We start from the raw sequence: 43,133 nt of genomic DNA on the forward strand, positions 1-43,133 counted from the left end.
CAAAATTTTCCCCCGTGCCCCACCCCCCCACCCGCCCTGTGTCACACCCGCACATCCTCTTGTTTTTGGGGGGGGGGGGGGGCCGGGGGGGGGGGGGGCGGGGGGGGCCCCCCCCCCCGCGCTCCAGTCGCCGAGCCCTACCTGAGCACGGGGAAGCGTTGGACGATCTTGGTCTTGCCCCACCAGCCACCCAGGCCGATGGTGTCGCCAGCGCTGACCAGGGCCAGGCCGATGAGCACGATGGCGTAGATGAGGTGGTCGTCCATGAACAGGTTGTTCTCGGGGGGCAGGACGGCGGTCCACATCATCACCAGCAGCAGCGCGCCGCTCGCGGCGGCGATCCGCATGCCGATGCCCAGGGCCAGGGCCAGGCCGATACCGCCCAGGCCGAGCATGAACATCCAGTCGGCCCAGGCCATCCCGGCCATGTCCTTGTAGAAGCTCTCGAACGGGCCGGTCGGCGAGTTCTTCAGGAAGCCTTCGGTCGGGCTTCCGCCATCGATCCAGGCCCGCGCGGCGGGGGTTCCGTGGCCGAGCCCGAAGGTCTTGTCCAGGAACGCCCACACGAACACCCACGCCAGCGATAGCCGGGCGATCGCCCACACGTAGCGGGCCGCGACCGACTCGGTCAGCGGCGCAGGGGCGGTCAGGTGCGGCCGCGGCATGTGCCTTCTGGTGACGCGACGGTCGGTGACGGTCATCGTCAACTCACCTCTTCCGGAGAAATCCGGACCTCGGTGATCCGGCTGATCACAGACTCCCCCGAGCGCTCCGGCCCCCGATAGGAGCTTTGGACACCAAAGAGCCAGGACCTACGTCCCGCTTGGGCGCCGCTCGGCAAGGCCCAACGGCCCACGTCACAGAGGCCGTCCGCACCTGCCTCCAGGTGGCCGCCGCTCCTACCGTCGCCGTAGGGAGCAAAGGAGAAGACCGATGAGAGCATCTCGTCTGCGCCGGCGGTGCGCGGCGTTCAACCGCCTGCGACGGCGTCTGGGATTCGACCGGAATCAGCTCCGGCGCCGGGTCGATCGGCTCCAGTGGGTGGCGGGCCTCACCTTGTTGCTCCTTTACCTCGTCACCGCGCCGGCCGTCACGGCCGTTGCCGTCGAGCGCGTGTACGCCAACGGCATCCGCGCCGAACACGCACAGACGCGAGAGGCCACCGGAAGGACGGCTGAACGGCCCAGGACGCATACCGACACGGTCGCCGACTCGGCCACCGCGGGCGTGATCGCCGTTGCCGTTTCCGGGCTTCCGTTCCTGAGCGTCTACCTCATCGTCCGGCGGCGTTCGGACCGGCACCGGCAACGTTCCTGGGATACAGCCTGGGCGGGGCTCGATCGGCGCCACGCCGCCTGACGGACGTGCGCCCCGCCTGCTCGGGACCTTCGGCCCTCCACGTGCGGTCCTTGGAGCACGCACAGTGGAGTCAGGAGGTGGTTCTCATGAACACCGTGCACTCGATGGCGCTGTGCGGGCCTGGGAACGGTTGGGGCCATATGGGAACCGATGGTTGGTCCGGGGGGATGTGGATATGGGGGCTGCTCATGATGCTCATGTGGATCGCGGTGATCACGGCCGTCGTCTGGCTCGTCTTCCAGGCGACCGCGAACAGCGGCCCGAGGACGAAGTCGACGCCGGTCGAAGGTTCCGGAGGCGAGCGGGCGCGCGGCATCCTGGCCGAGCGGCTGGCCCGTGGCGAGATCGACGCCGAGGAGTACGAAGAGCGTCTGGCCAAGCTGGCATGAGCGGACACCCATCGCAGACGGAGACCGCCAGAAAGCCCGCGGGGCGAGGGATTCCTGCCCCGCATGCGCGCACCGCCGCCCAGGTCGCAGCCGACCTGGGCGGCGATGTGGAGGCGGGCCTCGCCGTTCCGGAGGCGGCGGCACGGCTTGAACGTTCGGGTCCCAACACGCTTCCAGCCGCGCCGCGCCGCGGTCCCGCCGTCCGGTTCCTCCTGCAGTTCCATAGCCCTCTCATCTACGTGCTGCTGGTCTCGGCCGCCATCACCGCGCTTCTCGGTGATCACGTGGACGCCGCCGTGATTCTCGGCGTCGTGATCGTCAACGCCATCGTGGGCTTCGTCCAGGAGTCACGCGCCGAGAATGCCCTGGCCGCGCTGGTGGCCATGACCCAGATCAATGCCACCGTGGTCCGCGAAGGAACCAGCCGGGTCGTCTCCTCCACGGAGCTGGTGCCCGGCGACCTGGTCGCACTGGAGGCGGGCGGGAAGGTACCGGCCGACCTGCGGGTGGTGCACGCCGACGACCTGCAGGTCGACGAGTCCGCGCTGACCGGGGAATCGGCGCCGGTCTCCAAGAACCCGTCAGTGGCGGCCGCGGAGGCGGTCCTTGCCGATCGGCACAACATGGCCTACTCCGGAACCCTGGTCACCCGCGGCGGCGGCACCGGCATCGTGACCGCGACCGGAGCGGCCACCGAGCTCGGATTGATCCACCACCTGGTCGGTGAGGCCACGGCGGTGCAGACCCCGCTCACCCGCAAGATCGCCCGCTTCAGCAAGCTCGTCACCGTGGCGATCCTCGGCCTGGCCGCCCTGACCTTCCTGATCGGCGTGCTGCGCGGCCAGCCCGCCACCGAGATGCTCACCGCCGCCGTCGCGCTCGCCGTCGGTGCCATCCCTGAAGGGCTGCCCGCGGTCGTCACCATCACGCTGGCGTTCGGCGTCGCCCGCATGGTGCGCCGCAACGCCATCATCCGCAGGCTCCCCGCGGTGGAGACCCTCGGCAGCACCACCGTCATCTGCACCGACAAGACCGGCACCCTCACCGAGAACCGGATGACCGTGACCACCGTCGCCGCCGGCGGCCACCTGCTCGAGGTGACCGGCACCGGCTACGGCCCGGACGGGCAGCTGCTGCTGGCGGGCCAGCCGGTCGACGTCGACGTCCACCCCGCTCTGCGCGCCACCCTCGTGGCCGGGCTGGCCTGCAACGACGCCCACATCGTTCCTGAAGACGACGAATGGAAGCTTGTCGGCGATCCGACCGAGGGCGCCCTGGTCACCAGCGCCACCAAGGCAGGAATCGACACCGTTCCGGCCCGCGCCAAGACGCTGCCCTTCGCCTCCGAACGGCAGTACATGGCCACCCTCCACGAGGACGGCATCGTCTATGTGAAGGGTTCGGTCGAACGGGTCCTCGACCTCTGCGACACCCAGCTGGACGCACACGGGGCCTCCCGCCCGCTCGACCACCCGGCCGTGACCGAGCTCACCGGCGCGCTCGGACGCCAAGGCCTGCGCGTACTCGCCTTCGCCCGCAGCGAACCGACGGCAGGCGCAGATCTGAACGCGCTCCCCCGGCTCACGCTGCTGGGACTGCAAGCCATGCACGACCCGCCGCGCCCGGCCGCCGCCGACGCGGTACACGCCTGCCAGACCGCCGGAATCCAGGTCAAAATGATCACCGGCGACCACGCCGAGACCGCCGCCGCCATCGGCACCCGGATCGGCCTTCAAGGCGAGGTCATGACCGGCCCCGACATCACCGCCTGCTCCGACGCCGACCTTCCCGACGCCGCCGAACGCACCGCCGTCTTCGCCCGCGTCTCCCCCGAACAGAAGCTCCGGCTCGTCCGCGCCCTCCAAAGCCGCTCCCACGTGATCGCCATGACCGGCGACGGCGTCAACGACGCCCCGGCCCTCAAGCAGGCCGACATCGGCGTCGCCATGGGACGGGGCGGCACCGAGGTCGCCAAGGAGTCGGCCGACATGATCCTCACCGACGACGACTTCGCCTCCATCGAGGCCGCCGTCGAAGAGGGCCGCGGCGTCTTCGACAACCTGGTCAAGTTCATCGTCTGGGCCCTGCCCGCCAACATCGGCCTCGGCCTGGTCCTGGTCGCCGCCATCGTCATCGGCGGCGAACTGCCCATCCTCCCCGTCCAGGTCCTGTGGCTGAACATGACCGCGATCCTCGTCCTCGGCCTGCCGTTCGCCCTCGAACCCCACGACGACGACATCATGCACCGCCCACCCCGCGACCCGTCCCTGCCATTGATCACCCGCCCGCTCATGGCACGGATCCTGCTGGTATCAGCGCTCCTGCTCGCCGGCGCGTTCGGCCTCTTCCACTGGGAACAAGACCACGGCGCGTCCCTGGCCGAAGCACGCACGATCGTCGTGAACGTTTTCGCGGTCACGCTGCTGACCTACCTGTTCAACTGCCTGTCCATGCACCGGCCCATGCTGTGGAAGGCAGTCCGCCGCAACCCCTGGGTCGGCGCCGGAGCCCTCGCCCTCATCGCGATCCAGCTCCTCTACACCTACGCACCAGTCATGAACGACCTGTTCCGCTCGGCGCCCATCGACGCCGGCGCATGGGCACGCATCACCGCCATGGCCGTACTCGCCTACGCCCTCGTCGAACTGGCCAAACGACTGACCCGTCCCACCCGTTCATGATCGAGCCGACGGCTCAGGGGGTGCGTTCCCAGCCGCGTTGCGGGGCGTGGGTGCCGCGGATCTCGTCGCGGCTGCGGTAGACGATGTAGGGGCGGGTGATGTAGCCGACCGGTGCCGTGAGCATGTGGACGAGACGGGTGAACGGCCAGATCATGAACAGCAGCAAGGCGCTCAGGGCATGCAGCTGGAACAAGATCGGCACGTCCGCCATCAGGTCCGGGTCGGGCCGCAGGTAGAAGACTGACCGGAACCATGGGGAGATGGTGTGGCGGTAGTCGTAGCCGTCGCCGATGACGTTGGCGGCCACGGTGGCCGCCAGGCCCAGGACGATCGCCAGGGTGAGGACGGCGTACATGAGCTTGTCGTTGCGGGTGGTGGCGGAGAAGACCGGCCCGACGGTGCGGCGCCGGTAGATGAGGATCGCCAGGCCCGCCAGGGTGCAGAAGCCGGCGATGGTGCCCAGGACGACGGCGGTGACGTGGTAGGCGTCCTCGGAGATGCCGGCCGCTTCGGTCCAGCTGCTTGGAATGAGCAGGCCACCGATGTGGCCGAGCAGGACCACCAGGATGCCGAAGTGGAAGAGCGGGCTTCCGACGCGGAGCAGGCGCGATTCGTACAGCTGGGAGGAACGGGTCGTCCAGCCGAACTTGTCGTAGCGGTAGCGCCAGTAGTGGCCCAGCACGAAGACCGCGATGGTCGCGTACGGCAGCGCGACCCACAGCAGGATGTCCAGAACGCCGGGCTCGCCGGCGGACGCGGCCGGCGCCGCGATGTGGCCGGTCATGTACGGGCTCCTTGGGCATCGACGCGCAGACGTGGTTCGGGGAGGAACACCGGCCCGTCGGACGAGCCGAACGGCGCGAGCCCCACCTCCTCCTCCGGTGGGCCGGCGGCGGCCAGGCGCTGGACCGCGGTCCGGCCGTCGCCGTCCAGCGGCGGCAGGCTCGCCGAAATCGCATGGAGGACGTGGGCCCACGGGGAGTCGGCCTCGGTGAGGGCCAGCCTGAGTAGTTCGAGGCCTGCGCGGTACTCGGTCAGCAGGCGCAGGGCGGTCTCGGGGTCGGCGGTGGCACCGAACTCCAGGACGACCGCCAGGTGGTCGGGCAGCTCACCGTCGTCGAGGACGAGCCCGGCGGCTCGGTAGGTCTGCTTTATGCGCAACAGGGCCATCCCTCGTTTCCGGGTGTCGCCGTAGGAGTAGTAGGTGAGGTAGAGACAGCACCGTTTGCGGTGGTCGAAGGTCGCGACGTAGTCGGCGGCCAGCCGCGCCTGTGGCATGACATCGAGATGGTCGAGAAAGGCGGTCAACGGCTCGCCGATGAACGCAGGCAGCGGTGCGACCGCCCGGCGCAACATCGAGCGTCCGGCCAGCATCCGTTCGTCCGGATAGTCCAGGAGAAGCGAGCACGCCTGCCAGGTGACCGCGCATTCGTGTGGTTTGAGTGCCGAGGACCTCGCTGATGGACCGAAGGGCATTTTCATGGCTTGGGCTCCGTCTTGGCTTGGCCGGAGTCCGCGGGAGGCGCACCGCCAGCAGGGGGTGGGAAGAGCCCGGCGGGAGCTCCCTTGCCGTCCCAGTTGAGGAGGTTGACGCGGTTCTGCTTGTCAGCCGGGTCGACGGGGTTGTCGGCGGTCTGCCGCTGGCGGAGCATGTGGAAGTTCTCCACGGCGATGGGGGCGGCCCCGCCTGAGGACTCACCGAACGGTCCCGAGCCGCCCATGCCCGGTCCGCCGTCGTAGTCCAGGCTGCATTCGGTGGCGAGTTCTTCGAGCTTGTGGGCGTCTTCGGCGTGCGCGGTGGGGATCACGTACCGTTCGTCGTACTTGGCCAGTGCGAGCAGGCGGTACATGTCGTACATGTGCTCGCCGCTCATGCCGACGCGGGCGGGGATGGTGTCGTCGGGGTCGCGGCCGAGGTTGATGTCGCGCATGTAGGCGCGCATCGCGGCCAGCCGCCGCAGCACGGCGTCCACAGGGGCGGGGTCGCCAGCCGTGAAGAGCTGGGCTAGGTAGTCGACGGGGATGCGCAGCGCGTCGATGGCGGCGAACAGGTTCCCCGCTTGCTCGGCGTCGTGCCCGGTGTCGCGGACGACGTCCACCACCGGGGACAGCGGCGGGATGTACCAGACCATCGGCATCGTCCGGTACTCGGGGTGCAGCGGCAGCGCGACCTTGTAGATGTTGATCAGGGCGTGGATCGGGGAGCGCTGGGCGGCCTCAATCCAGTCCCGCGGGATGCCCGCACGTTCCGCCGCCGCGACGACGGCCGGGTCGTTCGGGTCGAGGAACACTTCGCGTTGCGCCTCGTACAGATCGGTCTCGTCTGGAGCCGATGCAGCCTCCAGCACCTTGTCGGCGTCGTAGAGCATCAGGCCGATGTAGCGGAGCCGTCCCACGCAGGTCTCCGAGCAGACCGTGGGGATGCCGACCTCGACGCGCGGGAAGCAGAAGGTGCACTTCTCGGCCTTGCCGGTGCGGTGGTTGAAGTACACCTTCTTGTAGGGGCAGCCCGACACGCACATGCGCCAGCCGCGGCAGCGGTCCTGGTCCACCAGGACGATGCCGTCCTCGGTGCGCTTGTAGATCGCCCCGGACGGGCAGGACGCGGCGCAACTGGGGTTCAGGCAGTGCTCGCAGATGCGCGGCAGGTAGAACATGAACGTCCGGTCGAACTCCAGCCTGACCTTCTCAGAGAGCTCCGCGAGCAGGACGTCGGGGTCGGGCTGCCCGGCGGTGCCGCCCAGGTCGTCGTCCCAGTTCGCCGACCAGGAGATCTTCATGTCCTTGCCCGAGATCAGCGACTTGGGCCGGGCGACGGGGGTGTGCTCCTGGAGCGGCGCGTTGGTGAGCGTCTCGTAGTCGTAGGTCCAGGGTTCGTAGTAGTCGTCGATGCCGGGCAGTTTGGGGTTGGAGAAGATGGTCACCAGCTTGCGCCAGCGCCCGCCGCCCTTGAGCGTGAGGCGGCCTCGGCGGTTGAGCGTCCAGCCTCCCCGCCACCGCTCCTGGTCCTCATAGCGGCGCGGATAGCCCTGACCAGGCCGGGTCTCAACGTTGTTGAACCACACGTACTCGACACCGGAGCGGTTGGTCCACGCCTGCTTGCACGTGACCGAGCAGGTATGGCAGCCGATGCACTTGTCGAGGTTCATGACCATCGCCATCTGCGCCATGACTCGCACTAGTAGGTCACCTCCTGGGAGCGGCGGCGGATGACGGTGACCTCGTCGCGCTGGTTGCCGGTCGGGCCGAGATAGTTGAAGGCGAACGACAGCTGGGCGTACCCGCCGATGAGGTGGCTGGGTTTGATCAGCAGCCGGGTGAGCGAGTTGTGGATGCCGCCGCGCCGCCCGCTGGTCTCGCTGCGGGGCACGTCGATGAGCCGGTCCTGGGCGTGGTGCATGTAGACCGTGCCCTCGGGCATGCGGTGCGAGACGATCGCGCGGGCGACGACGACGCCGTTGCGGTTGACGGCCTCGATCCAGTCGTTGTCGCTCACGCCGATCTTGGCGGCGTCCTCAGTGCTGATCCAGATGACGGGACCGCCGCGTGACAGCGACAACATGAACAGGTTGTCCTGGTATTCGGAGTGGATGGACCACTTGTTGTGCGGCGTCAGGTAGCGGACGGCGATGCCGAGCTCGCCGCGCTCGCCGATTTCAGGCTCATCGAAGAGGGCGTGCATGTTGAGCGGGGGCCGGAAGACCGGGAGCTGCTCGCCGAGCTCGGCCATCCAGTCGTGGTCGAGGAAGAAGTGCTGGCGGCCGGTGAGGGTGTGCCACGGTTTGAGCCGTTCGACGTTGATGGTGAACGGCGAGTACCGGCGGCCGCCCGCCTCCGAGCCCGACCACTCCGGCGAAGTGATCACTGGGACGGGCCGGGCCTGGGTGTCGGCGAAGGTGATCTGCTTTCCCTCGTGCTCGGCCGCCAAGTCGGCCAAACGGGCCCCGGTGCGTTTCTCCAGGGTCCGGAAACCCTGCGTGGCCAGGTGCCCGTTGGTGGTGCCCGAGAGGGCCAGGATCGCCTCGCAGGCGTGCACGTCCCTGCGCAGCGAGGGCCGCCCGTCGGCCGGGCCGCCGCGCACCGCGCCATTCTTGTTCCGCAAGTAGTCGACCTCCTTGCGCACGTCGAATGTGACGCCTTTGGTGGTCGCGCCGAGCGTGTCGGCGAGCGGGCCGAGTGCGCCCATCTTGGCGGCGACGGCCGGGTAGTCGCGCTCGACGACGACGAGCTTGGGCATGGTCCGGCCCGGGACCGGCTCGCACTCCCCCGCGGCCCAGTCCGCGACCCGCCCGTGCGGGGTCGCCAACTCGTCCGGGGTGTCGTGCAGCAGAGGGACGGCCACCACGTCCTTGCGGACGCCGAGGTGGGTCTCGGCGAGCCGGCTGAACGCGGCGGCGATCGCCTGGAAGGCGTCCCAGTCGGTGCGCGTCTGCCAGGGCGGGGAGATCGCCGGGTTGAACGAATGCACGAACGGGTGCATGTCGGTGGTGTTGAGGTCGTGCTTCTCATACCACGTCGCCGCCGGCAGCACGATGTCGGAGAAAACGGTCGTGCTGGTCGTCCGGAAATCCAGCGACAGCAGCAGGTCCAGCTTCCCGGTCGGCGCCTCCGCACGCCAAACCACGTCCTTGGGGCGCGCGTCCGGCGGCGCCTCACTCGCGCGCACGGACGAGTCGGTTCCCAGCAGGTGCTTGAGAAAGTACTCGTTGCCCTTGGCCGACGAGCCGAGGAGATTGGCCCGCCACACCGTCAGCACGCGCGGGAAGTTGGCCGGAGAATCGGGATCCTCGCAGGCGAACCTCAGCCGCCCGCTCGTCAGCTCCGACACCACGTGCTCGGCGACCGGCCGTCCCGACCCCTCGGCCTCGTCGGCCAGATCGAGCGGGTTGCGGTCGAACGTCGGGTAGGACGGCATCCAGCCGAGCCGCGCCGCCTGCGCGATCACGTCCGCGGTCGTCTTGCCCGCCAGCTGACCGTCGGCGGTCGCCGAGGCGAGCGTGTCAGCACCGATCGGGTCATAACGGAACTGGTCGGTGTGCAGGTACCAGTACGCGGTCTGGATCATCTGGCGCGGCGGCCGCGACCAGTCCAGCCCGAACGCCAGCTGCGACCACCCGGTCACCGGACGGCACTTCTCCTGCCCGACGTAGTGCGCCCACCCGCCGCCGTTCACACCCTGGCAGCCGGTCAGCGTGGTCAAGGTCAGGAACGCCCGGTAGATCGTGTCGGAGTGGAACCAGTGGTTGGTCCCCGCCCCCATGATGATCATCGACCGGCCGCGGGACTCCTCGGCGTTCGCGGCGAACTCCCGGGCGATCCGTTCGGCGGCCTGCGCCGGTACGCCGGTGATCTCCTCCTGCCAGGCGGGAGTGTACGGCTGGCCGGCGTCGTCGTAGCCGGAGGGCCACCTCCCGGGCAGGCCGTCCCGGCGCACACCGTACTGGGCCAGTAGAAGGTCGTACACCGTGGTCACCAGTCGGCCCGCGACACGGCGTACCGGCACGCCGTGCCGCAGCGACGTGCCCACGGATCCGTCGAGTCCGTCGAAGCGGGGGAGTTCCACCTCGACAGGCGCCTCGTCGCCGCTGATGACGCTGAGCAGGGGATCGGCGTCGCCCAGGTCCAGGTTCCACCGCCCGGCCCCCGCCTCGCCGTACCGGAAACCCAGCGACCCGTTCGGAACCAGCGGTCGTCCCGTCGCGGCGTCCAGCAGGACCGTCTTGAACGCGGCGTGCTCGCTCTCGGCCTCCGCACCCGGCAGGTCGGCCGCGGTGAGGAACTTCCCGGGCCGATACGTCCCGCCCCCACTGGGTTCCAGCCGGATCAGGAACGGCAGGTCGGTGTAGCGCTTGACGTAGTCGGTGAAGTAGTCCACCCGCCGATCGACGAAGAACTCCTTGAGGACCACGTGGCCCATCGCCATGGCCAGCGCCCCGTCGGTGCCCGGCTGGGCGGCGAGCCATTCGTCGGCGAACTTGACGTTGTCGGCGTAGTCCGGCGAGACCGCGACGACCTTCTGGCCGCGGTAGCGCGCCTCGGCCATCCAGTGCGCGTCGGGCGTGCGGGTCACCGGCAGGTTGGAGCCCCACATGATCAGGTAACCCGCGTCCCACCAGTCACCCGACTCCGGCACGTCGGTCTGGTCGCCGAACACCTGCGGCGAGGCCACCGGGAGATCGGCGTACCAGTCGTAGAACGACAACATCGTCCCGCCGAGCAGCGACACGAAGCGGGCGCCCGAGGCATGCGACACCATCGACATCGCCGGGATCGGCGAGAATCCCGCTACCCGGTCGGGCCCGTGGACCTTGACGGTGTGCACGTGGGCGGCGGCGATCATCTCGACGGCCTCGTCCCAGCTCGCACGGACGAGCCCGCCCTTGCCCCGGGCGCTCTTGTAGCGGCGCGCCCGCTCCGGGTCGGTGACGATCTCCGCCCAGGCGGCGACCGGATCCCCGGTGCGGGCCCTGGCCTCGCGGTACATCTCCAGCAGCAGACCACGCACGTACGGGTACCGCACCCGGGTGGGCGAGTAGGTGTACCAGGAGAACGCCGCGCCCCGCGGGCAGCCCCGCGGCTCGTACTCCGGACGGTCCGGGCCCACCGACGGGTAGTCGGTCTGCTGGGCCTCCCAAGTGATGATGCCGTCCTTGACGTACACCTTCCACGAGCACGAACCCGTGCAGTTCACGCCGTGCGTGGACCGCACCACCTTGTCGTGGGCCCAGCGGTCCCGGTAGAACTCGTCCGCCTGCCGGCCGCCCTTCTTGTACAGCGCCCGCCGGTCCGCCGACACCTCCGCTCGCGTGAAGAACCGCCGTGTCCCCACCAGCGCGTCGGCCACGCCGCCGTCCAATCCCGGCTGGGCAGCGTCCGGCTCGGTCTCACTGGCCATGTTCGCTCCTCGTCAAGGTCATCGCTGTCACGCGTACGGCACGCTTCGTGTACCTCCTCAGGCGGGGCGGGCGACCTGCCGCACCGGATCCCGCTTGCCGGTGAACGCACGTCGCACCACCGTGACGGTGAAGACCGCGCTCGCCGAGGCGACGACGGCGAGCAGGGCCAGGCCGGCGGCGTAGGTCCCGTACGCGCCGTAGATCGATCCCATCACCAGCGGCGGCACGAAGCCGCCGAGCCCTCCCGCCGCGCCCACGACCCCGGTGACGGCGCCCACCTTGTTCGCGGGTGCCAGCTGAGCGACCAGGGCGAACACCGCGCCGCTGCCGGCTCCCAGAGCGGCGGCCATCGACAGGAACGCGATCGTGCCGACGGGCATCAGGACGGGCGCGAACGCCTGCACCGCCGCACCCGCGGCCACCACCGCCAGCACCGCCCCGAGCACCCGGACCGGCCCGATTCGGTCCGACAGCCACCCGCCGACCGGCCGCATCACCACCGCCAATAGCACGAATCCCGCCATCCGGTTGGCGGCGTCCGCCTGCGACAGGCCGTACTCGGTCTTCAGATAGGTCGGCAGGTACACCGAGAACGCGACATATCCGCCGAACGCCACCGCGTACAACGCCGACGCCTGCCAGGTCACCGCAAGCCGCACGGTCGTCCCCAACCGCTCGGCCACCGACCCGGTGGGCACCGCCCGGCCCGGCGCCTCACGCAGCACCATCGCGGCCACCACGGCATAGACCGCCAGCAACACGGCCGTGACCACGAACGGGGTCGCCATCCCCGACCCGTCCACAAGCCGCACCGTCGTCAACGCACTGATCGCCGTGCCGCCCATGCCCGCGCCGAACACCCCGATCGCCAGCCCGCGCCGTTCGGGCGGGAACCAGGCGCTGACGAACGGCACGCCGACCGCGAACGCCGTCCCGCCGATCCCCAGGAAGAACCCGCCGACCAGCAGTGCCGTCAGCGACGAATGCCCCGCCAGGCCCAGGAACAGAACCGGGACAATCGTCACGGCCGACACCAGCGGGAACATCACCCGCCCGCCGAACCGGTCGGTCAACGCCCCCACCGGAATCCGCCCGACCGAGCCGACCACCACCGGCACCGCCACCAGCAACGCCTGCTCGAAGGAACTGAGCTGCAGAGTGTCCTTGAAGCGCGGCCCCAGCGGGCTCAGCAGGGCCCACGCCCAGAAGTTGACGGCGAACCCCACGGTCGCCACGGTCAGCATCAGCAGCGGCCGTCCGAGCGTTCCCCGCCCGCCCCCCGCCGACTGCCGCTCCTCGCCTGCCATGCACACCACGTCCGATCACCGACAACCCGGGCCGCGATCGCAGCCCTTCCCGGATCTTGTGGTGACTATTCCCGTCATGACCGAATGCGGGAACGTTCACCGACCTCCACAATCGTGCTGAATGCGAAGCCGCCGGTAGGGACCTTGGTCCCTACCGGCGGACTGATCGTCCTGCTCGCGGGCGACAGGCCCTGTCCGGGATCAGTGCAATGATCCATGGCTGCGGATGTGGGTTCCTGCCTTTCCGGTGAGGAGGGCTTCGGCGTCGGTGAGGCTGCCGATGGCGGCGAAGGCGCCGGGGCGGTGTTCGACGAAGCGGGCGGCGGCTTCGGCTTTGGGGCCCATTGAGCCTTCGGGGAGGCCCAAGGCTCTGATCTCTTCTGGGGTGGTGCCAGTCAGGGGTCGCGCCTGCGGGGTGCCATAGTCGGCGTAGATATTCGACACGTCGGTGAGCAGGAGCAGCGCGTCGGCGTCGGTGCGTTCGGCAAGAAGGGCGGCGGTCAGATCCTTGTCGACGACCGCTTCGACGCCGTGGTGGCCGTTGGCGGTGACGGGGATGCCGCCTCCGCCTGCGGCGACGACGATCCAACCGGCGTCCATGAGGTGGGTGATCGCCGGAAGCTCGACAATGTCGCGGGGTTCGGGTGAGGGAACGACCCGTCTCCATGCGCTGCCGTCCTGGCGCATCGTCCAGCCGCGGGTGGCGGTGAGCAGAGCGGCTTCCTGGGCGGTGTACTGAGCGCCGATGAACTTGGTCGGATCGTTGAAGGCCGGGTCGGTGGGGTCGACCAGGGTGTCGCTGAGCAGGGTGACGACCTGGCGTTCGGGAAGAGCCGCGCGCAGTTCCCGGGCCAGCCAGTATCCGATCATGCCTTGGGTCTCGGCGACCAGCGCGTCCAGCGGGTAGGGGGTGGAGAGGGTGTGGTCGTCGGCGGTCTCCAGGGCGAGCATGCCCACCTGAGGACCGTTGCCGTGAGTGATGAGCAGCTCGTGTTCCGCCGCCAGCGGCGCCAGAGCCGCGACGGCCTGGGCGATGTGGGCGAGCTGGACGGCGGCGTCAGGTTTTTCACCGCGCCGGAGGAGCGCGTTTCCGCCCAGGGCGGCGACGATTCTCACCGGGACGCTCCGATCGTGGCGACCATGACGGCCTTGATGGTGTGCATGCGGTTCTCGGCCTGGTCGAACACGATCGAGGCGTCGGACTCGAAGACGCCGTCGGTCACCTCCAGTGCGCCCAGCTCGTACTGGTCATGGAGCTGTGCGCCGAGCCGTGTGGTCCGGTCGTGCAGGGCTGGCAGGCAGTGCATGAACTTGGCGTCGGGGTTGCCGGTGGCTTTCATGATGGTGTCGTTGACCTGGTAGGGCAGCAGTTTCTTGATGCGGTCGGCCCAGGCGTCCGGTGACTCTCCCATGGACAGCCATACGTCGGTGTAGACGAAGTCGGCGCCGCCGACCGCCTCGGTGACGTCAGCGGTGATCGTCAGGCGCGCGCCGGAGACTGCCGCCAGGTCGCGGGCGATCTGCTGAATGTCGGCCGCAGGTTGCAGGTCGGCGGGTCCGCAAATTCGTACGTCCATGCCCAGTAGTGCGCCGGTGACCAGGAGGGAGTTGGCGACGTTGTTGCGGGCGTCCCCCAGGTAGGCGTAGGTGATCTGGTCGAGCGGCTTGGTGGTGTGGTCGGCCATGGTGAGGATGTCGGCGAGCATCTGGGTGGGGTGCCAGGTGTCGGTCAGGCCGTTCCACACCGGGACGCCGGCGTGGGCGGCGAGGGCCTCGACGGTGGTCTGGGCGAAACCCCGGTACTCAATCCCGTCGTACATCCGGCCCAGTACCCGGGCTGTGTCGGCGACCGACTCCTTGCCGCCGATGTGCGACCCGTCGGGGCCGAGGTAGGTGACGTGCGCGCCCTCGTCATAGGCGGCCACCTCGAACGCGCAGCGGGTGCGGGTGGAGGACTTCTCGAAGATCAACGCGATGTTGCGGCCGGCAAGGCGCCCACCGGCCCGGCCGGAACGCTTCTGGTCGCGCAGGTCGGCGGCGAGGTTGATGAGTTCGAGGAATTCCTCGCGGGTGAGGTCGGTCTCCTTGAGCAGGCTGCGGCCGTGCAGGTTCATCGCGGGCAGGTTCATGGGGTGCTCCTGGGGGCGGGGTCGCGCTGGATGGGGCAGGTCATGCAGCGGGGGCCGCCTCGGCCACGGCCGAGTTCGCTGCCGGCGATGGTGATGACCTCGATGCCGTGTCTGCGGATCATGGTGTTGGTGGCGACGTTGCGCTCGTAGCCGACGATGACGCCGGGTGCGACGGCCAGGTAGTTGTTGCCGTCGTCCCACTGCTCGCGTTCGGCCGCCCGGACGTCCTCGTCGGTGACCAGCACCGTGACCTTGTCGACCTCCAGCACCTCGGCGATGGTCGCCCACAGATCGCGATTGGGTCGGGTGCCGCCGGGTGTGACGGTCCAGGAGCGCAGGTCGGGGTCGAGGTAGGGATAGCGGACGAACGTGGTGGTGTCGATCATGGTCAGGACGGTGTCCAGGTGCATCATCGACCGGGACTTCGGAAGCTCGACGGCGATGACCTTGTCGGCCTGGCCGGTGTCGAACAGGGCGTTCGCCAGGAGCTCCACCGCCATCGGGGTGGTCCGCTCCCCCATCCCGACCAGAATCGCGCCCTTGCCGAGCACGTGCACGTCGCCGCCTTCGACGGTGGCGGGGAGATGGCTGGAGCCGTCGTCTCCGAAGTAGGTGGCGAAGTCGGCGTCGGCGAACATCGGGTGATGGCGGTAGATGGCGCGGCTGTGCAGCGTCTCGCGCTGGCGCGCGGGCTTGGCCATCGGGTTGACCGACACCCCGCCGTACAGCCAGCAGGAGTTGTCGCGGGTGAACAGGTGGTTGGGCAGCGGCGGCAGGAGGAAATCGTCGGCCTGCAACGCCTCCCAGCTCAGACCCCCGCCGCTGAACGGCTTCAGATCGGACTTGAGGATCCCGCCGACCAGGAAGCGCGCCAGCTCCGCGCCGTCCTGGTCGTCCATGACCTTGCGCAGCGAGTCCACGAGGGCGGGGCCGACGATCTCCGGGGTGCAGACGCGGTCGAGAACGAAGCCGCGGCCGTCAGGCGTCTCCAGCGTCTCGGCCAGCAACTGGGCGTAGTGGTGGACGCGGACGCCCTGGTCGCGGAGGGCCTCGGCGAAGGCGTCGTGCTCTTCCTTGGCGCGCTTGGCCCACATCACGTCGTCGAACAACAGCTCGCCGACGTTGCGCGGGGTCAGCCGGGACAGTTCCAGACCCGGACGGTGGACGATGACCTGGCGGAGGATTCCGACCTCGGAGTCGACACGGAAGGCCATCACCGCACCCCCGGCTTCCCGTGACGTAGCGCCGGCGCCGTCCGGCGGGGCCTGCGCCGGCGCACCTTGCGAACCGCCAGATGAGCGGCGTAGTCCTCCCGATCGTCCTCGGACGGGTAGTCGATCGGCTCGACCGGCGTCTCCCCGTACTCCTTGCGCTGGGTCTTCATCCAGACGTACACGGGGATGCCGAGGAAGAACACGAAGATGCCGTAGTAGACGGCCTGGTATCCGCTGCCCGCCAGGGCCCAGAAGGAGAAGACCAGTGCGACCGTGGTGACCAGCACGTCCCGCACCAGATGCGGCCAGGCGACCTCACGTCCCTTCACCAGCAGCCAGTACAGGTGAGCGGCGGACGAGTACAGATACGGGATCACCGCGGTGAGAACGCTCAGCAGCACCACGTTGGTGAAGACGGTCTCGAAGCTGCTGTAGGCGAACACTGTCAGCGCCGACGCCAGCAGGGTCGAGGAGACGATCCCGAGGACCGGGACCTCGCGCTTGCTGAGCTTGGCGAACTGCGTAGGGAACAGCCGGTCGCGGGCCGCGGCCATCGGCATCTCGGCGCAGATCAGCGTCCAGCCGTTCAGGCACCCGATCCCCGAGATGATCGCCGCGACGGCCATCGCGTTGCCCGCCCAGCTGCCCGAGAAGATCGCGTTGGCCGAATCGGAGAACGGCGCCGTAGAACCGGCCAGCTTGTCATGCGCCACCGTGCCGAACACCGTCACGGTGCCGAGGATGTAAATGATCGCGCACGCCAGCGTCCCGAACAGCGTGGCCCGCGACACGTTACGGGCTGGATTGCGAACCCGGCCCGCCACCACCGAAGCGGTCTCCAGGCCGATGTAGGAGAACAGCGCGATCGCTCCGGCCGCCGAGATCGCTCCGGTCGTCGACAGCTCGCTGGGGTTGAACGGGCCGAAGTTGTCGGCCTTGATGAAGAACAACCCGATCGTGGCCATGAACAGCAGCGGCGCGAACTTCAGGATCACCGTCAGCAGCTGGAAGCCGGCGATGTTCTTCACCCCCGACAGGTTGATCAGCGCGGGGATCCAGAGCCCGACCAGCGCGATGGCGATCGAGCCCCAGCGGTTGCCGCCGTCGTTGAAGAAGACCTGCACGTAGCCGACCCAGGCGACCGCGATCGCCGCGTTCCCGATCCAGGCGGTCAGCCAGTACGACCACGCCGTCACGAACCCGCCGAAGTCACCGAACGCGTCCCGGGCGTACAGGTAGGGCCCGCCCGAGCCCGGCACCCGCCGGCTCAGCCACCCGAACACCGCCGCCAACGCCAACGCACCAACCGTGACCAGTCCGAACGCGACAAGGCTGGACGGGCCGTAAGGTGCCAGCGCGGCGGGAAGCGCGAACACCCCCGTACCGATGATGGAACCGACGACCAGCGCGGTCGCCGTGGGAGTCCCGAACCGGTGACGGAACTCCTCCTCCCCACCAGGGGATCTGCCCTGCCGGGCTTCTGTCGGGGACATGAGTCTCTCCTGCGCGTCGTCAGCTTCTCCGGCACCGCCATTCGACGGCGATCACCGGACCCACCTGCAACGATGCGCTAGCGGATCACCGGCGGGCAGGGACGTTGGTCCCAAGATCGGCACCCGAAGGTACTTCGTCACCGCAGGCAGCCGGCAGGACGGCGATCCAAGGCGCCACCCAGCGGACGGCATCCGAGGTTCCGGCAACGCCCGGCACGTATCGGCACCTGTCCGCCGGACGGCCGCTCCGTTCTGGCTCGCCAACGCGATCGGGACGAAGGTCCCTGCAGAGAGCATCCTCTGCCCCTGATCTCTGCCCGCCCGCGCTGCTGAACTGGTGTGATGACCGGCACCGCAAAGGAGCTCACGATGCCATGCAGCGCGCCCGTCGGCGGTGCCGACCGGAAGGCCGACGGTCAGCGGCGCACACGCACGCCGTCCCGGTTCCGGGTCTGGCTGGGGCGGGTGCTCGGGGTGGCCGTCGTTGTGGCGATCTTCGGTAAGGCGCTCCCTCATATCGTCGACCTGGAAGAGGTCGCCACGATCCTGCAGACGCGCCTCACGCCCGGCGAGCTGATCCTGCCGGGGCTGCTCACTCTCGTGTCGGTACTGGTGTCCGCGCTCGGTCTCCGTGCCGCCCTGCCTGGCCTGCGGTTCGGCGCGGCATGCGTCGTGAATGTGGTGACCACCGCACTCTCGTACGCCCTGCCAGGTGGTGGAGCAGAGGGCGCGGTCTCACGCGCGCGTTCAGGAGCACCGGTTCTGTCGCCTGTCTTCGGCGTGCACGATGGCGACCGGGCACGGCGCCTCATGCAGGACCGTTCGCGTCACGTCGCCCAGTAGCGTCTGTGGCGCCGAACCGAAACCACGGTCGCCCACGACGAGCAGCGTCGCCCCGCGCGCGATGTCCACCAGCGCCACCTGCGGCCTCTGCACCACGAACCGCGACTCCACGTACACCTTCGGATGGGCGGAGCGGGCTCGTGCGACCGCGGCTTCGAACCGTGCCTTCGCCGCTCGCTTGACCAGCTCGGCATCGGCGAAGGCCGAGTGGTCGGGGCCGGGCAGCGCTCCCGGATCCCACCAGCTGCACACGGCCGTGACGGGAAGGTCGCGCAACTCCGCCTCGCTGAGCGCGAAGTCCAGCGCAGCATCGCTCGCCGGAGAACCATCCACCCCCGCGACTATCCGCACACCGTCATGGCGGGCCACCTGCACCACCGGCGGCACGACGATGACCGGCCGATCGGTGTGCGCCGGCACCTGCATCGCGGTCGAGCCCATCCGCAGAGCCTCGAAACCGCCGCTCCCCCGGCTGCCCAGCACCACCAGCGACGCCGAACGCGCCGCAGTCAGCAACGCCACAGCGGGCGTCCCCCGAGTCACGAGCCGCCGTAGCTCCAACCCCACGGCGAGGCGGCGTGCCCTTCGCACGCCGTCGTCAACGGCGCGGTCCCCCATCCCGCGGACCAGCTCCAAAGCCTGGTGATCATGCTGCTGGAACGGATAGGGCCAGTGCCAGGCGTGGCAGACCACCAGAGGCACGCCCCTCAGCACCGCCTCCTCGACCGCCCACGCCAACGCATGGTCGCCCACAGGAGAGCCGTCATAGCCGAACAGCACGGGCCCGGCGGGCTCATGGAGGTCTTTCACGGCCGACTCCTTCCGCGTTCACGAACGGCATTACCGGTATGCACCCGCGTGTACGCCGTGGCACACCACGTCTCAGTCGGGCGATATGACGGCGCGGCTGGGGTGAGCCATGGCCGCTGGCTCCTCGGCAGGCCGGCGCTTCGGGAGGACCGGCTCCATCCGATAGAGGGACGGCATGCTCGGACAGGGGCACGACTGCTTGGTCGGGCCACCGGCGAGTGCATTGATGAGGTCGTGCGCGGTGAGCAGGCCGATCAGAGCGTGGTCGGCATCGATGACGGCGACGTAGTCGGTGCAGGCGCTCAGCATGGTGCGTGCGGCCATCGGGATGGAGTCGTCGGGGAGTACGGCGAGCAGCGGTGTGCCGGGCAGGAGCTCCCGGACGGGACGCCGGGCTCGTCCCGGGCCAGCGGATTCCCAGGTGGCCATGAGGATCTGCGCGTCGACGACTCCCATGAAGCTGCCTGTCTCGCTGACGACCGGCAGGTGGTGGACGCGAGCCTGGCACATGAGCTCCCAGGCCATCAGGACCGACTCCTCGGGCGTGATGGTGAGCAGGTCGGTGGTCATCACCTGGGACACGGTTCGGTCTTCGAGGGCTGTGCGCGCGTTCATGGGATCCTCCCGGGATCGAGCGGCCGGTCGGCCGTCCCTCACCCCTCCAGTCTTGGCTTCGGGCATCGGGCGCGGCAGAGGCACAGGTCCCGCGAATCCCCGTGGCGTGGCGACCGGACGTCCTTCATAGAAGGGACTTTCGCCCCTGAAACCGACCTCGCAGCCTTGATGGACTGGAGGTCCATCGACGAACAAGGGAATCCAGCATGGGCTCGACCCCAGGAAGAAGTCAGGGCGGCGGCTCGGACCCGCTGACCGATGACGTGCGGGCCGTGGTCGAGGCCGCGACATGGGCTCCGTCGGTGCACAACACCCAGCCGTGGCTGTTCAGCCGGCGGGGACATCGGATCATCGTGCGCGCGGACGCCGACCGGCGGCTGAGCGTGACCGACCCCGAGGGCCGCGGGATGCTGATCAGCTGCGGCGCCGCGATCTTCACCTTGCGCGTGGCTGCGCGCCATCTGGGCTACGAGCCGAGAATCGCGCTGCTGCCCGACCCGGACCGGCCGCACCTCCTGGCCGACGTGAGCCTGGGTGAACGGACGCCCGAGTCGGAGGACAACGGACGGCTGCACGGAGAGATCCGACGGCGGCGTACCCATCGCGGGGCGTTCAAGCCCGATCCGGTCGGCGAATCGTTGTTGTCGGTCTTGCGGCAGGAGGCACAACGCGAGGGCGCCACGCTGCGCGTCGTCGTGGACGTGCACACCGAGGCCGCCGTCGCGGCGTTGACGGCTGCCGCCGAGCACGTTCACCGGCTCACCCCCTCGTACGCGGGCGAACTGGCCAGGTGGGCACCGGCACCGGGCAACCCCCGCCGGGAAGGTGTACACGAAAGCGCCTACCCGAAAGAGACACCGCACACCGAACCGCACTTCCCCGGGCGAGATTTCGCTCGCGGGCACGGCTGGGGAGCGGCCGCCGGGGAGGAGTCCGGCGGTTGGCCGGACGGGCCGGTGACCGGAGTGGCGTGCATCCTCACCACCAAGGGCGACGAAGCCCAGGACTGGCTGCGCGCCGGGCAGGCGCTGCAACGCGTCCTGCTCCGAGCGTCGGTCGAAGCCGACATATCAGCGGCGTTCCATACCCAGGCCCTGGAAATCCCCGAGCTTCGCGAGTTCATCCGGACACGGTTCTGCGCGGGAGAGCATCCCCAACTCGTCCTTCGGCTGGGAGCGGCCGCAGGCGAATTCACCACCGTCCGCCGTCCCGTCGAGCAGGTCCTGCACGACGAGGTCTGAGGCGCCGGCCCTGGCACTGTGAGGAGAGTGCTGTCATGCGAGTGCTGACGGTCAATCCGGGTTCCAGCAGCTTGAAGCTGAGCCTGCTCGACGACGGTGCCCTGGTGACAGGCGCGAACCTCGCCACCGGTGCCGGTACGCGGGAAGGAGAGCGGCTGGCCGCCGCGATCGCCCGCATGCCCGCTCCGGACGCGGTGGGGATCCGGATCGTGCACGGCGGCCGGGCCTTCCGCGAGCCCGTCGCGGTCGACGACGAGGTGATCAAACGCCTGTACTCACTCGTGGAGTTGGCGCCGCTGCATCTGCCCCTGTCCCTCTACGTTCTGGGTGAACTTCGTCGGGCTCTTGCGCACCTCCCGATGGTCGCCTGCTTCGACACCGCCTTCCACGCGAACTTGCCGGAGGCCGCCGCGACCTATGCGCTTCCGGCCGAGTGGCGCGAACGGTTCGGTCTGCGCCGGTACGGCTTCCACGGCCTGTCACACTCCTACGCGACGCGCCGAGCAGGCGAACTCCTCGGCACCGATCCCGCCATGCTGAGGATCGTGGTCTGCCATCTGGGCTCTGGCGCCTCGCTCGCCGCCGTCGCGAACGGCTGCTCGGTCGACACCACGATGGGATTCACCCCGCTGGACGGTCTCGTCATGGCCACCCGCTCGGGCGGCATCGACCCTGGGATCCCCCTGTGGCTCGTCCGGACCGGGCTGCCCCACGGGGAGATCATGGACGCCCTCGAACACCGCTCAGGACTGCGAGCCCTCGCCGGGACGGGTGACATGCGCCAGATCCGGATACGCGCCGACCAGGGTGACACGGTCGCCAACGCCGCGCTGGACGTCTACCACCATCGTCTCCGGGCGAGCGCCGCCGCGATGACCGCCTCCCTCGGCGGCCTGGACGCGCTCGTCTTCACCGGCGGGGTGGGCGAGAACGATCCGGCGCTCCGGCAACGGCTCGCCGAAGATCTGGCCTTCCTCGGCGTCACCCTGAACCACGACAGGAACGCGACGGCGCGATCCGACGCCGAGATCAGCGCGGCCGGCGCACAGGTGCGGACGGTCGTCATCACCGCGCGCGAAGACCTGGAGATCGCCGCAGGCGTCCGCCATGCCCTTGACACACGCTGACCCCATTTCCCAGGGGTCCAATGCGGTCGTGCGCAGGACTTTCGACCTGAGGCGCCGCCCAGCACGACGGAGCAGAGTGGAGTCGACATCTGGAGCTCGAAGTAGAGCCGAGGTTCGAGGAGACCACATGAGAACCCAGGTCGAGGCTGTCATGACCACCGACGTCGTGGCCGTATCGGAGGAAGCGCCCTTCAAGGAGATCGTGCGTGCGCTGCGTTCCCACGGAGTGGACGCCGTACCGGTCGTACGCCTGGACAAATCCGTGTGCGGCGTCGTCTCGGCGACCGACCTGCTGCTCAAGGAGGCCGACCCCGGCGCGGCCGAAGACCCGCACCCCTTGGCAGGACCCCGCCGTCGGCGGGAGATCCGCAAGTCGGCGGGCACGGCCGCGCGCGACCTCATGACCACACCCGCGATCACCATTTCGCCCACGGCCACCGTCGAGGAGGCGGCCCGGCTCATGCGGCGCGAGCACGTCAGCAGGCTCCCCGTCACCGACCCGGAGACCGGGTGCCTGGCGGGCATCGTCAGCCGCAGCGACGTCCTGAGGGTCTATAGCCGGCCAGACGAGCAGATTCGCGAGGACGTGGTCAACGACGTCATCGCGGGCCAGTTCGGCTTGGAGCCCAAGCTCTACTCCGTGAACGTTGAGCGGGGGCAGGTCAGCGTCCAGGGCGATGTCGAACGGCGTTCGCAGATTCCGCAGCTGCTGCACGCCATCCGCAGAGTGGAGGGCGTGGTCTCCGCCGAGGGGCGACTGGAGTGGGCCGTCGACGACACCTACGCTCAGCACTACCCCACGATCTGAGAGCGGCCCGAACGCCCGAACGGGCGTCGCTGCGACCAGGGCCACGAGGGTCTCTGGGACCAGCCAGCACAGCGCAAAACTCGGCAGCCGGCGACCATAGATGGGCGGGTCGGACAGCCTGGTCAACCTTCCATACGAAAGGAAGAATCCCATGGACGGGCAAACCGCAATCATCATCGTGGCGATCGTGTTGGTCGTGCTCGTGCTCGCGGTTGCGGCCGTCATCACGACCTGGCTCGCACGGATGTAGTGCCATGAAGATTCTGGTTGGGTATGCGAGCGCGCACGGCTCTACGCGCAGCATCGCGGCGCGGATCGCCTCGGAACTCGTCGAGCAGGGGCACGAGGCCGAGCTCGGCTCGATGGACCAGGTCGGGACGCCCGGCTCGTACGAGGCGTTCGTGCTGGGCAGCGCTATCCACAACCGGGCCTGGCTGATCGAGGCCCGGGATTTCGTGGACGCCCACCGGGAGGTGCTCCGGCACCAGCCTGTGTGGCTGTTCAGCGTCGGCATGCCGGCCGCTCTGCGAGGTCCTTGGCGACGCTTGGCCTTGCAGGAAGAGCCCGTGGTGGCCGCGCCTCTGCGGGACGCGATAGGTCCCTGTGAGCACCGGCTGTTCTCGGGTGTGGTCCGTCGCGAGCACTTTTCGACCTTCGAGCACCTGATCTTCAAAGTGATGGGTTGCCGGTACGGCGATTACCGGGACTGGCACGCCGTCGATGCCTGGTCGCGGGACGTCACCCGGCGACTCGCCTCCGGGGAGGGGGCGGCTTCACGCACAGGAGGTCACGATGCGCACGACTAGGCATGCGGCGCGGCCGTGGCGCGAACCCGGCCTCGTCGTCGGATACGACGGTTCACAAGAAAGCCGCCGTGCCCTCCGCTGGGCCCTCATCGATGCCCGGCTGCGCCACTGCACGGTGACGGTCTGCGATGTGTGGGGCACGCCGCCGGACATCGGCATCGACAAACTCAGCGCCGACCTCTTCAGGCGGCGCGAGAGTCATGTCCTCGACACCGGGTTGGAGATGGCACGGCGATGGGAGCACGGCATCCCGTTGCGTCCGCTGCTCGTGCACGGATTCCCCGTGACAGAGCTCAGGCTCGCCTCCAGGAGCGCGGATCTGCTGGTCGTCGGCTCACAGGGGCACAGCGCCGTCGAGGGCCTGTTGCTGGGGTCGGTGAGCGCGGGGGTCGCCGCCCACGCCGCCTGCCCCGTCGTCATCGTCCGGCCTCCGCCCCCGCGCCCTCCCAGCAGCCCCATCGCGGTGGGCTTCGACGGATCGGCACCGGCGATCGCGGCGCTGCGGGTCGCAATCACCGAGGCCCAACTCCGGAACACCGGTCTCACGGTCGTGCATGCCGACCCCGGCTTCCCCGCAAGCGGTGTCGGACCGCGTAGCGGCGAATCCGCCACCGACACACCACATCGTGTCCTCGGGCGGGAGCTCGACCGGCTCACCGAGGAGTTTCCTTCGGTCAAGCACCGTGTCGAGCTGGCGGCCGAAGAACCACGGAAAGCCCTGATGAGGGCGGCCGAGAACGCTCGCATGCTCGTGGTCGGCTCACGGGGGGGCGGGCGGTGTCCGGGGAATGGTGCTCGGCTCGGTCAGCCAGCACCTGGTGCGTCACTCGCCCTGCACCACGATCGTCGTTCACGTCCACTGACAAGACAGCGAAGGATGGATCATGCTCGTACGAGAGGCCATGACCACACCCGTGGTCGGCGTTCCGCGGACCGCCACGATCCGGCAGGCGATCCGGGTGCTCCACGAGCATCGCATCACCGCCGCGCCGGTCACGGACGACACCGGTCGGCTGGTCGGCATCGTCAGCGAGATGGACCTGCTGCGCGGCGAGTTCGAAGCCGACCCCCGCGCGTTCGTGCGGCCCGTCGCCACGCCGGCCCAGCCACCACCCCGGCGCGTGAACGAGGTCATGACCACCGAGGTACGGACCACCCGGCCCGCCTCGGACGTCGCGGAGCTGGCCGAGATGATGATGACCACCGGCATCAAGAGCGTCCCCGTGCTCGACGGCACCGAACTCGTCGGGATCATCACCCGGCACGACCTGCTGGCCGTCCTCGCCCGCAGCGACACACGCATCCGTGACGACGTGCGAGCGGCCATCGCCACCACACTCCCGGATACCGAGCACTGGGAGGTTCGTGTCGAGGACGGCGTCGTCGAGCTACATGGCCCGGCCGACGAACGCGCTGAAGGGCTGTGCGAAGTCGTCGCACGCACCGTCCCCGGCGTGACCCGAGTCGTGGTGGTCACCCCGTCCGGTGACCGAACGAGTGACCTAAGCCCCTAGAACGCACGCCCACTCGGACGGACGCTGAGCACAGAACAGAAGATCCCGGAGGCCATGATGACCAGGCAGATCACCACGGGGTACGGAGCTCCCTCCACGCCCGCGCTCGAACAACGGATTCGCGTTCTGGAGGTCAGGGTCGCCGCGCTGACCGAAGCCCTCCAGATCCTGGCGGCCAAGCTCGAAGCGGCCACCCTCGACGAGCCGGGCGACGGCACGGTGGCCGGTGCCGCCCCTGACGCGCACGCGTTGCTCATCGCCTCCTCCGCCCACCGTTGAGCCGACCGAGCGAGGAATCATGTCCGAACATCCAGAACCCGTCGTCGTCGGCACCGACGGCTCCGCAGGAGCCGAGCGCGCCGTCCGCTGGGCGGCCGACGACGCCGCGCGCACCCACCGGCCTCTCCTCATCGTGCACGTCGTCGAACGCCGCATCTACGACGGACCGGCCAGCGCGATCCCGGGTATCCGCGAGACGCTCACCGAGCGAGGACTCCGGATACTCCGGGAAGCACACGACCTGGCCCTCCAGGAGCAGCCCGGTCTGACCGTGGAAGAAGAGCTCGCCCACGACACCACGACCTATGCCGGACTGCACGCCCACGCGGACGACGCCTACGAAACCGTGGTGGGTCATCGCGGGCTCGGCGGGTTCACCGGGCTCTTGCTGGGCTCCGCCGGCCTGCGCCTCGCCGGTCACCAGGCCGGACCTGTGGTCATCGTCCGCGGGGACGAAGACGCCCCCGCGGGAGAGGTCGTCGTCGGGCTTGACCTCAAGGAACCTGCCGAACCGATACTGGACTACGCCTTCGCGGCGGCCGCCAGGCTCCACGTCCGCCTCCATGCCGTCCACGCATGGCATCCGGCTCCGCTCAGCCTCGAGACCGACATCGATCTGGACGCGGCCGACGCCATGTTCCGTGACCATCTCTCGTCGGCGCTCGCGCCCTGGCGATCCCGGCACCCGGACGTGAAAGTGATCGAAGAGGTCGTCCGCGGCCACCCCACCGACGCCCTGGTCGGCGCCTCCGCACACGCGGACCTCGTGGTCGTCGGTCACCGCACCCACAAGGGCCCCCACCTCGGATCGGTCAGCCATGGCGCCATCCATCACGCCCACTGCCCGGTAGCGGTCGTCCGTCCACGGGACCATTCCCATGAGGCTTCCGTCGGTTACGGCTGAACCAGTGGGTGAGCCAGGCGAAGCAAGGCTTTCGCGGGTCTGGACCCCTGGGCCAAGCTCGACCGCTCTAACGGTCACCGCCTCCATGGCCGTCACAGTCCGGCGCGGCCGCCTCGACCGCAGACCGGGCCGCAGGGCGGGATCTAGCCTGTCCGGTTAGCGCGCGTGGCGAACGCCCGCGGAAGGCCCTGTATTCGTCGGCCGTGTGGGGCCCTGCGCTGGTGCGGTCAGTACCGTTCAGTGTGGACGATGGCGACACTGCAGGGCGCATGCTGCAGGAGGGCCGAACTGGTCGCCCCCAGCAGCAGCGGATCGACGTTTCCGGTCCCCCGGTCGCCGACCACCACGAGATCGGCTTCTTCGGACGCCTGGAGCAGCGCCGTTCGCGGCCCCTTCACGACGAGCGAAGTGCGGGCCTCGACCTGCGGGAACTTGTCGCACCAGAGGGCGACCGCGCGCTCCAGCCGTGCGCTGGACGACCGAGCCAGTTCCTCGGCGTCGGCGAACAGCGGCAGCTCGGACTCGGCGACCGCGCCGGGCTCCCAGCAGCCGTGGACGGCCCTCAGGCTCCACCCGCGCAATGCCGCCACCTCGAACGCGAACGCCAGCGCGGCATCGCCACCGGGCGATCCGTCCACGCCGACAACGACCCGCTCGTGCAACGACGCGGCCTGCCGGACGACGACGACCGGACGGCGGGCTCGCGCCGGCAACCGCAGCGCGGTCGAGCCGACTGGCAGTTCACCCTGCTCGTGCGATCCGACCACGATGACCTCGGCTTCCGGTGACTCGTGCAGGAGTGCCGCGTACGCCGGACCGTCCATCAATCGCCCGCGGGCCTCGACCGAGGGGGCGAGCTCCTTGGCGCGGCTCATGCCCTTGTCCAGAAGGTGCTCTCCCATACGCCTGACGATCGCCTCGATGTCGTAGTCGACGTGACTGATCGGGTAGGGCCAGCGCCAGCAATGGCAGACCAGCAGGCCGAGGCGCCGCAACCGCGCCTCCTCGACCGCCCAGCGCAGAGCCCGATCGCTCTCCACTGTCGCGTCATAGCCGACCAGCACGTTGGGATACCGGACCATCGCTCCTCCCTCCGTCACGCGACCCCGGCGTGCGCCCCGCTGCCCACATCCAGGCGAGGCGGCACGGTGATCGAGTTTCGGACGGTGCACTTCGCGACGGCCTTGTACAGACCGTCGAGCTCACGATGGATCACCCTGATCTGGTTCATGGCGTCCCTCCTCGTGCGCGTCCCTACACCTCCAGCCTCGATGTTCTGGATGGGCGTTCCAAGGGACGAACGTCCTGGTGAGCGTGGTCTCTCGATCCCCTCCGCACTGGTGATGATCTCGGTCATGAGGTGGTGGTCTGGCGGGTGATGGCGACGGGGCAGTGTGCGTGGTGCACGATTCCGTGGCTGGTCGATCCGAGCCTGAGCGAGGGCAGCGCCTTCCGGTCATGTGCGCCCACGACGACCAGATCGACCTCGCGCGATATTTGTTCGAGCGCCGCCACGGGGTGGTCCTGCGGGAGTTCTTCGACGACCTCGACCTCGGGGAAGAGCTTGCGGTACGGGGCGTGGGCCTCGATGACCTTCCATCGGAGTTGTTCTTCCAGCTGCTTCAGTTCGAGGCGCCCGCCGTGCTCCAGGAGGCGGTCGGGCACCTGCCAGGCGTGCACGACTCGCAGGCGTGCGCCCCGGACGGCCGCGGTCTCAAAGGCGTAGGCGAGTGCGGACGAGCCTTCGGTCAGGTCGACGCCCACCGCCACCTCGCGGTGGTCGGACGCGGGCTCGCCGCGGACGATCACTACGGGCGCGGAGGAGTGCTCGGCCGTGCGGAGGCCGACCGAGCCCAGCAGCATGGCGGTGAATCCGCCGAGCCCGCGGTGGCCGAGCACGATCTCGAACGCCTCGGTGGAACGCTCGCACAGTGCCGTGACGGTCGGCTGGGCCACCAGCTCGGTGGTCACGTGCAGGTCGGGCCGTTGCTCACGGGCGAGCTTCTCGGCGGCGACCAGTACGCCCCGTCCCATCTCCGTGAGGGAGATCCTCTCCCCGGGCACCGGATAGAGCGGAATGTCGTAGGGCCAGCGCTCCTCGGTGTGCACGATGTGCAAAGGGCGGTCGCGGCGTGCGGCTTCGTCGGCGGCCCAGCGGACCGCGCGGTCGGCGGGCGCCGACCCGTCGGTACCGACGATGATCGGTTCGGTCATGACGTCTCCTTTGTCTTCGACGGCTTCCCGCCGTCGGCGTTGGTGTCCGGTCAGCGGAGGCGGCGCAGGTAGGGGTCCCAGGCACGGCCGGGAGCGAGGCGGATCCTGGCGTCGACGGCCAGGACGCCGTCGGGGCGGACGATGATGGGGTTGAGGTCGAGTTCGGCGATCTCGGGATGGTGGTCGGCTAGGAGCGACAGCCGGACGAGGAGGTCGCGCAGCTCGTCGAGCGCTCCTGCCGGACGGGCGGGATGGCCGTGCAGCAGCGGCGCCACGCGCACCTGGTCGATCAGCTCGGCGGCGTCCGCGTCGGTGATCGGCGCGAGCAGGGCGGCGCGGTCGCCGAACGCATCGGTGTCGACGCCGCCGGTACCGAAGACGACGACCGGCCCGAAGACATCGTCCTGCACGCTGCCGCACAGGACTTCCACGCCGTCCTGGGCCATGGCCTGGACGAGGACTCCTTGCATGGAGGTGCCGAAGCGGTCCGCCAGCCATCTGTAGGCATTGCGCACATCATCGGCGCCGCGCAGGTCGAGTTGGAGCGCACCGCCAGCCGTCTTGTGCACGACACCGGGCACATGTGCCTTGAGCGCGACACGGCCGCCCAGCTCCGCCGCCGCCTTGACCGCGGCGTCCGCCGAAGTCACCCAGCGCCAGGGGACCATCGGCAAGTCATAGGCCTCCAGCAACCGCAGCGTCTCGCGCGGCGGCAGCCAGCCTCCGCCGGGCTCCGCCACAAGGTGCGATTCGATGATCGAACGTACCTCGGCGGCCAGCAGGCCCTTGAGCTCAGGAGCGACGCCCGCCGGGCGTGCCCGCCATCGCGCGTACGACCACGCGCGTGCCATGGCCTTGGCGGCGTTCTCGGGGAAGGCGTACGACGGCAGGCCCTGCTCAGTGATCTCCACCGACTCGGCCTGACCCAGGACAACAGCCGTGACCGGCTTCCCGGAGACCTCCGCTCCGGCGTCCAGCTCACCGAGCGCGGTCGGCGCCACCACGATCAGAACCGCGTCCACGCCCTCATCTTCGCCCGCCAGCTCCGCCGCCTCCCGGAACGCTTCCAGGCTGACGGCAGCGGTGGTGTCGACCGGGTTGCCGACCGCCGCACACTCGGGCAGCAGCGCCCGCAGGCGCTCCTGCGCACGCCGGCCCAGGGACAGAACGCTCAGTCCGGCGTCGACGCACGCGTCCGCTGCCAGTACCCCGGCGCCTCCCGCGTTGGACACGATCGCGACCCGTGGTCCCGCTGGGAGGGGCTGGGTACCGAGCAGGGCGGCGGCGTCGACGAGGTCGCCGAGGCCGTCGGTGGTGACGATGCCGGCCTGGGTGAACAGCGCCCGCCGCACCACCTCCGAGGTCAGCGCCGCAGCGGTGTGCGAGGCGGCCGCGCGGCGGCCCGGGTCGGACCGTCCGGCCATGACGGTCAGCAACGGCAGTTGACGGCCCACGCGCCGGGCCGTGCGCGCGAACTTGCGCGGGTTGCCGAACGACTCGACGTGCACGATGCCCAGCCGAGTGGCGGCGTCCGACTCCCACCACATCAGCATGTCGTTGGCGCTGACGTCGTACTTGTCACCGACCGACGCGAAGGAGGAGACCCCGATCCCCAGCCGGGAGAGATGATCGAGCAGGGCGATCCCGACTCCACCGGACTGGACGACCATGCCCGCACTTCCAGGCCGTGGGTGCCCCTTGGCGAACGTCGCGTCGAGAGCGATGTCGGAGTTGGCGAGGCCCAGGCAGTTCGGCCCGACCAGCCGCATTCCGTATCGGTGACACGTGGCGAGCAGAGCGCGCCCCTGGTCGGCGTTCAGTCCCGAGCTCAGCACTACCAGCGATGCCACACCACGCTCACCGCATCCGGTGGCGACGTCGGGTACGGCCGCGGCGGGTACGGCGACGACCGCAAGATCAACAGGCTCCGGCAGGTCGGCGACCGAGCCGAAACAGGGCACGCCCCGCATTTGCCGGCCCGCGGCATGCGGATTCACCGCGTAGAGGGTGCCCTCGAAGCCGGCGGAGCGCAGGCTCTGGAGAACCGCGCCGCCGGGCGAGCTTTCGCGGCGTCCGGCGCCCACGACCACGACGGACGCGGGCCGCAACAACGGCTTCAGGCTCGCGAGGTCGGCATTGCGCTCGCGCTCGGCGATCGTGTCCAGGTAGCGGTCCCCCATTGACAGCGGCATCATCACCTCGACGACGCCACCATCGAAGTGCCGGAACGCGGGCATCCCCGCGTCCGCGAACACCCGCAACATGGCGACGTTCTCGGCCAGCGCGTCACCTTTGAAAGCCCGGATGCCACGGGCACGCGCCAGCGAGGCCAGATGCTCCAGCAGCAGGGTGCCGACACCCCGGTGATGCATGTGGTCGGCGACCGCCAGCGCGACCTCGGCCACGTCTTCGGTTCCAATGGCCTCATATTCGGCCACTCCGACGAGTTCATCGCGCAGCCAGGCGCCCAGGCCCGCATGACCGGGGCCGGGCTCACGGCACAGCCGCGCGGCGACCTGGTCGGCCATCCCTCGGTTCACGGCGAAGAACCGCAGATACAGGCTCTCGGTCGACAGCCCGCGATGCAGTTGCGCGATCGCCTCCCTGTCGCCGGGAACCAGCGGCCTGATCTCGACCTGGGCGCCGTCGGTGAGCAGGGCGAAAACGGGCATGGGCGTTGCGAGCTGCGTCATGCCACCAGCGTCGCTCGGGAACGGTCGCCGGTCATCGGCCACAGGTCATCACCTCGCGGGACCTTCGACCCGTGCGCCGCCACTCCGCGCGCGACATCCTGAGAGTGTCCTGCTGGCTTCGGGAGGCCCCCGTGAAGAAGACACTCGTCCAGGACGTGATGTCCCAACCGGTCATCGCGGTCGCCGCAGACGCCCCGTTCAAGGTCATCGTGGCGCCATGCGCCGCAACCGGATCAACTCCGTCCCGGTCATCTCCGTCCAAGGCGAGGTCAGCGGCGTGGTATCGGCCGCCGACCTGGTGCTCAAGGAGGCTCCGGAGACCGGCGAGGGGTACGTGCGGCTGTCCTCGCGCCAGCGCCGCGAGCACCGCAAGGCCATCGCCGGGACCGCCGCGGAACTCATGACCTCGCCGGCGCACACCATCGGCCCGCAGGCGACGGTCTCCGACGCGGCCGAACTACTGCGCCGCCATCAGGTCAACCAGCTGCCGGTCACGGACGAGTCCACCGGCCGGCTGGTCGGCATCGTCACCCGCTCCGACCTGCTCGGCGTCTTCGACCGCGACGACGCCGACATCCACCACGAGATCGCACGCGAGGTGGTGTCGCACGTCCCCGGCGCGGACCCGCACCGGCTGCGGGCGACCGTCCGGCTCGGCGTGGTCACGCTGTACGGGCAGGTCCCCCGCCAGTCAACGATCAAGGAACTGATCCGGGCCGTCGAGGCAGTGGAGGGCGTCGTCCACGTCGAAGACCGGCTGGACGTCGGAATCGAGGACCGCTATCCCGCCGCCCCTCTCAACTGGTGAGGAAAAGGCCCGTCTGCGTGGACGACGTCGCGCCGCACTGTGGCTGGATCAGCATGCGGTCAAGCCCGCGCCGGGTCCGGTGCCTGCGGCACTACACCGGCAGGATGCTCACCGTGGTCGGCTCCGCACCACGTCCGGCGCCCGTGCTGTCGTAAGCCGTCATCGCGGGCGGGACGCGGGGCGCAGGCGGGTCAGCGGGCGGTCGCCGTCAGGTCCTTGGCGATGGTGCGTGCCCAGTCCTTGATCTGCTCCTGGTTGCGGTAGTCGTCACCATGCTCCTTGGCGAGCCGCGAGGCGATGAATCCCTGCACATCGGGATCCAACCGGCCGCCGAAGGTGACATGGTCGCGGACCACGATCCGGTTCATGATCTTCGTGACGGCCCGGGTCGGCGGGATCGGGGCGTCCTCGGCGGTGCGGTCGAGCGGTCCGCTGCTGAAGGCCCACACCGGCAGGTGATCGAGCGCGTGCGCGTTGCGCCGGACGAACCGGCGCGCGTCGCCCGGCCAGCGCCCGGCGTACAGGGCGCCACCGATGATGACGGCGTCGTAGGGCCGTACGTCCGTGACGGCCGCGGCGGCCTCGACATCGACGGTGAATCCGGCGAACTCGCGCAGCTCGGTGGCGATCCACTCAGCGATCTCGGCGGTTGAGCCGTGCTTGGAGGCGTAGGTGACAAGGATGCTGGTCATGACGTTCCTCCTGATGAAGAGCGGTACCCGACATTTCCAGGCTCCGCCCGGGAGCCGCTGCGAGGCAGGGGCTTGGGTCAGCCGTTCGCAGGACCTTTGGCCTTTCGCACCGCTCGGCCAGCCGGGAGGCGACCATCTCCACGGCAGCGGTGACGTGCGGGGTCAGGCCGGGTCCGAAGCCGAACTCGGCGCTCGTCAGAGCAGGGCCGACGGACGAGCTCGGTGAGCGCCAGATCGTAGCCGGAACCTGCCTGCGGGCCGGTCCCCATGGAGACGCAGAAGCACGTTTCGCCCGGTTCGGTGCAGTTGACCGCGATGACAAATGCACCACGGCGCCGTCCCTGGTAAGTCGGGTCGGCGTACCTGCCGCCGGTCAGCACACGATCCTGGATCTGGATCGCACGGAGATCGCATGGCCGTACACCCAAGAAGGCATAGCGGGGCGGCTCCTCCCGTGCGGGTCTGACCTCAAAGCCGTCGCCGGTCCGGTCCGCCTCCCACAGCTTCGTTCGGGGCGGATGCACGAACGGCTTTCACGACTGCGGACCCGCGGAGTGCCCGAAAGCGGCCTCGTCCTCGCGGCGCCGCAGCCGGTAGCCGCCGGGGCTGAGGCGAACGCCCCAGTCGTAGGGGAGTTCGCCCGCCGAGGACAACTCGGCGAGGACGATCGCACCGTCCCGGACCGTGGGACCGGTCACGCTGTACCCGGACTCCCGCAGCGCGGCGTACAACCCGTCCAAGTCGTCCAGCACGCTCGGACTCGTCTCGGAGCCCATGCCCCTCCTCGGCTTCGGCGGCGATGCACTCCATCCAGAACACCGCTGCCAGCGCCCTCCATGTAGGGGCGAAGGTCCCGGGGGAAAGGACCGCTCGGCTCTGCAAGCACGACCACGTACGGCGGAACGCTGTAACCGAGAGGAGATCGGCATGCGAGCCGTCTCCCCCGGTCACCCTGCCGAGGGTGCTCGCCGCCGAGCGAGCAGAACAGCCGGTCATCGGTGCAGGTGTGCATCCCGAGCAAGGAGGCTGAGATGGAACGCCGCAAGGTCAGGGACGTCATGACCAAGGACGAGATCAGCGTCTGCGAGGACACCCCGTTCAGCGAGATCGTCCAAACGCTCGCCGAGCACCGGATCAGTGCCGTGCCGGTGGTGTGCGAGCACAACGAGGTCAAGGGAATCGTCACCGAGGCCGATCTGCTCCACAAGGAGGAGTTCAGCGACCGGACCACCGAGGCCAGGCCGCTATTCGAGAGCCCGCGTCACCGGCGGGCGCGCGCAAAGGCCGCCGCCACCGACGCCCGCAGCGTCATGAGCGCACCCGCGGTGGTCGTGACCCCGGACACCACCGCGGCCGCAGCCTCGCGGATGTTGGCCGAGAAGGGCTTCAAGCGCCTCCCGGTCATCGACGAGCAGGCCCGGTTGATCGGCATCGTGTCTCGCGCCGACCTGCTCCGCGTCTTCCTGCGTTCCGACGACGACATCCGGGACGAGATCATCCGCGAGGTCCTGGTGGAGCACCTGTGGCAGGACCCGTCCACGATCCAGATCCAGGTCAACGAAGGAGCGGTCGCGCTGACCGGCCGAGTCGAGCTCAAGACCATGATCCCCACACTGACCCGGCTGACCGCCGGCACCGAAGGCGTCGTCGACGTGGTGGCACAGCTCGGGTACGACAGCGACGATACCCGGCCCGGCCCCTACCCCCGGGCGTGATGACCATGACGACCGCCCCTTCGGCCGGAGGGCCCGCCGCAGCCGTCAGCGAGACCCACATCGGAATCGTCTTCTTCACCGGCGACCGCGCCTACAAACTGAAGAAGCCGGTCAACCTGGGCTTTCTCGACTTCTCCACCCGGGAAGCCCGCGAACGTGCCTGCCACCGCGAGGTCGAGCTCAACCGGCGTTTCTCCCCGGACGTCTACCTCGGCGTCGCCGACGTCCACGGCCCGTCCGGCGAGGTCTGCGACCACCTGGTGGTGATGCGGCGGATGCCCGCCGCCCGGCGGCTCGCCACCCTCGTCCGCGCCCACGCCCCGGTCGGCGACGCCCTGCGCACGATCGCCAAGCGGCTGGCCGCCTGGCACGCCATCGCACCCCGCGGCCAGACCATTTCGGCCCAAGGCACACGCGACGCGCTGCGCGAGCGCTGGAAGGCCAGCTTCGACCAGGTACGCCCGTTCCACGACGACGTGATCCCCGCCGCCGACGCCAGCGAGATCGAACGGCTCACCCTGCGTTTCCTGGCGGGCCGCGAACCCCTCTTCGACTCCCGCATCACCACCGGCCGGATCGTCGACGGCCACGGAGACCTGCTCGCCGGAGACATCTTCGTCCTGGACGACGGCCCGCGCATCCTGGACTGCCTGGAGTTCGACGACCGGCTGCGCTACCTGGACGGCCTCGACGACGCCGCGTTCCTGGCCATGGACCTCGAACGCCTCGGCGCGCCGCACCTGGCCGACCGCTTCATGCACTGGTACACCGAATACGCCGCCGACCCGGCCCCGGCCTCACTGCGCCATCACTACGTCGCCTACCGCGCGTTCGTCCGCGCCAAGGTCGCCTGCTTCCGGCACCAGCAAGGCGACCCGCACGCCGCCGCCGAAGCCAGGGAGCTGAGCCGGATCGCCCTCCGCCACCTGCGAGCCGGACAGGTCAGCCTGATCCTCGTCGGAGGCCTGCCCGGCACCGGCAAGACCTCCCTGGCCGGCGCGCTCGCCGACCAGCTCGGCTGCACCGTTCTCAGCTCCGACAGAACCCGCAAGGAACTGGCCGGTCTCTCTGCCGAAGAGCCCGCAGCCGCCCCATACGGCACAGGCATCTACGACCGCACCTCGACCAACCACACCTACGCAACACTCCTCGACCGGGCCCGCCTGCTCCTCCAACGCGGCGAGACCATCGTCCTGGACGCCTCCTGGACCGCAACGAGCTACCGCCACCAGGCGATCGCCCTGGCCTCCGCGACCCGCGCCGATTTTCACGCTCTGCGCTGCGACGCCCCCGCCCCTCTGGCCGCCCAACGTCTCCGCACTCGCCCGCACGGCTCGTCTGATGCCGACGCCAAGATCGCCGCCGCCATGGCCGCCGACGCCGTCCCCTGGCCTGGCTCCACCGTCATCGACACCAGCGGCCCCATAGACGAGGCCGTCGACCAAGCCCTCTCCGCCCTTCGCCCGCGCGACCTCGATCATTCCCTGCACCGGCCAAGGAGTCCGCTCCGTGCTGGAAACCGTCGTGCTCCGGCCGGCTGAGCATGCAGGCCGAGCAGGGGCTTTCGCAGGGAACGAAGGGACCTTGGTCCCGTGATCGCATGCCCTTGCCGCGATTACGGTCGGCACTAGTCGAAGCCTTCATAGTCAGGACAGCGCTCATCATGACCAGCCAGAGTTCTCCGAAGTCCAGCAACGTCCGGGTGTTTCTGGTGGACGACCATGAGGTCGTCCGGCGCGGCGTGGCCGCGCTGTTGTCGGCCGAGGACGGCATCGAGATCGTCGGCGAGGCCGGCTCGGTCGATCACGCCCTCGCCCGTATCCCGGCGGCTCGACCCGATGTGGCCGTGCTGGACGTGCGGCTGCCCGACGGCGACGGCGTCACCCTGTGCCGGGAGATCCGGTCGACGATGCCCGAGGTCGCCTGTTTGATGCTGACCTCGTTCGATGACGAGGAGGCCCTCTTCGACGCGGTCATGGCGGGTGCGGCGGGCTATGTGCTCAAGCAGATCCACGGCTCCGACCTGGTCGGCGCGGTCCGCACGGTCGCTTCCGGCCAGTCCCTGCTGGACCCGCGCAGCACCGCCCGGATGCTGGAACAGCTGCGCAGACGGCAGGAGCCCAAGGCGGACCCGCTGTCGGGCCTGTCGGACCAGGAACGGCAGATCTTCGATCTCATCGGTGAAGGGCTGACCAATCGCCAGATCGGCGAACGCATGTTCCTGGCCGAGAAGACCGTCAAGAACTACGTGTCGAGCCTGTTCGCCAAGCTCGGTATGAGCCGCCGCACCCAGGCCGCTGCGTTCGCCGCGCAGATCAAAGCGTCATCCGCTCAGACCAGCAAGGACGGCTAGCGAGCCAGGCCCAGGCGCAATGGACGCGTTATCCCTCATAGGATCGCGTACGGCAGCCTCGTTCCACACAGCTCCACTGCTACGCCTGGGATATGGATACACGGCGGAACTGATGATCTCAGCAGAGTCTTGGATCATCGGCGTATGCGACGTCCAAGCTGACGGCAAGATACGCGCGGTCCTGGCCGTCCGCACCTGGTCCGGTCAGTGGCGCGTCCAGGAGAATGAGCTACCGCTGGCCGGAGACATCCAGGCCTCTCCTCCCTCCATCAACGCCCAAGCCTGGACAGCCGACACCAGGCGGCTGGCCGTGTGAAACCCGGCCGTACTTGGTGTGGGCGGCCTGGTATGTCGTCAACCGGGGGCGCCCTGCCCAAGCCCGCGATCGAGGAGTGCTCGGCCGGTCGGGGTGAGGGTATGCAGGACGGTGTTGGCCTCGCGTCGGCTGGTGAGGAGACCGGCCTCGCGTAGGACCGCGGTGTGCTGGCTGGCACTGGCCGGGGAGATGTCCAGGTGGCGGGCGATCTCCCCGGTGGTGCGGCCGGGCGCCGCGGCGGCCAGCACGGCCGCCCGGGTGCCGCCCAGGAGAGCGGCCAGCTCGTGGACGGGCCCGGTTCCGGACGGTCTCCACAGGGCCGCGGCGGTGGGCATGGTAGGTGGGGTGGGTACCGGCAGGAACACGGCCGACCCGTCGGCCGCGGCTGCCAGAAACGGATCGGTGCAGAAGAACGCGGGCACGATCGTCAGGCCGCGCCCCTGCAAGTGCACGTCGCAGGACATCCGGCACTGCGGATTGCTGACCTCCAGGACCAGCGGGCACCAGGTCACGCCCGGCCAGCGGCCGACCAGCAGGCCCTCGAGCCCCTCACCCGCGTACGAGCGGGCCATGGCGACCGCCTCGGACTCCACCCGGGCTCGGATGCGCGGCCAGTATGGCCGGACGGTGGCGTCGTGGCAGGCCGCCAGCGTGTGCTCCATCGCCCGGCGCCTCTGCCGATCGTCATGATCCAGCAGGTCACGCAACGGCCAGCGACACAGGTGCTGCGTCCCGACCGCCTCCAGCTCCGCGCGGAGCAGCCGGTGGGGTGTCGCCGCGAGCCGGTCAAGGCCCTCCTCCAGCGACTCCTTCCGGCCCAGAAGGCTGAACAGGTCAAACGACACCCGGCCGGCCGGAGCCAGCGCCCGCGCCAGTTCGACGCCGTCCGGGGTGAGCCGTCGGCGCGACTGCCGGCGCCATGGGTCGAACAGTGCCCGGCGTACGGGACGGCCCAGCAGTTCCAGCGCGAGCATGGTCTCGGCCAGCGGACCCAGCGTCGCCACGATCCGTACCCGTGCGAGATCTTCCAAGCCGAAGAACAGGCGCACGACAGGCCACACTGACGCGGTTCTTGGCACCGGCACGTTCAGATGCCGCGCAGGGCGGCGAATCCGAATCCGAGCGCGACCGCGAGCGCGATGTTGAGTGCTCCGGGCACCAGGAATGGGTGGTTGAAGATCGCTTTGCCGATCCGGGTGGTCCCGGTGTCGTCGAGTTCGACCGCTGCCAGCAGGGTCGGGTAGGTCGGGAGCACGAACAGTGCGGACACGGCCGGGAAGGCCGCCACGAGCGCCGCGGGGGCGACGCTGAGGGCGACGGCGGTCGGCATCAGCGCCTTGGTCGTGGCGGCCTGGCTGTAGAGCAGGGCTGAGGCGAAGAAGAGGATGATCGCGAGGGTCCAGGAGTAGTCGGAGAGCAGATCACCGGCGGTCTTCTTGATGTCGTCCTCATGGGCGGAGACGAACGTCGTTCCGAGCCATGCGACTCCCAGGACGCAGATCGACGCGCTCATCCCGGACTTGAACGTCGAGGCCCCGAGGATGTCCGGGGGCGCCACCCTGCAGATGAGGACGATGACGCTGGCGATGCCGAGCATGATCGCGATGATCGCCTGGTCGCGCTTCATCACCGGGTCGTCGATGAGGCCGACGTTCTCGCTGATCGCCGTCGCGTAGCCCATGACGAGGGCGAGGCCGACGACGAAGACGAGGACCGAGAGCCTGGCCCGGGGGCGCCGCTCGGCCTGCCGGCCGCCGCGGTGCGCGACCTGGCCGTCGGCGAGCCGCTGCCGGTACACGGGGTCGGTGTCCAGTGCGGTGGTGCCCCGGAGCCGGTCGACACCGATCATGATCGCGGCGGTGAGCATCGTCGCGAGGAATGTCGAGGGGATCGCGACGGCCAGCAGATCGATGTAGGAGACGCCGGTCCCCTCGTCCTCCAGCAGGTCGGCGAAGTACACCACGGCCGCCGAGATGGGGGACGCGGTGATCGCCACCTGCGAGGCGATGACGGCGATCGACAGCGGGCGGGCGGGGCGCAGGTTGTTCTCCTTGGCGACCTCGGTGATGACCGGCATCGTCGAGAAGGCGGTGTGCCCGGTGCCCGCCATGAGCGTCATCAGGTAGGTGACGACCGGGGCGAGGAACGTGAGGTACTTGGGGTTGCTCCGCAGGACCTTCTCGGCAAGGTCGACCAGGTAGTCCATGCCTCCCGCGATCTGCATCGCGACGATCGCGACGATCACGCTCATGATGATGGAGATCACGTCGAGGGGCATGTCGCCGGGCGACACCCCGAGCGCGGCCAGGGCCAGCACGCCGAGGCCGCCGGCGAAGCCGATGGCGACCCCGCCGAGCCGCACTCCCAGGAAGATCGCCGCGAGGACGACCACGAACTCGATAACGATCATCAGTGTGTTCCCGCCTCGTTCGTGGCGCGCGGAAGGCTGTGGGGGTCGGGGGCGGGAAAGATGTCGCCGTGGTACGTCGGTCTCATGAGGTTCGCCGGAGACAAGAGCGCATCGAGCTTCTCGGGGTCCATGAGGCCCATCTCGAGCACGACGTCGCGTACGGACCGGCCCGACCGGTGGGCCTCCTTGCCGACGAGGTCGCCGTTGTGGTGGCCGATGACCTCGTTGAGATAGGTGACGATGCCGATCGAGTTCATCACGGCCTCGCGGCAGACCTCGCGGTTGGCGGTGATGCCGCCGATGCAGCGCTCGCGCAGCGCCACGGCCGCGTTGCGCAGCAAACTGACCGACTCGAACATCACCTGGCCGATGACCGGCTCCATCACGTTGAGCTGGAGCTGACCCGCCTCGGCGGCCATGGTCACGGTCACGTCGTTGCCGATGACGTTGAAGCACACCTGGTTGACGACCTCGGGGATGACCGGATTGACCTTCGCCGGCATGATCGACGAACCGGCCTGCAGCTCCGGCAGATTGATCTCGTTGAGGCCGGCGCGCGGCCCCGACGACAGCAGCCGCAGGTCGTTGCAGATCTTGCCGAGCTTGACGGCGACACGTTTGAGACCGGCGTGCATGGAGACGTAGGCGCCGGTGTCGCTCGTCGCCTCGATGAGGTTCTCCGCCAGCACCACCCGCAAGCCGGTGACCTCGGCGAGGTTGGCCACAGCCAACGGCGCGTAGCCCTCGGGAGTGTTGAGACCCGTGCCGATCGCCGTCGCGCCCAGGTTGACCTCCAGCAGGAGCATGGCGAGCCTGCCCAGGTGCCGGATCTCCTCGCGAATGAGTACGGCGAAGGCAGTGAACTCCTGCCCGAGCGTCATCGGTACCGCGTCCTGCAGCTGCGTCCGCCCCATCTTTAGGACGTCGGAGAACTCCTCGCCCTTGGCGGCGATGGCGTCGGCCAGGTGACCGAGCTCCTCCCGCAACTCCTGGATGACCGTGTAGACCGCGAGCCGAAAGCCGGTGGGGTAGGCGTCGTTCGTCGACTGGCTCTTGTTGACGTGGTCGTTGGGGTTGACGACGTCGTAACGCCCCTTGGGCAGGCCGAGATGCTCAAGAGCGAGATTGGCCACGACCTCGTTGGTGTTCATGTTGACCGACGTCCCGGCGCCGCCTTGAAAGACGTCGATCGGGAACTGGTTCAGGCACCGGCCATGGAGGAGGATGTCGTCGCAGGCGGCGACGATCGCATCGGCGATCGGCGGGGATATGGTGTGAAGCTCGCGGTTGGACAATGCCGACGCCTTCTTCACCTGGACCATCGCCCGGACAAGTGCGGGAATGTCACCGATGGTGGACGAGCTGATGCGGAAGTTGTCGATCGCCCGCTGAGTGTGGATGCCGTAGTAGGCGTCGGCCGGCACCTCCATGGTGCCGAGCAGGTCTTCCTCAGTACGTGTCATCACAGTTCGTTCGTCCTCACACATTCGTGTGTCCTCCGGCAAGGGGAAATGGGGGCCGTGTCAAGGGAGGCGCGGATACATCCGCTCGCTCTTGATCGCGATCAACACCAATATGGGTGAAACTCCCCCGCCCTTCCCAGGGCGAAAGGTCCCGGTCGATAGGACCTTGGTCCGCCGACCGTACGATCCATCCGATCACGACCGGGACCCCGGCCACCACCACGGGTGAACCCTGCTCACCACCGGGTCGCGCTCGCCAGGTGCTCGTCATCGTCCGTGCTGTGGCTTTGCGCCAGCACGTTCCGACGATCCTCCGGCCGGCATCCCTCGATACGGGACCGGGTGCAACTACCTCGACACAGCACCTGTCCAGCAAATTACCCAGAACCGAAGATGTCCTCTCGCCGTCGGCTCTTGCAGGGCTGTGAGTACGTCTTCACTGGCGCCTTCGGTGCTACAGGGTTGTCCTTCTAGCCGGGAGTTCTCAGGTTCGTGGTAAAGCGAAGGTGGATTCTGCCACGAGCCGCTACCGCTCTACGTGCCCGTGTGGTGTTGGTGAGCCGACCGATCCAGCGGTGGCGCAGCCTGCTTTGCTCTTTCATCTACGTCGGCCAAATGTCGGCGCACCAACACGCGCGGTGACACTTGCAACAAGCTGCCTCACAATTGGGAGCCGCGCCATTGCAGAAGTGTGCCGCCGCCTTCGCGTGGCCGTGTCCGGAAGGAGCCGCCCAGGTCGCCGGCACGGTCGGGCATGTTGGCCAGAGTTCTGCGACGGCCGACGTCTTGGGGGGGAGGCCGATGCCGTTGCAAGCGGGCGGCCCCCGCCCCACCTGTGACCGCAAAGGCACGACGGGGCCGGACGGTCCGCATGGTCATGCGGGTTTGTCACTTCCGCTCAGTTCAGCGGGCTCCGATGGATCAGGTGATGCGCTCGTGGTCGCCGGTGTCTTCGGCAGGCGCGTGGGCGACCGCCACAGGGCAGGGCGCGTGATGCACCAGCGCATGGCTGACCGATCCCAGCAGCAGGCCGCGGAAGCCGCCCAGACCGCGTGAGCCGACAACTATCAGGTTTGCGTCGCGGGCGGCGTCCATCAACACGTCCCGCGGCTTGCCCGTCACGACGTCCGACTGCACCTTCACCTTGGGATAGAGCTCGCGCAAGGGCATCAGGAGCCGGCCCAAGCGGATCTCGGCCGCCTCGCGCAGGCCTTCCTCGTCCACCAGGAGGGGCAGATCCTTCACAGGCACCGCTTCTAGGGCGGCCACCGCGGTGACGGAGAACTCGTGGGCGTCGGCTTCGGCGAAAGCCAGGGCCAGCGCCTCACGGGAGGCGGGTGAGCCGTCCACTCCGACCACGACCCGCCCCGGCCGCTCCTCCGGCGAAGGTTCCCGCTCAACACGTACGATCACGACCGGGCAGGCGGCGTGCGCGGCCACCTGTGCGCCGACCGAGCCCAGCAGCAGACCGGCGAACCCGCCCAGGCCCCGCTGTCCCAGCACGATCAGATCGGCGATCCCGCTCATTTCGATCAGGCGAGCCGCCGCCGGTCCGCGTTCCAGCGAAGACCTCACTCGCAGATCGGGCGCTGCTTTGCACGCGTATTCGACGCCGCTTTCCAGGGTCTGCTCGGCAATCCCCCGCACGTCCGCCACAGGCACGGCCACCGGGGCGCCGACGTAGACGTCCCAGACATGCAGGACGGTCAGCGGCAGCCCACGCCACCGGGCCTCCTCGATGGCCCAGTCCAAGGCCCGTACACCGTTCTCAGAGCCGTCGTAGCCGACGACGACACCGGTGATCTCCGCCGCGTTCATGTTCTCTCCCAGCTGTCACTCAACGCCTGTCCGGTCACTCTCAGCCTCGCCAGCGCACCCCATCCGCAGCCAGGGCCATGAGTCCGCACCCGAGGGGACTTTCGGCCCCCCAACCCAGGGAAGTGGAAAGCCCTCTACCCAACGTCGCGGCGGCGGAAGGCGAGTATGCCGCCGAGGGTCAGTGCGGCTGCGATGGCAAGGAGGATGGTGAGGGGTGTGGCGGCGGGGTCCTCTGA

37 protein-coding genes and 2 pseudogenes are annotated in these 43,133 nt (G+C 69.2%); 17 read left to right on the plus strand and 22 right to left on the minus strand.

Translation table 11 applies throughout. The annotated features are described in order from the left end of the window. Positions 1-137: 137 nt before the first annotated feature. The gene (locus ACGFNU_RS44425; protein ID WP_392602699.1) at positions 138-701 is read right to left on the minus strand and encodes a hypothetical protein; all 564 of its coding nucleotides are present in this window, start codon (positions 699-701) and stop codon (positions 138-140) included. Positions 702-933: 232 nt separating this feature from the next. On the opposite strand from ACGFNU_RS44425, the gene ACGFNU_RS44430 reads away from it, so the two are divergent. The 3 genes from ACGFNU_RS44430 (at position 934) to ACGFNU_RS44440 (ending at position 4,429) form a co-directional block, all read left to right on the plus strand. Beyond that, the gene (locus tag ACGFNU_RS44430) at positions 934-1,359 is read left to right on the plus strand and encodes a hypothetical protein (RefSeq protein ID WP_392602700.1); all 426 of its coding nucleotides are present in this window, start codon (positions 934-936) and stop codon (positions 1,357-1,359) included. A gap of 188 nt (positions 1,360-1,547) precedes the next feature. Beyond that, complete coding sequence (locus ACGFNU_RS44435; RefSeq protein WP_392602701.1) at positions 1,548-1,748, plus strand: SHOCT domain-containing protein; 201 nt, start codon at positions 1,548-1,550, stop codon at positions 1,746-1,748. Further along, complete coding sequence (locus ACGFNU_RS44440; RefSeq protein ID WP_392602702.1) at positions 1,745-4,429, plus strand: HAD-IC family P-type ATPase; 2,685 nt, start codon at positions 1,745-1,747, stop codon at positions 4,427-4,429. Before ACGFNU_RS44435 ends, ACGFNU_RS44440 begins: the two co-directional genes overlap by 4 nt. A 13-nt stretch (positions 4,430-4,442) precedes the next feature. Here ACGFNU_RS44440 and narI read toward each other — a convergent pair whose 3' ends face one another. From narI to ACGFNU_RS44485, 9 genes are all read right to left on the minus strand, one after another. Then, entirely contained in the window at positions 4,443-5,213 is a 771-nt protein-coding gene (gene narI, locus ACGFNU_RS44445) for a respiratory nitrate reductase subunit gamma (protein WP_392602703.1), read from the minus strand. After that, complete coding sequence (gene narJ, locus ACGFNU_RS44450; protein ID WP_392602704.1) at positions 5,210-5,911, minus strand: nitrate reductase molybdenum cofactor assembly chaperone; 702 nt, start codon at positions 5,909-5,911, stop codon at positions 5,210-5,212. Before narJ ends, narI begins: the two co-directional genes overlap by 4 nt. Then, positions 5,908-7,599: a nitrate reductase subunit beta gene (gene narH, locus ACGFNU_RS44455; protein ID WP_392602705.1), complete on the minus strand. Its 1,692-nt coding sequence runs from the start codon at positions 7,597-7,599 to the stop codon at positions 5,908-5,910. The genes narJ and narH overlap by 4 nt, the downstream gene beginning before the upstream one ends. 8 nt (positions 7,600-7,607) lie before the next feature. Continuing rightward, on the minus strand, positions 7,608-11,324 hold the full coding sequence (locus ACGFNU_RS44460; protein ID WP_392602706.1) for a nitrate reductase subunit alpha: 3,717 nt from the start codon (positions 11,322-11,324) through the stop codon (positions 7,608-7,610). Positions 11,325-11,381: 57 nt separating this feature from the next. Then, positions 11,382-12,632 (minus strand): MFS transporter, encoded by a 1,251-nt coding sequence (locus ACGFNU_RS44465; RefSeq protein WP_392602707.1) that lies wholly within the window; start codon positions 12,630-12,632, stop codon positions 11,382-11,384. A 201-nt stretch (positions 12,633-12,833) separates the two neighbouring features. Beyond that, positions 12,834-13,748, minus strand: coding sequence for a carbamate kinase (locus tag ACGFNU_RS44470; protein ID WP_392602709.1), 915 nt, complete (start codon positions 13,746-13,748; stop codon positions 12,834-12,836). Beyond that, positions 13,745-14,761, minus strand: coding sequence for an ornithine carbamoyltransferase (argF, locus tag ACGFNU_RS44475; protein ID WP_392602711.1), 1,017 nt, complete (start codon positions 14,759-14,761; stop codon positions 13,745-13,747). The genes ACGFNU_RS44470 and argF overlap by 4 nt, the downstream gene beginning before the upstream one ends. Continuing rightward, positions 14,758-15,975 (minus strand): arginine deiminase, encoded by a 1,218-nt coding sequence (locus ACGFNU_RS44480; RefSeq protein ID WP_392602712.1) that lies wholly within the window; start codon positions 15,973-15,975, stop codon positions 14,758-14,760. Before ACGFNU_RS44480 ends, argF begins: the two co-directional genes overlap by 4 nt. Continuing rightward, entirely contained in the window at positions 15,975-17,468 is a 1,494-nt protein-coding gene (locus ACGFNU_RS44485) for an APC family permease (protein WP_392602714.1), read from the minus strand. Before ACGFNU_RS44485 ends, ACGFNU_RS44480 begins: the two co-directional genes overlap by 1 nt. A gap of 369 nt (positions 17,469-17,837) precedes the next feature. On the opposite strand from ACGFNU_RS44485, the gene ACGFNU_RS44490 reads away from it, so the two are divergent. Continuing rightward, positions 17,838-18,311: a hypothetical protein gene (locus tag ACGFNU_RS44490; RefSeq protein ID WP_392602716.1), complete on the plus strand. Its 474-nt coding sequence runs from the start codon at positions 17,838-17,840 to the stop codon at positions 18,309-18,311. Here ACGFNU_RS44490 and ACGFNU_RS44495 read toward each other — a convergent pair. Both ACGFNU_RS44495 and ACGFNU_RS44500 read right to left on the minus strand, forming a co-directional pair. Next, positions 18,216-19,121 (minus strand): universal stress protein, encoded by a 906-nt coding sequence (locus ACGFNU_RS44495; protein WP_392602718.1) that lies wholly within the window; start codon positions 19,119-19,121, stop codon positions 18,216-18,218. The two genes, ACGFNU_RS44490 and ACGFNU_RS44495, sit on opposite strands and share 96 nt — an antisense overlap. A 72-nt stretch (positions 19,122-19,193) precedes the next feature. Then, complete coding sequence (locus ACGFNU_RS44500) at positions 19,194-19,736, minus strand: HPP family protein (protein WP_392602719.1); 543 nt, start codon at positions 19,734-19,736, stop codon at positions 19,194-19,196. A 206-nt stretch (positions 19,737-19,942) separates the two neighbouring features. On the opposite strand from ACGFNU_RS44500, the gene ACGFNU_RS44505 reads away from it, so the two are divergent. The 9 genes and pseudogenes from ACGFNU_RS44505 (at position 19,943) to ACGFNU_RS44545 (ending at position 26,415) form a co-directional block, all read left to right on the plus strand. Then, positions 19,943-20,977 carry an Acg family FMN-binding oxidoreductase gene (locus ACGFNU_RS44505; protein ID WP_392602720.1) on the plus strand — a complete coding sequence of 345 codons (1,035 nt, stop codon included), beginning with the start codon at positions 19,943-19,945 and terminating at the stop codon, positions 20,975-20,977. A 35-nt stretch (positions 20,978-21,012) separates the two neighbouring features. Next, positions 21,013-22,104, plus strand: a complete 1,092-nt coding sequence (locus ACGFNU_RS44510; protein WP_392602722.1) for an acetate/propionate family kinase — start codon at positions 21,013-21,015, stop codon at positions 22,102-22,104. A 127-nt stretch (positions 22,105-22,231) separates the two neighbouring features. Then, positions 22,232-22,912: a CBS domain-containing protein gene (locus ACGFNU_RS44515; protein WP_392602723.1), complete on the plus strand. Its 681-nt coding sequence runs from the start codon at positions 22,232-22,234 to the stop codon at positions 22,910-22,912. 254 nt (positions 22,913-23,166) lie between these two features. Then, positions 23,167-23,718, plus strand: coding sequence for a flavodoxin domain-containing protein (locus ACGFNU_RS44520; protein WP_392602725.1), 552 nt, complete (start codon positions 23,167-23,169; stop codon positions 23,716-23,718). Continuing rightward, positions 23,705-24,466 (plus strand): annotated as a pseudogene (locus tag ACGFNU_RS44525) (universal stress protein); the annotation flags it as partial. The gene ACGFNU_RS44520 and the pseudogene ACGFNU_RS44525, both read left to right, overlap by 14 nt. 28 nt (positions 24,467-24,494) lie before the next feature. Beyond that, positions 24,495-24,581 (plus strand): annotated as a pseudogene (locus tag ACGFNU_RS44530) (universal stress protein); the annotation flags it as partial. A gap of 21 nt (positions 24,582-24,602) precedes the next feature. Beyond that, positions 24,603-25,232 carry an HPP family protein gene (locus ACGFNU_RS44535; RefSeq protein ID WP_392602726.1) on the plus strand — a complete coding sequence of 210 codons (630 nt, stop codon included), beginning with the start codon at positions 24,603-24,605 and terminating at the stop codon, positions 25,230-25,232. 57 nt (positions 25,233-25,289) lie between these two features. Continuing rightward, positions 25,290-25,511 carry a hypothetical protein gene (locus ACGFNU_RS44540; RefSeq protein ID WP_392602727.1) on the plus strand — a complete coding sequence of 74 codons (222 nt, stop codon included), beginning with the start codon at positions 25,290-25,292 and terminating at the stop codon, positions 25,509-25,511. 19 nt (positions 25,512-25,530) lie between these two features. After that, a complete protein-coding gene (locus ACGFNU_RS44545; RefSeq protein ID WP_392602729.1) occupies positions 25,531-26,415 on the plus strand; it encodes a universal stress protein in 885 nt (294 codons plus the stop codon). 227 nt (positions 26,416-26,642) lie between these two features. Here ACGFNU_RS44545 and ACGFNU_RS44550 read toward each other — a convergent pair whose 3' ends face one another. From ACGFNU_RS44550 to ACGFNU_RS44565, 4 genes are all read right to left on the minus strand, one after another. Next, positions 26,643-27,497 carry a universal stress protein gene (locus ACGFNU_RS44550; RefSeq protein WP_392602730.1) on the minus strand — a complete coding sequence of 285 codons (855 nt, stop codon included), beginning with the start codon at positions 27,495-27,497 and terminating at the stop codon, positions 26,643-26,645. A gap of 14 nt (positions 27,498-27,511) precedes the next feature. Continuing rightward, the gene (locus tag ACGFNU_RS44555) at positions 27,512-27,646 is read right to left on the minus strand and encodes a hypothetical protein (RefSeq protein WP_392602731.1); all 135 of its coding nucleotides are present in this window, start codon (positions 27,644-27,646) and stop codon (positions 27,512-27,514) included. A gap of 122 nt (positions 27,647-27,768) precedes the next feature. Beyond that, positions 27,769-28,629, minus strand: coding sequence for a universal stress protein (locus tag ACGFNU_RS44560; protein WP_392602732.1), 861 nt, complete (start codon positions 28,627-28,629; stop codon positions 27,769-27,771). 50 nt (positions 28,630-28,679) lie between these two features. Further along, the gene (locus ACGFNU_RS44565; protein ID WP_392602733.1) at positions 28,680-31,322 is read right to left on the minus strand and encodes a GNAT family N-acetyltransferase; all 2,643 of its coding nucleotides are present in this window, start codon (positions 31,320-31,322) and stop codon (positions 28,680-28,682) included. A 217-nt stretch (positions 31,323-31,539) separates the two neighbouring features. On the opposite strand from ACGFNU_RS44565, the gene ACGFNU_RS44570 reads away from it, so the two are divergent. Next, positions 31,540-32,130: a CBS domain-containing protein gene (locus ACGFNU_RS44570; RefSeq protein ID WP_392602734.1), complete on the plus strand. Its 591-nt coding sequence runs from the start codon at positions 31,540-31,542 to the stop codon at positions 32,128-32,130. 191 nt (positions 32,131-32,321) lie between these two features. Here the strand turns inward: ACGFNU_RS44570 and ACGFNU_RS44575 are convergent, their stop codons facing one another. After that, positions 32,322-32,822: a flavodoxin domain-containing protein gene (locus ACGFNU_RS44575; protein ID WP_392602735.1), complete on the minus strand. Its 501-nt coding sequence runs from the start codon at positions 32,820-32,822 to the stop codon at positions 32,322-32,324. A 533-nt stretch (positions 32,823-33,355) separates the two neighbouring features. Continuing rightward, on the minus strand, positions 33,356-33,598 hold the full coding sequence (locus ACGFNU_RS44580) for a hypothetical protein (protein ID WP_392602736.1): 243 nt from the start codon (positions 33,596-33,598) through the stop codon (positions 33,356-33,358). Between the two features lie 255 nt (positions 33,599-33,853). On the opposite strand from ACGFNU_RS44580, the gene ACGFNU_RS44585 reads away from it, so the two are divergent. The 3 genes from ACGFNU_RS44585 to ACGFNU_RS44595 all read left to right on the plus strand — a co-directional run bounded on the left by ACGFNU_RS44585 (position 33,854) and on the right by ACGFNU_RS44595 (position 36,890). Further along, a complete protein-coding gene (locus ACGFNU_RS44585; RefSeq protein WP_392602737.1) occupies positions 33,854-34,537 on the plus strand; it encodes a CBS domain-containing protein in 684 nt (227 codons plus the stop codon). After that, on the plus strand, positions 34,537-36,078 hold the full coding sequence (locus ACGFNU_RS44590; RefSeq protein WP_392602738.1) for an AAA family ATPase: 1,542 nt from the start codon (positions 34,537-34,539) through the stop codon (positions 36,076-36,078). Before ACGFNU_RS44585 ends, ACGFNU_RS44590 begins: the two co-directional genes overlap by 1 nt. 122 nt (positions 36,079-36,200) lie before the next feature. Continuing rightward, entirely contained in the window at positions 36,201-36,890 is a 690-nt protein-coding gene (locus ACGFNU_RS44595) for a response regulator (RefSeq protein ID WP_392602739.1), read from the plus strand. Between the two features lie 354 nt (positions 36,891-37,244). On the opposite strand, the gene ACGFNU_RS44600 is transcribed toward ACGFNU_RS44595, so the two are convergent. The 4 genes from ACGFNU_RS44600 to ACGFNU_RS44615 all read right to left on the minus strand — a co-directional run bounded on the left by ACGFNU_RS44600 (position 37,245) and on the right by ACGFNU_RS44615 (position 42,897). Beyond that, entirely contained in the window at positions 37,245-38,255 is a 1,011-nt protein-coding gene (locus tag ACGFNU_RS44600) for an ArsR/SmtB family transcription factor (protein ID WP_392602740.1), read from the minus strand. Between the two features lie 38 nt (positions 38,256-38,293). After that, on the minus strand, positions 38,294-39,616 hold the full coding sequence (locus ACGFNU_RS44605; protein ID WP_392602741.1) for an anaerobic C4-dicarboxylate transporter: 1,323 nt from the start codon (positions 39,614-39,616) through the stop codon (positions 38,294-38,296). After that, positions 39,616-41,079, minus strand: coding sequence for an aspartate ammonia-lyase (gene aspA / locus ACGFNU_RS44610; RefSeq protein WP_392602742.1), 1,464 nt, complete (start codon positions 41,077-41,079; stop codon positions 39,616-39,618). Before aspA ends, ACGFNU_RS44605 begins: the two co-directional genes overlap by 1 nt. Positions 41,080-42,000: 921 nt before the next feature. Then, a complete protein-coding gene (locus tag ACGFNU_RS44615; RefSeq protein WP_392602743.1) occupies positions 42,001-42,897 on the minus strand; it encodes a universal stress protein in 897 nt (298 codons plus the stop codon). Positions 42,898-43,133 lie beyond the last annotated feature (236 nt).

This window comes from Spirillospora sp. NPDC048911, from assembly GCF_043198015.1.
In the GTDB taxonomy this organism is placed as follows: domain Bacteria; phylum Actinomycetota; class Actinomycetes; order Streptosporangiales; family Streptosporangiaceae; genus Spirillospora.

Coding starts and splice junctions, on each gene's coding strand:
- ACGFNU_RS44425 (WP_392602699.1), bottom strand. CDS start 701: ATGACCGTCACCGACCGTCGCGTCACCAGAAGGCACATGCCGCGGCCG.
- ACGFNU_RS44430 (WP_392602700.1), top strand. CDS start 934: ATGAGAGCATCTCGTCTGCGCCGGCGGTGCGCGGCGTTCAACCGCCTG.
- ACGFNU_RS44435 (WP_392602701.1), top strand. CDS start 1,548: ATGATGCTCATGTGGATCGCGGTGATCACGGCCGTCGTCTGGCTCGTC.
- ACGFNU_RS44440 (WP_392602702.1), top strand. CDS start 1,745: ATGAGCGGACACCCATCGCAGACGGAGACCGCCAGAAAGCCCGCGGGG.
- narI (WP_392602703.1), bottom strand. CDS start 5,213: ATGACCGGCCACATCGCGGCGCCGGCCGCGTCCGCCGGCGAGCCCGGC.
- narJ (WP_392602704.1), bottom strand. CDS start 5,911: ATGAAAATGCCCTTCGGTCCATCAGCGAGGTCCTCGGCACTCAAACCA.
- narH (WP_392602705.1), bottom strand. CDS start 7,599: ATGGCGCAGATGGCGATGGTCATGAACCTCGACAAGTGCATCGGCTGC.
- ACGFNU_RS44460 (WP_392602706.1), bottom strand. CDS start 11,324: ATGGCCAGTGAGACCGAGCCGGACGCTGCCCAGCCGGGATTGGACGGC.
- ACGFNU_RS44465 (WP_392602707.1), bottom strand. CDS start 12,632: ATGGCAGGCGAGGAGCGGCAGTCGGCGGGGGGCGGGCGGGGAACGCTC.
- argF (WP_392602711.1), bottom strand. CDS start 14,761: ATGAACCTGCCCGCGATGAACCTGCACGGCCGCAGCCTGCTCAAGGAG.
- ACGFNU_RS44480 (WP_392602712.1), bottom strand. CDS start 15,975: ATGGCCTTCCGTGTCGACTCCGAGGTCGGAATCCTCCGCCAGGTCATC.
- ACGFNU_RS44485 (WP_392602714.1), bottom strand. CDS start 17,468: ATGTCCCCGACAGAAGCCCGGCAGGGCAGATCCCCTGGTGGGGAGGAG.
- ACGFNU_RS44490 (WP_392602716.1), top strand. CDS start 17,838: ATGCCATGCAGCGCGCCCGTCGGCGGTGCCGACCGGAAGGCCGACGGT.
- ACGFNU_RS44500 (WP_392602719.1), bottom strand. CDS start 19,736: ATGAACGCGCGCACAGCCCTCGAAGACCGAACCGTGTCCCAGGTGATG.
- ACGFNU_RS44505 (WP_392602720.1), top strand. CDS start 19,943: ATGGGCTCGACCCCAGGAAGAAGTCAGGGCGGCGGCTCGGACCCGCTG.
- ACGFNU_RS44510 (WP_392602722.1), top strand. CDS start 21,013: ATGCGAGTGCTGACGGTCAATCCGGGTTCCAGCAGCTTGAAGCTGAGC.
- ACGFNU_RS44515 (WP_392602723.1), top strand. CDS start 22,232: ATGAGAACCCAGGTCGAGGCTGTCATGACCACCGACGTCGTGGCCGTA.
- ACGFNU_RS44520 (WP_392602725.1), top strand. CDS start 23,167: ATGAAGATTCTGGTTGGGTATGCGAGCGCGCACGGCTCTACGCGCAGC.
- ACGFNU_RS44535 (WP_392602726.1), top strand. CDS start 24,603: ATGCTCGTACGAGAGGCCATGACCACACCCGTGGTCGGCGTTCCGCGG.
- ACGFNU_RS44540 (WP_392602727.1), top strand. CDS start 25,290: ATGACCAGGCAGATCACCACGGGGTACGGAGCTCCCTCCACGCCCGCG.
- ACGFNU_RS44545 (WP_392602729.1), top strand. CDS start 25,531: ATGTCCGAACATCCAGAACCCGTCGTCGTCGGCACCGACGGCTCCGCA.
- ACGFNU_RS44550 (WP_392602730.1), bottom strand. CDS start 27,497: ATGGTCCGGTATCCCAACGTGCTGGTCGGCTATGACGCGACAGTGGAG.
- ACGFNU_RS44555 (WP_392602731.1), bottom strand. CDS start 27,646: ATGAACCAGATCAGGGTGATCCATCGTGAGCTCGACGGTCTGTACAAG.
- ACGFNU_RS44560 (WP_392602732.1), bottom strand. CDS start 28,629: ATGACCGAACCGATCATCGTCGGTACCGACGGGTCGGCGCCCGCCGAC.
- ACGFNU_RS44565 (WP_392602733.1), bottom strand. CDS start 31,322: ATGACGCAGCTCGCAACGCCCATGCCCGTTTTCGCCCTGCTCACCGAC.
- ACGFNU_RS44570 (WP_392602734.1), top strand. CDS start 31,540: ATGCGCCGCAACCGGATCAACTCCGTCCCGGTCATCTCCGTCCAAGGC.
- ACGFNU_RS44575 (WP_392602735.1), bottom strand. CDS start 32,822: ATGACCAGCATCCTTGTCACCTACGCCTCCAAGCACGGCTCAACCGCC.
- ACGFNU_RS44580 (WP_392602736.1), bottom strand. CDS start 33,598: ATGGGCTCCGAGACGAGTCCGAGCGTGCTGGACGACTTGGACGGGTTG.
- ACGFNU_RS44585 (WP_392602737.1), top strand. CDS start 33,854: ATGGAACGCCGCAAGGTCAGGGACGTCATGACCAAGGACGAGATCAGC.
- ACGFNU_RS44590 (WP_392602738.1), top strand. CDS start 34,537: ATGACCATGACGACCGCCCCTTCGGCCGGAGGGCCCGCCGCAGCCGTC.
- ACGFNU_RS44595 (WP_392602739.1), top strand. CDS start 36,201: ATGACCAGCCAGAGTTCTCCGAAGTCCAGCAACGTCCGGGTGTTTCTG.
- ACGFNU_RS44605 (WP_392602741.1), bottom strand. CDS start 39,616: ATGATCGTTATCGAGTTCGTGGTCGTCCTCGCGGCGATCTTCCTGGGA.
- aspA (WP_392602742.1), bottom strand. CDS start 41,079: ATGACACGTACTGAGGAAGACCTGCTCGGCACCATGGAGGTGCCGGCC.
- ACGFNU_RS44615 (WP_392602743.1), bottom strand. CDS start 42,897: ATGAACGCGGCGGAGATCACCGGTGTCGTCGTCGGCTACGACGGCTCT.